46 protein-coding genes (1 of these 46 only partly in view) are annotated in these 56,698 nt (G+C 34.1%); 36 read left to right on the top strand and 10 right to left on the bottom strand.

Going from position 1 to position 56,698, the window contains the following annotated elements; translation table 11 throughout:
- Positions 1–287 precede the first annotated feature (287 nt).
- The 30 genes from QE109_RS12720 to QE109_RS12575 all read left to right on the top strand — a co-directional run bounded on the left by QE109_RS12720 (position 288) and on the right by QE109_RS12575 (position 36,212).
- Positions 288–1,181 (top strand): hypothetical protein, encoded by an 894-nt coding sequence (locus tag QE109_RS12720; protein ID WP_281094912.1) that lies wholly within the window; start codon positions 288–290, stop codon positions 1,179–1,181.
- A 23-nt stretch (positions 1,182–1,204) separates the two neighbouring features.
- Positions 1,205–2,806 carry a GH3 domain-containing protein gene (locus tag QE109_RS12715; RefSeq protein WP_281094911.1) on the top strand — a complete coding sequence of 534 codons (1,602 nt, stop codon included), beginning with the start codon at positions 1,205–1,207 and terminating at the stop codon, positions 2,804–2,806.
- Between the two features lie 40 nt (positions 2,807–2,846).
- The gene (locus tag QE109_RS12710) at positions 2,847–5,291 is read left to right on the top strand and encodes an HD domain-containing phosphohydrolase (protein WP_281094913.1); all 2,445 of its coding nucleotides are present in this window, start codon (positions 2,847–2,849) and stop codon (positions 5,289–5,291) included.
- A 164-nt stretch (positions 5,292–5,455) separates the two neighbouring features.
- A complete protein-coding gene (locus QE109_RS12705) occupies positions 5,456–5,707 on the top strand; it encodes a hypothetical protein (RefSeq protein WP_281094910.1) in 252 nt (83 codons plus the stop codon).
- Positions 5,708–6,126: 419 nt separating this feature from the next.
- Positions 6,127–6,912 (top strand): response regulator, encoded by a 786-nt coding sequence (locus tag QE109_RS12700; protein WP_281094909.1) that lies wholly within the window; start codon positions 6,127–6,129, stop codon positions 6,910–6,912.
- A gap of 140 nt (positions 6,913–7,052) precedes the next feature.
- The gene (locus tag QE109_RS12695; RefSeq protein WP_281094908.1) at positions 7,053–7,991 is read left to right on the top strand and encodes a helix-turn-helix domain-containing protein; all 939 of its coding nucleotides are present in this window, start codon (positions 7,053–7,055) and stop codon (positions 7,989–7,991) included.
- 621 nt (positions 7,992–8,612) lie between these two features.
- Positions 8,613–10,298 (top strand): diguanylate cyclase, encoded by a 1,686-nt coding sequence (locus tag QE109_RS12690; RefSeq protein ID WP_281094907.1) that lies wholly within the window; start codon positions 8,613–8,615, stop codon positions 10,296–10,298.
- A gap of 222 nt (positions 10,299–10,520) precedes the next feature.
- Entirely contained in the window at positions 10,521–10,772 is a 252-nt protein-coding gene (locus QE109_RS12685) for a hypothetical protein (protein ID WP_281094906.1), read from the top strand.
- A 185-nt stretch (positions 10,773–10,957) separates the two neighbouring features.
- Positions 10,958–11,110: a hypothetical protein gene (locus QE109_RS12680; protein WP_281094905.1), complete on the top strand. Its 153-nt coding sequence runs from the start codon at positions 10,958–10,960 to the stop codon at positions 11,108–11,110.
- 253 nt (positions 11,111–11,363) lie between these two features.
- Positions 11,364–11,744 carry a hypothetical protein gene (locus QE109_RS12675; RefSeq protein ID WP_281094904.1) on the top strand — a complete coding sequence of 127 codons (381 nt, stop codon included), beginning with the start codon at positions 11,364–11,366 and terminating at the stop codon, positions 11,742–11,744.
- The gene (locus tag QE109_RS12670) at positions 11,741–11,893 is read left to right on the top strand and encodes an RHS repeat domain-containing protein (protein WP_281094903.1); all 153 of its coding nucleotides are present in this window, start codon (positions 11,741–11,743) and stop codon (positions 11,891–11,893) included. Before QE109_RS12675 ends, QE109_RS12670 begins: the two co-directional genes overlap by 4 nt.
- Before the next feature lie 981 nt (positions 11,894–12,874).
- Positions 12,875–13,057: a hypothetical protein gene (locus QE109_RS12665; protein ID WP_281094902.1), complete on the top strand. Its 183-nt coding sequence runs from the start codon at positions 12,875–12,877 to the stop codon at positions 13,055–13,057.
- Positions 13,058–13,069: 12 nt separating this feature from the next.
- The gene (locus QE109_RS12660; protein ID WP_281094901.1) at positions 13,070–13,309 is read left to right on the top strand and encodes a hypothetical protein; all 240 of its coding nucleotides are present in this window, start codon (positions 13,070–13,072) and stop codon (positions 13,307–13,309) included.
- Between the two features lie 29 nt (positions 13,310–13,338).
- Positions 13,339–14,457: a hypothetical protein gene (locus QE109_RS12655; RefSeq protein WP_281094900.1), complete on the top strand. Its 1,119-nt coding sequence runs from the start codon at positions 13,339–13,341 to the stop codon at positions 14,455–14,457.
- 104 nt (positions 14,458–14,561) lie between these two features.
- Entirely contained in the window at positions 14,562–15,281 is a 720-nt protein-coding gene (locus tag QE109_RS12650) for a stalk domain-containing protein (protein ID WP_281094899.1), read from the top strand.
- 162 nt (positions 15,282–15,443) lie between these two features.
- Entirely contained in the window at positions 15,444–15,899 is a 456-nt protein-coding gene (locus QE109_RS12645) for a chemotaxis protein CheW (RefSeq protein WP_281094898.1), read from the top strand.
- Positions 15,893–17,608: a HAMP domain-containing methyl-accepting chemotaxis protein gene (locus QE109_RS12640; RefSeq protein WP_281094897.1), complete on the top strand. Its 1,716-nt coding sequence runs from the start codon at positions 15,893–15,895 to the stop codon at positions 17,606–17,608. The genes QE109_RS12645 and QE109_RS12640 overlap by 7 nt, the downstream gene beginning before the upstream one ends.
- Positions 17,609–17,875: 267 nt before the next feature.
- A complete protein-coding gene (locus QE109_RS12635) occupies positions 17,876–20,944 on the top strand; it encodes an LPXTG cell wall anchor domain-containing protein (protein WP_281094896.1) in 3,069 nt (1,022 codons plus the stop codon).
- A 649-nt stretch (positions 20,945–21,593) separates the two neighbouring features.
- A complete protein-coding gene (locus QE109_RS12630) occupies positions 21,594–22,523 on the top strand; it encodes a helix-turn-helix domain-containing protein (RefSeq protein ID WP_281094895.1) in 930 nt (309 codons plus the stop codon).
- An 88-nt stretch (positions 22,524–22,611) separates the two neighbouring features.
- Positions 22,612–24,747 carry a methyl-accepting chemotaxis protein gene (locus QE109_RS12625; protein WP_281094894.1) on the top strand — a complete coding sequence of 712 codons (2,136 nt, stop codon included), beginning with the start codon at positions 22,612–22,614 and terminating at the stop codon, positions 24,745–24,747.
- Between the two features lie 95 nt (positions 24,748–24,842).
- Positions 24,843–26,465: a sensor domain-containing protein gene (locus tag QE109_RS12620; protein ID WP_281094893.1), complete on the top strand. Its 1,623-nt coding sequence runs from the start codon at positions 24,843–24,845 to the stop codon at positions 26,463–26,465.
- Positions 26,466–26,486: 21 nt separating this feature from the next.
- Complete coding sequence (locus QE109_RS12615; protein ID WP_281094892.1) at positions 26,487–29,042, top strand: EAL domain-containing protein; 2,556 nt, start codon at positions 26,487–26,489, stop codon at positions 29,040–29,042.
- Positions 29,043–29,251: 209 nt separating this feature from the next.
- Entirely contained in the window at positions 29,252–29,929 is a 678-nt protein-coding gene (locus QE109_RS12610; protein WP_281094891.1) for an AlkZ-related protein, read from the top strand.
- A gap of 127 nt (positions 29,930–30,056) precedes the next feature.
- On the top strand, positions 30,057–30,440 hold the full coding sequence (locus tag QE109_RS12605) for a hypothetical protein (protein ID WP_281094890.1): 384 nt from the start codon (positions 30,057–30,059) through the stop codon (positions 30,438–30,440).
- 376 nt (positions 30,441–30,816) lie between these two features.
- A complete protein-coding gene (locus QE109_RS12600; RefSeq protein ID WP_281094889.1) occupies positions 30,817–32,346 on the top strand; it encodes a sensor histidine kinase in 1,530 nt (509 codons plus the stop codon).
- Complete coding sequence (locus QE109_RS12595) at positions 32,339–33,037, top strand: response regulator (RefSeq protein ID WP_281094888.1); 699 nt, start codon at positions 32,339–32,341, stop codon at positions 33,035–33,037. Before QE109_RS12600 ends, QE109_RS12595 begins: the two co-directional genes overlap by 8 nt.
- A gap of 179 nt (positions 33,038–33,216) precedes the next feature.
- Complete coding sequence (locus QE109_RS12590; protein WP_281094887.1) at positions 33,217–33,615, top strand: tetratricopeptide repeat protein; 399 nt, start codon at positions 33,217–33,219, stop codon at positions 33,613–33,615.
- A 1-nt stretch (position 33,616) separates the two neighbouring features.
- Positions 33,617–34,063, top strand: a complete 447-nt coding sequence (locus tag QE109_RS12585; RefSeq protein WP_281094886.1) for a potassium channel family protein — start codon at positions 33,617–33,619, stop codon at positions 34,061–34,063.
- On the top strand, positions 34,060–34,728 hold the full coding sequence (locus tag QE109_RS12580) for a potassium channel family protein (RefSeq protein WP_281094885.1): 669 nt from the start codon (positions 34,060–34,062) through the stop codon (positions 34,726–34,728). The genes QE109_RS12585 and QE109_RS12580 overlap by 4 nt, the downstream gene beginning before the upstream one ends.
- Positions 34,725–36,212 carry a TrkH family potassium uptake protein gene (locus QE109_RS12575; protein WP_281094884.1) on the top strand — a complete coding sequence of 496 codons (1,488 nt, stop codon included), beginning with the start codon at positions 34,725–34,727 and terminating at the stop codon, positions 36,210–36,212. The genes QE109_RS12580 and QE109_RS12575 overlap by 4 nt, the downstream gene beginning before the upstream one ends.
- A 300-nt stretch (positions 36,213–36,512) precedes the next feature.
- Here QE109_RS12575 and QE109_RS12570 read toward each other — a convergent pair whose 3' ends face one another.
- Positions 36,513–37,370 carry a DegV family protein gene (locus QE109_RS12570; protein WP_281094883.1) on the bottom strand — a complete coding sequence of 286 codons (858 nt, stop codon included), beginning with the start codon at positions 37,368–37,370 and terminating at the stop codon, positions 36,513–36,515.
- Positions 37,360–37,938: a DUF1836 domain-containing protein gene (locus tag QE109_RS12565; protein WP_281094882.1), complete on the bottom strand. Its 579-nt coding sequence runs from the start codon at positions 37,936–37,938 to the stop codon at positions 37,360–37,362. Before QE109_RS12565 ends, QE109_RS12570 begins: the two co-directional genes overlap by 11 nt.
- A gap of 204 nt (positions 37,939–38,142) precedes the next feature.
- Here QE109_RS12565 and QE109_RS12560 point away from each other — a divergent pair, with 204 nt between their 5' ends.
- Positions 38,143–38,886 carry a nitroreductase family protein gene (locus QE109_RS12560; protein WP_281094881.1) on the top strand — a complete coding sequence of 248 codons (744 nt, stop codon included), beginning with the start codon at positions 38,143–38,145 and terminating at the stop codon, positions 38,884–38,886.
- A gap of 73 nt (positions 38,887–38,959) precedes the next feature.
- A complete protein-coding gene (locus QE109_RS12555; protein ID WP_281094880.1) occupies positions 38,960–39,289 on the top strand; it encodes a 4a-hydroxytetrahydrobiopterin dehydratase in 330 nt (109 codons plus the stop codon).
- A 123-nt stretch (positions 39,290–39,412) separates the two neighbouring features.
- Here QE109_RS12555 and QE109_RS12550 read toward each other — a convergent pair whose 3' ends face one another.
- The gene (locus tag QE109_RS12550) at positions 39,413–39,820 is read right to left on the bottom strand and encodes a bacteriohemerythrin (protein ID WP_281094879.1); all 408 of its coding nucleotides are present in this window, start codon (positions 39,818–39,820) and stop codon (positions 39,413–39,415) included.
- Between the two features lie 276 nt (positions 39,821–40,096).
- On the opposite strand from QE109_RS12550, the gene QE109_RS12545 reads away from it, so the two are divergent.
- Positions 40,097–40,408 carry a hypothetical protein gene (locus QE109_RS12545; protein ID WP_281094878.1) on the top strand — a complete coding sequence of 104 codons (312 nt, stop codon included), beginning with the start codon at positions 40,097–40,099 and terminating at the stop codon, positions 40,406–40,408.
- A gap of 576 nt (positions 40,409–40,984) precedes the next feature.
- Here the strand turns inward: QE109_RS12545 and pulA are convergent.
- Genes pulA through QE109_RS12510 form a run of 7 tightly spaced genes read right to left on the bottom strand, consistent with a single transcriptional unit; the run spans position 40,985 to position 52,125 of the window.
- Complete coding sequence (gene pulA, locus QE109_RS12540) at positions 40,985–43,039, bottom strand: type I pullulanase (RefSeq protein WP_281094877.1); 2,055 nt, start codon at positions 43,037–43,039, stop codon at positions 40,985–40,987.
- 19 nt (positions 43,040–43,058) lie between these two features.
- Complete coding sequence (locus QE109_RS12535; protein WP_281094876.1) at positions 43,059–45,500, bottom strand: glycogen/starch/alpha-glucan phosphorylase; 2,442 nt, start codon at positions 45,498–45,500, stop codon at positions 43,059–43,061.
- Positions 45,501–45,510: 10 nt separating this feature from the next.
- On the bottom strand, positions 45,511–46,953 hold the full coding sequence (glgA, locus tag QE109_RS12530; protein ID WP_281094875.1) for a glycogen synthase GlgA: 1,443 nt from the start codon (positions 46,951–46,953) through the stop codon (positions 45,511–45,513).
- Positions 46,950–48,086 carry a glucose-1-phosphate adenylyltransferase subunit GlgD gene (gene glgD, locus QE109_RS12525; protein ID WP_281094874.1) on the bottom strand — a complete coding sequence of 379 codons (1,137 nt, stop codon included), beginning with the start codon at positions 48,084–48,086 and terminating at the stop codon, positions 46,950–46,952. The genes glgA and glgD overlap by 4 nt, the downstream gene beginning before the upstream one ends.
- A gap of 7 nt (positions 48,087–48,093) precedes the next feature.
- Positions 48,094–49,233: a glucose-1-phosphate adenylyltransferase gene (locus tag QE109_RS12520; protein WP_281094873.1), complete on the bottom strand. Its 1,140-nt coding sequence runs from the start codon at positions 49,231–49,233 to the stop codon at positions 48,094–48,096.
- Positions 49,220–51,163, bottom strand: coding sequence for a 1,4-alpha-glucan branching protein GlgB (gene glgB, locus QE109_RS12515; RefSeq protein ID WP_281094872.1), 1,944 nt, complete (start codon positions 51,161–51,163; stop codon positions 49,220–49,222). The genes QE109_RS12520 and glgB overlap by 14 nt, the downstream gene beginning before the upstream one ends.
- A 56-nt stretch (positions 51,164–51,219) precedes the next feature.
- The gene (locus tag QE109_RS12510; RefSeq protein WP_281094871.1) at positions 51,220–52,125 is read right to left on the bottom strand and encodes a LysR family transcriptional regulator; all 906 of its coding nucleotides are present in this window, start codon (positions 52,123–52,125) and stop codon (positions 51,220–51,222) included.
- Positions 52,126–52,578: 453 nt separating this feature from the next.
- Here QE109_RS12510 and QE109_RS12505 point away from each other — a divergent pair, with 453 nt between their 5' ends.
- The 3 genes from QE109_RS12505 to QE109_RS12495 all read left to right on the top strand — a co-directional run.
- On the top strand, positions 52,579–53,817 hold the full coding sequence (locus tag QE109_RS12505; RefSeq protein WP_281094870.1) for an MFS transporter: 1,239 nt from the start codon (positions 52,579–52,581) through the stop codon (positions 53,815–53,817).
- Between the two features lie 64 nt (positions 53,818–53,881).
- Positions 53,882–54,910 (top strand): ArsR/SmtB family transcription factor, encoded by a 1,029-nt coding sequence (locus tag QE109_RS12500; protein WP_281094869.1) that lies wholly within the window; start codon positions 53,882–53,884, stop codon positions 54,908–54,910.
- 218 nt (positions 54,911–55,128) lie between these two features.
- Positions 55,129–56,698: the start of a phosphoribosylformylglycinamidine synthase gene (locus tag QE109_RS12495; RefSeq protein ID WP_281094868.1), read on the top strand. It continues 2,174 nt past the right edge of the window; only the first 1,570 of its 3,744 coding nucleotides appear in the window; its start codon is at positions 55,129–55,131; its stop codon lies off the right edge, out of view.

The following is a 56,698-nucleotide window of genomic DNA, read 5'->3' as shown; positions in this document are numbered from 1 at the left end:
GCCATAGTTGTACTCCTTTTCGTATTTGGATTATACCAAACTATAACAAGGTGTTACAACTTTAGTTTATCAGGACATAATTGTTCTTTCAATTTATAAGTTATACCAAAGAAAGTAGTTGAATTTTCAATATATTTTTATTATAATAAAAATAGATTTAGCTTATGTATTAATTTAAATCTACTTATATTTTTTTATAGTTTTTGAGATCTGGCAAAAGATTATAGCTGTACCCCACTCTCTTATATGGAGTGGGGTGCTTTTTTTTGATTGATCAGGAGGTAATCATGAAAGTAATTATTATTTCAAATGAACCAATATTAGTTGCATATGTAAGTAAGAAAATTAAAAGAGTAACAAGTAATTTTATGGAAATCATAACAATTAATCATGAAGTAGGACATGATGAGTCTTTTTTTGAGAACTCAGTTGTCGTATTTATCTTGAATAGAATAAGTTATTTGGAAAAAATGCCTTATTATTATGAGGTTTTTTCGCCTGTAGTACTTAGTAATTTGCAAGTTTTTGTTTTGCACAGTGAAGGTATTCGAAATATGACTTATGACATTTATCCACTAAATGAAGCTAAACTCTATGAACTTACATTAGAATATAATTTATTTATTCAAGAAATTGGCTCCAAAATTTTAAAACTCACGAGTTCAAATAAAAAAAAAAGGAATTTAAGATTTGAGTTAATAAATTTTGAGGATTTAGTCTATAGAGAAATGGCCTTGTCAAAACGACTTGGATTAAACTTTTCGATTAGCTATATGAAACCAAAATGGAATAGAAGTATAGATTTGAGTAAGCTCGAAAATAACAATGAGTTCATAAATTTAAATATGAGAGAAATTGATTCGATTTTTATTACAGCTCAACACGAGATTATTTTATTACTTCCAGCAACAAACTATGAAGGCGCATTAGTTGCATCTCAAAAAATTTCCAAAGAAATATTGATGCAAATAAGAGCTTATGAATCAAATTGTTCGGACAATTTTAGTATAGAAATAATTAGTTATCCGAAAGATGTCGTGAGCTATGAACATATGTTAAGTGAACTCAGGGAAATCATTAGCTCGTGTACAGCCTCAACGAATATTAAGAGTCATCATGAATTATCTCAAAACCGATACCAATTCAACAATACAGAAAAACATATTGATAAGTACATCTAAATATTACGGAGTAAGGTGAAAATATGAATCTTGAAAATATATTAAAGCATAAAAGTAAGTCTGAAGTGTGGAATGAATACTGTTGGTTTCTTAATATTGGAATTGAGGAATTTATGGATATTCAATTTAGACTAATGGAAGAGCAAATGAATATATGGCTAAAAAGTGGAATAGGTAAGATATTTCTGAATGATAAGCAATTTGTATCAGTAAACGAATTTCGAGAAAAAATGCCTTTAACACGATATGACGATTATGCAACTTTACTAGAATCTAAAGATCCTAGGCTATTGCCAAGTGAACCTATTTTGTGGATACAAACTACAAGAGATGGAGCAAGAGGTACAAATAAATATGCGCCATATTCAAAAGGTATGCTTGAGACATTTCAGAAGAATGCAATTGCTTGTCTACTTATTTCTACAAGCAATGATAAAAATTCATTTGACGTTAAGGCAGGAGATAAAGTTCTCTATGCGCTAGCACCGCTTCCGTATGCAACCGGATTGATGCCAGTGCTTTTCGGAAATGAGATTCATCTAGAATATTTACCGGATGTTAAAACAGCACAGAGTATGGGGTTTAGAGAAAGAAATAAAGAAGGATTTAAGCTTGCACTTAAGAGCAATGTGGATTTTTTGTTTGGCCTGGGTAGTGTCGTTTATTCAATTAGCCAAGATTTTACAAGTTATTTGATGAATTCTTCAAGTAAGAATAGTAGTGTTTTTTCCTTTAAACCCAGTATGTTGTATAAGATGCTAAATGCCAAAAGAAAAAACAAGAAAAATGGAACGCAAATATATCCAAAGGATATTTTTGATCTTAAAGGATTTATGATTGCAGGTACAGATAACAAATATTACAAGGATGAACTAGAAAAGATGTGGGGCATACGTCCACTGGAATTGTTCGCAGGCACTGAGCCAACTTTAATTGGCACAGAAACAAACAGTCGCAATGGCTTGGTTTTTTTCCCTGATGCATGTTTTTATGAGTTTATAAGTATAGATGAACGAGAAAAGGAAAGTAATACTTATGGTTATTCTCCAAAAACGGTTCTATTTAATGAACTAACTGAAGGTGAAATATACGAAATTGTTATTTCTGTTTTTAAAGGTGGTGCTTTTGTTAGATACAGAGTAGGGGATTTATATAAGTGCTTATCAAACCCTATAGGCAAACAAACATTACCTAAAATGGAGTATATTGATAGAGTCACAGATGTTATTGATATCGGAGGTTTTACGCGTATAACCTGTGAAGGTGTTGAAGAAATATTAACGCTTTCAGGTATTCGATATGAAGGTTGGATCATATCGAAAGAGTTATCTGAAAGTGGTAAACCATTCCTTCATTTATATCTTGAGTTGAAAAAAGACTATTCTACGTCTAGAATTGTCAATCGAGAAATATTAAAGACGATTGTGTCTGTTTTTTTAAAATTCATTGATCAAGATTATGATAACTTGAAGAAAATCACAGGAGTTGATCCTTTACATGTTTCAATTTTGCAAATCGGTTCATTTGACGCTTATAGTAGTAAATTCAAAAGGAATCTCCGAAAAATTAACCCAGCAAGAATGGATATTGAGAACTTACTGAATATATTAAAAGATAGGAGATGAGAAGCAATTGAGTATTCAAGAATATATTTCAAGCTTTGCAATGTTATTTTATCTTTTTATCTTATTACTATATGTGAAATCTGAAAAGAATCAACTCCTGAATTCTTTTTTTTTAATGATTGGCTCTCTTTTTGTATGGACAAGCGGTTCATTCTTAATGAGGGGCTTAGCTAATCCTGGATATATTTTCTGGTTTCACATATCTTTATTGGGTTTGTTTTTATCTATTATTAGCATTTATAATTTTTTAATGGATTATGTTGGAATAAAAAAGACAATCTTCGAAATGATTCTTATGGGGATTTTGATATTATTGCCTCTCGTTAATATTGAAGATGGCTGGTTTATCAAATCGCCAGTTATGGTTAATGATCATGGAAATATCATAATGATATATGAAGATATATCTGAACTGATTTTGATTCCAATTTGTTTGGGACTATTGCTCGCTTTAAGTGGTATGATTAGAATTGGTAAGAAGTATAAGGAAGACAAGAAATTTATTTCACAATCGAAACCTATTTTTTTAGGAATCGCTTTTTTCGTTTTGGGCAACTTATTAGTTGTATTACCAATTTTCAAGAGTTTTCCTATTGACATACTATTTGGATTAGTCAATGCCATCATATTAATATATGCTCTGATAAGAAAAGATGTTCTTAATTTCACTTTTATTGCATCCGATGCAAATGGATATTTTGTAAGTGTTTTATTGTCAATTATAATCGCAAATAGATATATTGGAAGACATATTATCGAAACCATAAACACAGAGAATTTGCAAAGTCAACTGACGATGCTGTTAGTAATTTTTCTCTCGTCTCTAATTTTCATTCAATTGATTTGGAAAAAAATAGTTATCCCGGTGGTAAAACATGAAGCTATTTATTTTAATGAATGTTTAAATGAATTTTCAGCAAAAGTAGCTTATAATTTGAATACAAATTCGATTATACATGAAGTAATAGAGGTTTTTTCACAACTAGAGTTCATTGAATTGGTTTCATTTGGTAAAAGGGTTACATCTACTAATTATTATGAAATTATTGAGAGTAGTAAATTTACACTTAATAATAAAACGATTATGATCAATAATGGAACGCAAGAATTTCTAGGAGCAAATCATGGCTTAGTGGGCATTCATGAATTAATGAACTTAATTTTATACAAATCGGCTTGGGAAGAAGAGAAGCTGCAATTAAGAACATTGCAAATGGACTACATAGCAGGGATAAACTATACGCAATTTCTTTTATTTATTAAGGTTATACAAGGTAAAAAGTTTAAAATAAGAGATCTTGAATTTCTAAATTCAATTTTATCTATAGCAGATGTATCCTTAAGAAATGCAGTGATGTATGAAAAAGTATATCTCGAATCAAGAATAGATGAACTCACAGGCATTTATAATAGAAAAATGTTTTATGAAAAATATGACGAAGCATTCATTTCCCAGGAAATTAGTACAACTGGTTTAGTTCTGATAAATATTGATGATTTCAAGCTTTTCAATCAACTATACGGTGTTCAAAACGGAGACTCCATATTGAAAGAAATTGCTGAAATCATCAGAATTGAAACAGAAAATAAAGGAATGGTATTTCGATATTCAGGAAAAGAATTTATTATCTTATTGCCATCATTAGATGTCTATTCATCAAAACAAATCGTAGAACAAATAAAAAGTAAAATGAACAAACTTGGATTGTATAGTTCTGATTTTCAGCATAGAACCATAACTGCGAGTATAGGAATTTCAGTTTATCCATTGGGTGCATCTTCAAAGAACGAGTTACTTCAAAATGTAGAAATGGCTGTACATCAAGTAAAAAAGAATGGAAAAAATGGGGTAATGGTCTTTGATACTTATGAAAAAGGTATAACTGAGGATTTAGACTATAGCAAAGTATATGAAAACTATAGTGCAACAGTATGTGCTTTGACAGCTGCAATTGATGCAAAAGATCATTATACGTTCAATCATTCAAATAATGTTGCTGAATATGCTGTAAAACTTGCAAAAGAAATAAAACTTAATAATGTAGTCGTCGAGATTGTGAGACAAGCGTCACTTTTACACGATATCGGAAAAATTAGTATACCTGAGAACATATTAAATAAACCAGGAGCACTTACAGATTCTGAGTATGAGATTATGAAAAGGCATGTAGAAGCTTCAATTGAAATTATTAGGCATTTACCTGATCTGGATTATTTAATTCCAGCGGTAATTGGGCACCATGAGCGATATGATGGAAAAGGCTATCCACGGAAAATTAGTGGTGAAAATATACCATTGACTGCTAGAATTTTATGTATTTGTGATGCTTATGACGCAATGAAGTCTAAAAGGGTTTACAAAGAAGAAATAAGTAATGAAAAAATAATTAGTATTATCAAGAAAGAGTCTGGGAGGCATTTTGATCCTATTTTGGTAGAAGCTTTTATTAATGTACTCGAAACATCGGTGACTGAGTTTGATTGAGATATTTACAAATATATATGAGTATGATAGAATAAGTTTAGAAATGTACAATTGTGCATTTATTAGTATTAAAATATGAGTTGATGGAATGGTATTGTGAAGAGCAAAAGCCCCACTTAAAAGTGGGGCTTTTATTTTTTGTATGTTGTATGTGAGGGATTAGAATGGAAATCATTACAGATTATATAGTGGAATTAGATAGTTTAGAATTGAGAAATTTGGATAATATGTCTAAAGAGTGGTTATTTTTATTGCATTTGAACAATATTAGTACTTATCAAGATTTATCAATTGAATTTGGGAATTTTTTGTTAGAAAAAATGACCATCAAAGCTAAAGAACTTGATATGATAGTTAGACTACCAAATTTAGAATTGATTTACAATTGGATTTCGGAAGCATGTCATAAAAACTAATGACAATTAGACTATCTCTATGAAGTCAAGCAATTAGGACCTGAGTTTTATTTTGATTTATTTTTGAAAAGTGAACATGGCAAAATGAAGTAAGAGTACTACTTTAAAATTGAATTAGGAATCTAGCAGAAATTCAACTCTTTGGTTAATTAAGAAAAAATGACGTGCAAAAAGATTTTTGTAGTTTGTGATGAAGCAACGTTGCAGTTCACAAACTCTATACTGTGTCCCCTTGCTCGATACAAAACCTCTAAGCGCTATCTAACTCATTAATAGATATAGTATAGAGTTGCGGTTAGGGCCTTTAAGAAATAATCAAAGCTATAGGCGGAAATACTAATCCGCAACGTCTATCACTATTATAAATAAAAATAGAACACATAGCTCTACACTATGTGTTCATTGTTCAAGGAGGAATTATGAAAAAAGAAAGTAATCATTACTCACATATAAAAGCTTTGTATCTTGAAGATGATAAGCTTATCAGAACAATTGTTTGTGAACATCTCGAGGGGAATTTAAGTGAGTTACTTATTGCTGAAAATGGCAATGAAGGATTATCCCTATTTAAGTCTCATAATCCAAATTTAATTATAACAGATTTAAATATGCCTGTGATGAGTGGTATAGAGTTTATCAAAAAAATACGTTTGTTGGATCAAACAATACCAATTATCGTTACATCGGCATTGACAGATGTGGACTCATTTATAAAAAGTATTGAGTTAAAGGTTGATAAGTACATACTTAAACCATTTTCACCGGACGAAATATTAGGAGCTATTGATGTCTTAAGTCGTCAAGTCATTCTATCTCAGTTAAATGCCACATCTTTCCACTTAGAGGATATTAGCGAAGAACAATTGACTACACTTCAAGTGGTTCTTAGAAATAGTTTTTCTGCAATCGTAAAAGAAATAATTGGAAAAGGTGCACCACGTATTAACATAAAGATCAAAAATAATTTTCTTGAACTTTATTTATATGAGAATTTCTTACCCTACGAATACTCATTGTCAACCACAGTTTATGATGTTTCATTCATTAACTCTTTGAGAAAATCTGTGTATGAAAATTTCAAACAAAAAATTGAGAGAAAATTATCATATTCAACGGGATTAAATATTAATTTAGAAGATATACAAGTAAGTATGAATAACTCAGTTGAGAAATTTATTTTTTCTATAAAAAATAGTGAAAAATAATGTATTTATAGATTGCATTGTTATAAGAAGTTGTCGATTTATATTTAACATTTATTGATTTTACTTATTTTATGGAGTGCTTTACTGGATCAAAATTGGGTATCTAGTTATAATCAATCTAACAAAAAAGGGGGAAGGTTATGACGGGTATTGGGACCTTAATTAAAGCAATTAGAGTTGAAAAGAAATTAACTGTTTCAGAAGCTTGTGAAAGTATCTGTTCCGAACGATTTATGTACATGATAGAAAATAACAATAGGATACCATCTGCTGAAATTATCAAAAAATTAGGTGAGCGTTTTGAATTAAATATATACGATTATTTAGATTTGATCGGTTTTAAATGCCCAGTTAACTCTAAAAATTTAATTGATCATTCTAGAAATGTGAAATTAACTAGAAATTATAGAGCTTTAGAAAACTTAACAGATCAAATGGAAAAACTTGATGATAGATTTAAGGAACCATTGTGTTATGAATTAGTGGGTAATCACGTCTTTTTGGAACTCTTTTTCAAAAAAAAACCACAGTTAGCATATAAAAAAATAGAAGAATCCCTTTTAAGAATTGTCAATGTAAATATTGATTGGATTGTCAATAATAATCATTTTGTGAATGATTATTATTACATGATGTTTATGAACTATATGTTTATCTATTACAGAACAACTGGTCATGACCAAAAGGCTCGTGATATCCTTAATTATTTATGGAGAGTGTTGCACAAATCAAAGCATGATAAAAAATTCGAGATGCTCTACGTATCAATTGTCATTAATTATCTATATGATCACATTTTCATATATAAAAGTATAAATCACGAAAGTGAACTTGATTCCTTACTGGAGTTTCAGATGAAGACAAATCAGCTAAATCGGGTTTTTTTCACGTATTTTTTATTATCAGGTCATTATTATAATGAAAATAAAATAGAGAAGGCAAAAGAATACTTTAAACTTATGATTGCTGCTGGGATGAGTGTAAGTGATCAAATGCAATTTCAGGATTTAATTGATGGTCTTGATCCGTCATTTGTAAATGATATATATCCTAATAGAACTTTTGATATTTTATTTTAGTACGTGTATGGCCTATTGGTATTTGTAAAAAACAGCGTAAGCGAGGAAATCAATTTGTTTCATTTCAGAAAATATGATTATAGTTATCGTTAGTTTTTCTTTATCTAATCAGCGTGAGCACCAGTAGCCAAATTCTAACCTGTAAACCATATTTTTTTGAGTGTGGTTTTTGTTTTTTGAAGAACATTTAAGGGGGTAAAGGTGGAGTTTTTGTACATGACTATCCATTTCAAGTTGAGTGACAAAATTTAGTTTAATATAGCAAAATGTACCATTTGAGAATGCACTGAAGTCAACGATTTCAGTGTACCCTTAAAAAGGTAACAATTGTTCCGGTTCGAGTGCTTTAAAAGAGAGAATTATAAGAATATACTTTAAGTAAAGTATTAAATATTATTGCGAATGACTTGTTTGTAAATGCAGTTATTTAGGGGTTGTATCGGATTTTATTTGTGTTTTGAGAATTAGTTCGCCACTAAACAACATGGGAAAAGCACTGATTCCAGATGTGCTTTGTATAAGCAAAAGAAGTATGTTTAATAGCAGCAGTATTTTGTAACTATTTAATTTGAACATCAGAAAGGAGAGTATACTAAGAGAATTTTAGTATGCAAGGATTATATGAAAGCTTTACATGTGTATACGAAATCATCTCTAAAAGAAGTACTAACAAACAGTATCGAACTTAAAAAAGGGACATATGTTTCTATTCATAAAGATGAAATTAAAGATTTTCATATCTTAGAAGTAGAGTATAATCTGATAATTTTAGAGAATGATGGTATTACACCAGATTGCGAGGATTTTTTATTAAACATTATAAAGCAATCAAAAGTACAAGTTTCTGTAATTGTTATTACGGACATTTGTGATTTTAATCAAAAATCTCGTTTGTATGATATGGGTGTAATGGCTATAATGAACCATAATAATTTTGAAATAAATCGTTTTAACTTATATCTGGATACTGTTCTTAAAATTGAAGAAACAGTTAGTGAGTTGAAAAATATAAAAATTGCAGTCGTTGATGATAGTCGATTTTCTTTGGAAATTATTCGGGGTTTTTTTAAACGCATTCAAAGTAATCAAGTTGACTATTTTCAAAGTGCAGATGAACTTGTAACACATACAAAAGGGTATGACCTATTTATAGTTGATCTTGTAATGCCTGACATTAATGGTGAGGAAATAATTTATCGTGTTAAACAAAGCAACCCAGATGCAATTATCATTTTAATTACTTCATACAGTGAAGGAAGAGCAATACAGCATTGTTTAAGTATAGGGGCCAATGATTTTATATTAAAGCCCCTTGATTTTAAAATGTTTATTTTAAGGATTTACGTGAGCATTAGCAATTATAGATTACACAAAGAGAACGCAAAAAATTCAGAGTTACTTTATGAACTTGCGACTAAAGATTCTTTGACAAAAGTTTATAACCGCAACTACTTCATTGAATCACTTAGGACAAAAGCAATAGAAGCCCAAAGAACGAGTTTGCCATTTTCTTTGATCCTTTTAGATCTAGATAATTTTAAGCAAATAAATGATGAATATGGGCATTTAAAGGGTGATGTTGTATTAATTCAGACAAGTAAAGTTCTAACTTATAAACTTAGAGAATCGGATATCATCTGCCGCTGGGGAGGTGAAGAGTTTTGTATGCTCCTTCCGAACACTACCAGAGAAGATGCAATAAAAGTAGCTGAAAAAATAAGAGCTGCTATAGAAGAAATGCATATCGAGGGTGTGAGGCCAATAACAGTAAGCTTAGGTGTCACTATTTGGCAACCAGATGACAACGATGCAAGTGTTTTTAAGCGCTTAGATAATTCCTTGTACCTCGCAAAACTGACTGGAAAAAACAAGGTTGTAAGTAATGAAGAATTGATAATTACAAACAATAATAAACCAGTTGCAGTTGAATGGGGACCATTTTTCAGAAGTGGAAATGCACAAATTGACACTGAACATCAAAAACTAATTCAATTATCTAACGATATTATATCTAAATGCTTTGATGATGACAATTACGAGATAACTCTTGCCTTGTTCGAAGAACTTATTGATGATACTGTTGAACATTTTAGAAATGAAGAAAAAACGCTTGAACAAGTCGGGTATGCAAATTTGCAAGAGCATAAGGATATTCATAAAAACCTCATTGAACGCACATTATTCATGCAAAAGGGCTTATTATCTAAGAAGCTTACACCTATCCAAGTTGCTAAATATGTTATACAAGACGTAGTTATTGGCCACATAATTAAGAGCGATTTTGATTATTATGATTGCTTCAGATAATTTATCTTCGGTCCATGCGATGACCAAAAGCTTCACTTTTATTAAGTGGAGTTTTTTTACGCTCAGCAAGGGTCTGGTCATAACCTTCAGCAACTGCAAGACTATGCAATCTAGGTAGCGTTAGTGAACCGCCGAATACCGGTCGGCACGTACGGTGAACGAGAGGACACTGAATATAATAATTATTCAGTCCCTACTCGATTCGCCAAGGAAGGAGAAGAGATGCAACATAAGAGAATCAAACAAATGATGTCAGTCGTATTAGCCATACTGATAAGTACAGGCAATACCGCTGGCTATGCAGCCATCACAACCAGTGTAAGGGAACCAGCCTCATCAAGCGATGTATTGAAGTTTATCAGCCTTTACACAACAAACGTCAATCAGCCATTGACACAAGCCGACCATGAAGGGAACACGTATCAGTCAGTTCCATATGTACCAAATGAAGAAGGCGCAAACATCGAATTATGACACAAGAAATCGAATTATAAGTTCAAAACGATTTAGGAGAGCGGAGTGGCTATATCGTAAAATCTATTTATTACGGTCAAATTGGAGAACTACATAACGGTTATTATGATTCGTGATATTTATTATCAAATCAGATTCACTGGGATGGCATCTATTTAGATGAAACAAAGGGTGTATGGTAGTATTTGGGAGAATATGATGCAACAAGTACATTATTTCTCGAAGAAAGTCACTTTAAAATCGTGTTTAGGCTCACTGATCCTTCGACACAGTTTTATAGCATTTCAATGGACGTAATTATCGATTATTCAAACGAAGCCATTTTAAACAAGCTGTAATTTACTGACAACAATATGAGGTTCATAAACCCGAAATTTATCAATGGTGACCCAGTCAACATGATCAGTGGCAATTTTTCTATTTTCGAACACAGACATGAGGACTTTAGGAGAAATACCGCTTATCTTTGAAAGAAAGTATAATGCGATAGACTAAGGAACCAGCGTTCTAGGAATAGGGTAGCGACATAACTATATGGAACCTTCAAATCGCCATCAAATGCGGATGTGACACTCTCTTCATCAGCTCATAATGATATCCAATGAAGTCAGTTCATTCGAGCTATTATATGATATGGCTGGAAAACTCATCGAAGTCGAAGACGAAACGAGAAGAAGTGTACACTTTACTTACTCTGGACAGAATCAGGTAGGATACACAAATGCAGACTGGATCGAGATGACGTATAGCTATAATACACAAAGTCAAATCGTACAAATAACGGATTATAATGGTTTGGACTATTTGACAAATGAATATGACGCGCTGAGAAGAGTTATTAGCCAAACGCTACTAGGCGAAGGAACAAGCACCTATGCCTATGATTTTGAAGGTCCAAACACAATTTATACAGATGGGATGGGAAATCAAAAGACCTACTATTATGATGTGAGTCAAATATCACAAAGGTGATAGATCCTTCAGGAACAATACAGTATATTTATGAAAATGGAAGAGTGTCTGAAATCATCAATCGATTGGATCGAAGCACACAATATGATTATAACGAAGCAGGAAATCCCGCGAAAACAACATTTGGGGATGGAACCTATGAGACGTAACTGTATGATGAACATGAAAATCTGATGATGAAGACCAATCGTGACGGCGGTGTTCTTCATTACAACTACGATGAGAAGAATAACCTTATGCAGTTTACTGACGAAATAGGGAATCAGACAGCGAAGGTGGTCACGTCACATTCACCTACGATTCCCGAGGCAATCTAGTTGGCGAGACCGATGCTTTAGGAAATCAAACACTTTGTGAAGTAGATTCAGTGGGTCAAGTGACGATACGCGTTTATAATCCAAAAGGAAGATGGACCTTTTACTTTTAAAAAAACTGCTAACATATTATAAAGATGAATATCCAGAAATACAAAGTATATATTTTCTGATCAAATGGGTAATACTTTCTTTATACCCATAAATGTCTATAGTACAGATTATGACGCAAGAAATGATCTGTGTATATTAATGCGTTAAAATCAATTATAATAAATAATTATCGTTATGAGGATCAACAAACTGGTTTTTGTAGTAAAGCACTTACGCAAATGATCTATGTTAATAATGAGATTCAATGTATTTGGGTGTAGAATTTTTTATAAACAAAAATTATGAGTACAAAGTGACCCTTTAAAAAGATACGTGTAGCAAGTAGAGGAAAATGGATATGCATTTTGAGGGGGTGCTCTTGATGACATATCCATTTTCTTATTAGGATGAGGTTACAAAAAAATAAAAGTGATCTCGTATTTATTCTCCAAATGGAATCTCGTAATCGATACAATTGTTACTGAACTGTTTATTATTTATATTATCTAGATTTTTTTACGGTTTTTAGACTCAAAATATTTACAGGATTGAGATTATATGATAACCTACTTAATAGTAATGTGCTCTTGGGACATTTTTTATAATTTCATATTTTTTGATGGTAACAGTTTATGCGAAGAGCTAAAGCTTCACTTTTATAAGTGGAGTTTTTTTGTTTTTGTGGAGAATGAACATTACTCGGTACAGATTAGTGGGTTAAAAATGAATCTAGAAGTTTCAACATCTTCAAGTAATTATGAAAAATATTTTGCGAACCCATTAACGATAAAAAAAGTAGGTGAGACATTTAAAGTTGTGGCGAAAGCCACAGAACTAATAAGTTCAAAAACAGAGAATCATTTAAGACTATATGTGCCTGAGTACTATGATAAGAGCGTTGTATAAGTAGTTTCTTTTATGAGTGAAACAGCGGATGAACAACCTGCATTTGAAATTAAAGCGTCAACCAGTGTAAGAGGAAATGGATATATATATATTCAGATTAACGCGACTTCAGAGCAGATAATAGCACTCAATCCTTCTTTTGAAATCATATTTTCTTTTCCTGAAGTATTGAGCGATGCAAGTAGCAGTTTAACCCATTCACTTACGGTGATACACTTAGAACCAGTTGGGGACTCGAATTTGATGGAATAAAATACACACAAAATTTCCATCTGTTGAGCATGATAACAAGTGAAAAAGCAATTAGGAATGCCCAATTACCATTTAAAACCGTCATGCCTGAAGCTTCTGGAAGCTGGGGCGAACGAGATTTTGATTTGTTGGTAGAGAGATACGATGAGTCTACAAATATGTGGTTGAAATACACCATTCTTAATTTTAACCCAGAAGATACTTTCAAAGGGGGTATGATGCCAAACGATTTGTCTAAAGTGATTGATTATTTAAGTTGGAATGGCAAAGCTATGAAACTTACGCAATTTGATCCAGATTATCTATATCAAATAAAGTCATTATATCCAGATTATCCAGGTTACAGTGATGATACCATTTACTATAAGTTTTATTTAAATGAAAATGGAAACATCATGCCACTATCAGTAAGCCATATTGGTAACTATGGAAGTTATATTAACGCAAAAATTGTTCCAGGTTATGCCATATTAATCAAGAAAGTTGATCCAGACGATGTTCCTTTAAAAGGCGTTACGTTTAATTTGTACGCAAATAGGGTGAAGGATAATGCTAAGCAATTGCTAGGCAAATTTGTTACAGATGACGTTGGCAATTTAGTGAATACAACGTCGAAAAAAGCAGGTGCCTTTGGTTTCCCGGCGTTAATATTTCCTCTTAGTCCAGAAAATCACGAAAATTATGTTGAATTATCTGTAATAAAAGCAGTTAACAACATCGTAAAAGAGGATGTTGAGGGTACAACTGAGGATGCCACAGAGGGCACAACAGAGGGTACCACAGAGGGTACCACAGAGAGCATAACAGAGGTAACTACAGAAATTACTACTTTAGAAGTTGCACCAACTGAATCGAATGGTACAAATCAAGAGGTTGTAACTGACCCTGAACCAACAACATCATCAATAACTGATGAAGAAACAGATATAAAAACAGATGAAAATATTCCATTAGGGCCTGCTATTCCAGAGGATACTATAGAGGAATCAACAGATGATATAGACTTAAATGAGGGCGTCCCCTTAACACCTTCTTTACCAAGGACAGGTCAAGTAAATTCAGATGTATTCTTAATTATAGGAAGTCTGATAGTTGCATTGGGGGTAATCATTCAAAAAATAGGTACTAGTTCTAATCACGAAAGTTGAAATCAGTAACTAAAAAGCTTTATTTTGATAAAATTGAAACTATTTCAATCAAGTATACGTCTAACATAAGACAGAAGTCAAAATTAGGAAATCCAGAGGGAATTATGAAGAAAATCATATCAATTATTTTAGTATTGGCACTCGTTATAATAATGACAGTTTCGTTTGCAGATGTGGAGAATTCTTTAACAGCGAAGCCACTTGATCAACAAGTTTCGATTCAAAATCAAGCGATAGGTGTCATTTTTAATGAATTGCCTATTGCTTTTGATATCAAACCGCAAGTGATTGATGGCAAATTAATGGTACCGTTAAAAGCAACCGCTGAAAAATTAGGTTATTCAATATCTTGGAATGCGTCTTCTAGGTCAATTGAACTAATCAAAGGGGCACAATTTACGACACTCACAATCGATAAAAACAGCTATATAAAAAACAAAATTGCGCCTTTTGAACTCAGTACATCTCCAGTTATCATCAATGGTAGAACACTGATTCCGGCAGAATTTTTTAATGAAGTTTTAGGTTTGGTATTTCACTTTGAAAATAACAACCTTATCTTTGACAAAATAGAATCTGTAAATGTTGAGGAAATGCTAATCACACATTATGGTTATGTAAAATCTATCGAATATACAGAAACTGGAGTAAGATATAGTCTTTCTAATTCTAAGGATGAGGAAGTCCAACTCGTAATCAGTACCAGTTCAAATTTTACAATTTTTCAAAGAGAAGTGGCAGAAGGCGATATGATACATGTAGTGAGTTACCCTATTATGCTACTTTCATATCCAGGTCAAACAAGTGGTAGCATTGTTTGGTAAGTGCTTATTTCATTAAGGCTGACAATTTTGTCAGCTTTTTTTGATTTATGCCAGCTTTATGAAATCGACTTCTCAAAAATGAACTATGTTTCAGTATTTTGCAATTAACTTAGTTGTTATAATAGTACATATTAAGTCGGATAGTTGGAGGTGATTGTTATCATGGAAGAACGATTTGTTGTCTTTGGAATCAATGATTTAAAGTATGCAATATCAATTAATTTAGTTAATGAAATAACAAATGCATGTAAAATTAGTCCTATTCCAAATAACTCTCAGATTATTGAAGGCGTTGTTAATTTACGAGGAGACGTAATACCAGTCATAAATTTAAGAAAATCACTTAACATTCATCAAACTTTTCCACAAGATCATCAAATAATAATCGTCAATTCCGAATACGGCAACTATGGGCTTATCATCGATGTAGCTCATGATGTCAAAACGTTTCAGAAAGATCAAATTTCACCTATTTCAGAAGTTGGTTTAATCAATACTGAGCTTATATCAGCAATTATCAATGCAAATGGAGATATTATACAATTGATTTCCATCGATCAATTGTTGAATCGAAATGAAGACATAAAATCTGAAAAACGGGAGATGATATTATGTTAAAAAACATTAGTGTTAGAGTGAAACTCATTGCTTTTGCTTTAATTATGATTATAGCGGGCGCTGGTATAGGGGGCATAGGGTATTATTATTTAAACAAAGGGAATGAAGATATGACGTCCATGTATTATGACCGTCTAATTCCTATAAAACAGCTTAATAACATTAGAGTTCATATTAGGGCCATCGAAAGCAATACAATTTATATGGTTTTAACAGCCGCTGAGGATGAAGATCAGCAAATTTATATTGCAGATAATAACCAAAAATCAGAAGAAATTAAAACATTATGGTCTGCTTACAAATCTACCAAATTACTTCCTTATGAGGAGGAACGAATTTCATTATTCGAACAAAGATTAGGTGAAGCGGCAGATATTAGAGAAAAACTGTATAAGGAAATCCAAAATGGTGATTTAAGAAATGCAAAAAATACATTGATTACTTATCGTGAAAAAACGTTAGAAGTAAATACCGTCATGAAGGAACTTGCTGAGTTCAATGAAAGTACTGCCGATGCCATTAATTCTCAAAATGATAAAGATTTTTCAATTGCCATAAAAGTCGTTATTCGAACCATTATATCAGCAGTAATTATCTCACTAGCTATTTCGTACTTAATCATTAAAAGCATAACAAAACCTATTGGAATATTAAAACTGGAGCTTGATAATCTCGTCGAACGTGGTGGCGATTTGACTCAAAGTATTCAAATCGATTCAAAAGATGAAATAGGTTCATTGGCAAAAAGTGTGAATCAGTTTTTAAGTAATTTGCGAGTAATAATATCAGGGATTATCATGGAGTCCGGTTCGGCTGAAGATTCTGTTAATAAATTAAATAATAGAATCTCAAATTTAAACGGTGGCGTCGAAGAAGTATCTGCGACAACGGAAGAATTATCTGCAGCCATGGAAGAAACAGCTGCTTCTACAGAAGAAATGAATGCCACTGCACTTGAAATTGAACGTGCCACACAATCAGTTGCTGAAAAAGCTGAGGACGGTGCAAAAGCTTCTCAAGAAATTCACCGTAAAGCTAGTAAATTGACGGAAACTTTTAAAAAATCTATCGAAGAAGCAAACGATATTTTTAATAATGTAAGAGGCAATTTAGAGAATGCATTGGTTAAAGCGCAAGCAGTCAATGAAATTAATGTCCTATCAGACTCAGTACTTCAAATAACGGCACAAACAAATTTGCTTTCATTAAATGCTGCCATAGAAGCGGCTAGAGCGGGAGAAGCGGGCAAAGGATTTGCTGTTGTTGCAGATGAAATCAGAAAACTTGCTGAAGAATCTAAAAGTACAGTTACTAAAATTCAAAACGTTACATCAATTGTCACTGAATCAGTGGGTAATTTGTCATCCAATGCATCTGAACTCTTGAACTTCGTAAGCACTAAAGTAATGAATGACTACCAAGCGATGTTAATGGGTGCCAATGATTATCAAAATGATGCTATCTACCTGGATGGACTTGTTGGTGATTTTAGTGCAACCTCTGAAGAACTTTTATCTGCGATAATAAGTGTTATAAAAGTTATTGAGGAAATAACCAGTGCGACAAATGAAGGGGCAAACGGTACGACCAATATCGCGGTTAAAACAAGTGAAATCGTACTTGATTCGAACGCGGTCCTAAAAGAAGCTGAAAACGTGAAGCAAAACTTAGATAATGTCGTAGAAAGCGTCTCAAAATTTAAAGTTTAGTCATTAAATTACTATTTATACTTGTTTTGCTAAAAATGAGAAATACAATGATTTACAAATATTATATAGTATGGTATTTTATAAGTAGAGAAAATTTACATGAATTTTCTTTTCCGACTACAAATATTATTATATGTGACTAGGTATATTGCGAATTAAAGTGATAAACCCCACATTCCTTAAAGGAGTGTGGGGTTTTTATTGTTGTAATAATGGATAACGGTTATGGAATGCTAATGAATGTCTAATTACAAAAAAGGAGGAAAAATGAAAAATCAAAGAATTTTAGCACTCGTATTATTAATCTGTTTAGGTATCATGAGCTTTAATCCGATTATCACTATTGCGGATGAGATAATTCCAAGTCTAAATAGTGACAATATTTCACTTAGCTTAGAGCCTGTGGGGAGTGATGCAGTCTTTTCGGGTCAAGTCATGCGTTTAAAATTAAATATCAGCCTTTCTCAAGGGGCGGAACCTTATGAAAATATCGTCATAAGAGTGAAAGTGCCTAATACATTTTTTAATCGTTTTAATTCAGGAAGTTTTCAGTCCGCAACTATGTATTATACAGAAGACGTAACTAATAAATATCTTAATTATGGATTTGAGTCTTTAAGTGGCGGGTTTATAGGCACTATTGAATTTGATGCTTATGCTCAAACACTTTATACACCGGATAATTATTCCATGAATTTTGAAGCGGAGATTATCGATCAAAGCGGAAATTTGATTAAAAATTCAAATGTTGTCACGATTAAACAAGATGTGGTATCACCTAGACTTGTGAAAACAGTAGCAAACGATGCATATACAAAAAATACAGTATATACTGGACCTGGTGCAACACAAAATCCGAATCCATTAACATATATTGTTGGAAAGCCTAATCCTTCAGACGCCTCGCTTATTTCAGATACAGATTATAAGCCACTTGAGTTTTATTTTTCATACTCAAATACGAGCAGTGGCAGAGTAGGTGTTAGATCTGTAAAACAAGTCAAAATAGTGGATCAGTTACCTGAAGGTGCTGTTTTCATTGCTGAAGAAAACCCTGGATGGACAATTAACCCAAATGATTCGAGGCAATTGATGTTTGAGTATAATGCTAAGTGGAACGACTATAACAGTACAGGATTAAAGCTTGCAAGTCTAAAACTAAATTTCCCGAATGCAGATATTTTGCCCCTCTATACAAATAGTGCTACTGCAGAGTTTTTACCACCTGAAACTTATGACTATGAAGACAAAATGATTAGTAGTGCAACCACAAACTTTTATATAACAAACAAGCAAAATCCCATTATTGAAGAAAATTTCATTTCAAAATATGCATTATTAGAATCAGGAACTTGGTCGATCATTGGTAAAAAAAGTGCACTAAGTGAACCTATTACTTGGCAACTAAGTTACAAAAATTCTTCATCAACAGGAAATAAAATGTCAGACATCTCCATAATAGACCAAGATCTTGATGAACGACTTTCCTATCAATCTATCAAATTGATGCCAGGGTCATCTTCGCCTAATGTATTAATTGATGTGTTTTATTTCGACTCAAATAATGAAGAGCATTTAATCGCTTCTAGTGTTCCGTATATGAATGGTGGTGCGTTTGACGTGCCAGAAGACGCAAAAAAAGTTGGTATACGAACGATGCCAGGTGAATTTGTTGAATCCTCAAAATGGATTACCTTTAATGTGGTAACAAAGGTGAAAAAACCAGAAGAAGTCGAAGCGCCAACTAAGTTTGTGAATTCGATTCGATGTTTATCTAAGTCAAGTGGAACAGACAAATTACTTGATGATACAATGATCTCAAGTGTAGATGTTACCGTGTATGATCCCTCAATTGTTTTATATAAGTATTTTGAAGACCAATCCATCAACCCTAATCTTAGTAGTAATGAGACTAGAACGGTTCGAATTTCATTGCAGGAAATGGATAGAAGTTGGGGAAGCATGTACATGATCGATAAGGGAGACATTGTAAAGAATGTTAAAATAATAGACTTATTGCCAGTTGGTGGTGAATATGTGGAAAGTTCGTCTATTGCGCCAACAGAAATCATTGAAAATTATAAAAATACCGGAAGAACAGCGTTAGTATGGGCGTTAGGTGATCTTGTAAAAACAAATGAAGCAAATTTTGTTCAGACTTTTGCTTCTTTAGGATATACCATGAAATGTGAGCCAATAACACCAACTGGAAGCTTTGTAAATGAAGTTTTCGCTGTGTGGGACAATGATGATATACGGGCTATGAACGGTCAGGTTTGGGATTGGATAAACGGTCTAAGAAATTCAACACCGACACCAGATAACTATGATTTAGATGAAGATGGGGACAAGGAAGAGACAATTTTACAATCAACGGCTTCTTTGAACTTTGTGCCTACTTTGGAACTGATAAATTTGAAAAAAGTTAAGGGTTCAGAATATACGGCATATGGCTATCAAAGCATTATTAAAAAAGAGGATATGGATGTTACATATCAGTTAATCGTAATGAATCGCACATTAACTGATATTGAACGATATGAATTGATTGACATTATTCCTTTTGTTGGTGATGATCAAATCGAAAATTCAAATGGTGTCACAATGGTTAGAAATTCGGAATTTGATATGAATCTAATGGGGCCGGTGAGAGTGGATGATGATAGATTTGAAGTGCTATACAGCAATGACCAATTAATGCGTATTTCTGATTACCAAAATAATTCTGTTTGGCTTGATGAAGCACAAATAATAGATTTTAAAAAAGTAAAAGCGATAAAATTTAAACTTAAAGAAGGCGAAAAAATATTGGCGTCTGAGCGTATCAATTTTGAACTTGATGGGAATGTAACGCTATCATCAACATTGAAAGACGGCATGGTATCACATAATTCGACTTTTGCTTCTTATGATGGTGTGAATTTTGTTGAAGGTAATATAGCAAAAGTTATTTATAGCGGTAAAGATATAGAGATCCCAGAACCAACAGAACCAACAGAACCAACAGAACCAACAGAACCAACAGAACCAACAGAACCAACAGAACTAACAGAACCAACAGAACCAACAGAACCAACAGAACCAACAGAACTAACAGAACCAACAGAAACTGTTAATGTGACAACAGTGTCATCAAGTGAGGAGCCTACAGCACTTGAAACTACAGAAGAAGTTGTGATAGGTGAAGGTGGTATCCCTTTTGGTGAAGCAAAACCAAGTGAAGAATCAAGTTTTCAAGATGCTCTACCTAAGACGGGACAAGTTTCGCTAAAGTGGATGAGTATTTTAGGTGTAATTTTTATAGGTCTTGGGATTGTTGTAAGATATAATAAGTAAATATTTTTTCTGTTTTAATGAATTCGAGATTTATTTTTTCTAGAAAAATAGTTGTAATAAAAAAGAAAATCCTTCTAGCGATGTTGAAGTGACATTTTAGAAGGATTTTTATTATGTGTCAATAAAGAGTGAAAGCTAGGTGGTGCAAGTTCGATACGTGGGCTAGTTTTGTAGACCGATAATTAAGTGAATGGGTTTGGTCTTAACTTCTGTTTACTGCTCGACTAAGCAAACTAGATATCAGGGGTTCAGAGAAATAATAGCTTGTGATCTTCTGAACAAATATTTGATTATATGAGGTAGTATTCTATGCGTCATTATAGAATACTGTAGCAAATACATGCTGAAAAAGTATTACTAACTATGCTTATCTTATTTTGAAATTGTTATAGGTCTTCATATCTAATATACGGATAAATACATGTTAATGTATGAGTTATTGAACTATATTTCAGTGTTTTGCCAACTGTATAATTGTTATAATAGTACATATAAATCATATTGCTTGCGAGATTTGACATCGAAAACCTATATTTGTCGAATATTCAATCGAATTGTGTTGCATCAGATTACATCGTATCATTGATCTTTAAAAGTAGATTGTTAATGTGGTAAGTCGTGAATATAAAAATGAAATTAGGGAGCACTTATGATAGGAGATATAATAAAGTATTTCAGAGAAGAAAAGCACATGCTTAAAAGTGTGCTTGCAAAAGGTATATGTTCAGAAAAATACATTTATCTAATTGAAAAAGGTGAACGTAATCCCTCAGCAGAGATATTAGGGCTATTAAGTAATCGTCTTGGAATTGACTTATTAGGTTATTATCCGTATCTCAATTGTAAAGATCCAATTAAAGTAAGATCTACTCATGAGATTTTTGAGAGGTTGAGAAGACAATCAAAATTTATTGATCTAGCGGTTGTAACAAATAAAGCCTTGAATTTAGATGATTTCAAGAAGAAACCATGGGTTTATGAAATTATTATTAATCAACTTGCTGAACTGAATTTTATCAGATGTAAATTTGATGTAGTTGTTTATAAAACTAATTTGATTATTCGAAACGAAAAAGTTCATTTAACTGTGCTACAGTATATAAATTTTCTGTTATTGCGTTCAGTTGCTTATCAAATGCTTAACAAAATCGTTATGTCTGAAAAGGATGTAAATACCTTAAAATCAATAATTGAGTTGCACATTACTAATTCTTATTTTTTTGAACATATTATAGCGATAAGAATTAATGAAATGGCTTTATTAAACATAAAGAAAGTATATGATCAGTTATCAGAATTAGCTGAGGAAACCATAAAGTTTCAAGAGCAATATGGAAGAATCGAAAGAATACACTACTCTTTTGCATTTCTTGCTATAGCACAATTTGAATTGAAATTATTTGACCAAGCTTTAAGTGCCTTAAAATGTTGTATTAATCATCTGATCACTTACGACAAACCAATAGATGTTTCTCTACTGTTTGCTGTTGAGGAATTTAGAAAGACTTATAGTGCGCTTTCCTTGCCTTCATTTATTGTAATAGATTTTGAGAAAAAGTATTTTCATCATCAGCAGTAACAATTGTTCCGTTTTAATAAGGTCGATTAGGTTAAATATGAATTAATTATATTGATGAAGTCATAAATAACTTTAAAGGAGAAATATTATGGGAGATCAAAAAAATATATTTAAGTCGCGTTTGAAGTACAGAGTTATTTTGATGATTTTATTGCCAGTTGCAATTGTTTTCGCATTGGTTTCTTATGTAATTTTAAGTCAAGTTAAAGAAGATGGGCGAATGAATGCAGAGCAATACTCTATATCGTTATCATCTGAATATGCAGGGAATATAAAAAATCAATTGGATTTAGCCATGGGAAATGCTAAAAGCATAGCCGAGTCTCTTTCTGCGATGATAATATCAGGCAATGCCGATCGAGATTTAGGCAATGAGTTAATAAAAGAAATATTTAGCAGCAATGAGAACTTAATTGGTGGATGGGTCGCGTTTGAAGAAAATGGATTTGATGGGAATGACAGGACGTATATTAATCGAGAAGGGCATGACGAAACTGGGCGCTTTATTCCATATTGGTATAGGGATGGTGCTAAGTTAGAAGTAGAACCCTTGATAGGATATGATACACCAGGAGATGGCGATTATTATTTAGTTTCAAAAGAATCAGGGAAACCCAATATATTAGAGCCTTATGTGTATACTGTTGGAGGAAAAGAGATTTTAATTACTTCATTAAGTGCACCTGTTATCGTAAACGGGCGGACAGTGGGTGTTGCAGGTGTAGACATTTCTTTAGAAACGATGGTAGCGATAACAAATGAAATGCAGATCTATAAAACTGGGTTTGGCCGACTTTTATCTAATAAAGGGACATTATTGGCACATAAGGATCTAACTTTGATCGGTACAAAGGGACGAGATTTAGAGGGCGAAAGAGAAATACGTATTATGGGCAGAATTGCTAAGGGGGAAAAATTTTTCGAACCTTATTTCTCAAAACAATTAAATGCCGAAACTTATAATACGTTTGTACCTATAGAAATAAAAGACACGGATATAAAGTGGATTTTTAGCGCAGTAGTGCCTACCGCTGAAATTTATATGTCTGTAAACAAGCTTGTATTTATAACATTAATTGCTTTTCTAGGCTCTATTTTAGTGATAGGAATAATCGTATATTTAATATCATCAGCAATCTCAAATCCTATAACGGCAATCACCAAATTGTTATCTTTGCAATCACAACTTGATTTTACAGAGAACAAGGATGCTGTCATTACTAAATATTCAGGTAGAGCAGATGAAATCGGACAAATGATTCGTGCATCTGATGAAATGCAAAAAAATGTACGGGAATTTGTAATAAATACTTCTAGTGCTGCAGAGAATATAGCAGCTTCATCACAAGAGCTTTCTAGTTCGGTGATTCAATCGGTATCAACGGCGGAAGAAGTTTCTAAAACGATTGAAGAGATTGCAAATGGCGCAACAGATCAAGCAAAAGAGACCATGGATGGCTCTGTGAGTATTAACTGGCTGGGTCAAATGGTTGAATCAACGATTCATTTGGTTGAACAAATAACACTTGCAACACAAAATGTTGAACAATTAAAAAATGAAGGTTTTGTCGTACTAAGGGATTTAGAAGCTAAAACCGAAGATAATGAAAAAGCATCTCTAGAAGTAATGGAAATCGTAAATGCTACAGATGCTAGTACACATAAAATTGAAGCAGCAAGCGATATGATAAAATCCATCGCTGACCAAACAAATTTACTCGCGCTTAATGCTGCTATAGAGGCTGCAAGAGCAGGTGAAGCAGGGAAAGGATTTGCTGTAGTAGCAGATGAAATTAGAAAACTCGCGGAGCAATCCAATCGATTTGCAAATGAAATATTTGAAATTATAAAAGAACTCTCTTTTAAAACAAAAAGTGCTGTTGAAACGATGGACTATTCAATGAAAATAAATCAATCTCAAGTTTTAAGTTTAAATAATACCAGAGATAAATTTAATGGCATTTCTTTTTCGATTGAAGAAGTCGCGCGTATCATCTTGTCTTTAAATCAAGCTAGTCAAACCATGAACAATAAAAAAAATGAAATTATACAAGTGATTGAAAATCTATCAGCAATCTCAGAAGAAAATGCAGCTGGCACTGAAGAAGCTTCTGCATCAATAGAAGAGCAAAATGCAACTATGCATCAAATAGCAGGCGCAAGCGAGAATTTAGCTGGGATCGCCGAGGCATTACAACAATTCATTAGCAAATTTAAGGTTTAAATTATAAAATCAAACTATAAAAACAAACTATAAATCACCTTTTTGAAGGTGATTTATAGTTTGTGCTATATGCATAGAAAAGAGGGGGGACTATTATGGATAGTAACTTAATGTATACCATGGAGAAATTTCGAAAGACCAAATTGATGACATTAATATTAAATCCTATGAATAATCTAATTATTGATATAAATGAAGAAGCAGCTGCTTTCTATGGTCTAGCAAAATCAGATTTAATTAATAAGACTTATAATTCTTTAAGTTTAGACGAAGAGCATTATTTAAGACTTCAGTTATTAAAATCATTAGAAATAGAGGGACACTCATTCGCTTCAAAACATAGAGTTATAACAAATCAAGTTAAAGAGATAGAAGTGCATACGATGACTTTTGAAACCAGTCAAGGACGAGTAATTTTATGTTTGCATATAGATAGAAGTGAAGAAAAAAAAATTAAATCACTACTAGATATCAGTGAACGTAAATTTAAAGATTTACTTGAAAATATACCTTCAGTTTCAGTACAAGGTTATCGCCAGGATGGGACGACATTTTACTGGAACAAGGCTTCTGAAAGTATCTATGGCTATACAAGAGAAGAAGCCATTGGTCAGAGTTTATTAGACTTAATTATACCTAATTCAATAAGAGCAATAGTCTCCAAAGATATAAAAAGTGCTTTTGAGTTGGGTGTTCCTCCGGAGGCTAGCGAACTTCAATTGAAGCATAAAAACGGTAGTTTAGTAGATGTTTTTTCCAGTCATGCGATATTAAAATTAGACGATCGTGAACCTGAAATGTTTTGCATAGATATTGATATTTCGGAACGCAAAATTGCAAGACAGCTTCGCCTCGCTGCAAATGTTTTTACACATGCAATGGAGCCTATTTTAATTACTGACTCGGATGCAAATATAATTAATATCAATGAGATGTTTACAGAGACTTTTGGGTATGTTCGCGAAGAAGTGCTCGGAGAAAATCCTAGAATTATCAAATCTGGTATTCATGGCGCAGAACATTATAAAATGATGTGGAGTAGTCTAATTAGTAATGGAACGTGGACTGGAGAGGTTTTTAATAAAACCAAAAATGGTAAGCTTATTCCTATGATTATTCGAATCAATGCTGTCAAGGATAATAATGGTAATGTTGAAAGTTACATTTGCTTTTTTACGGATTTAACTTACATCAAACAACATCAAGCTGAACTAGAACGAGCTGCATACTACGATGCACTTACGGGGTTACCTAATCGAACATTACTGCATAAAAAGATGATTTCCGCGATGAAACATTACAAAAACAACAAGGAAAAAATTGCTATTGTGTATTTAGATTTAGATGGTTTTAAAAAAATAAATGATTCATATGGACACGATGTTGGTGACTTATTTTTAAAGTCTATTGCACAGAACATGCAAAAGCAACTAAGGGAGCATGACGTCCTCGCAAGATTAGGTGGGGACGAGTTTGTAGCTGTTTTAGTTGGATTTAAATCAAAAGATGACTGCTTACATGTTGTTGAGAGATTGTTAGATGCAGCTCAAAATGACGTTATGATAGATAAGATTTCTATGCATGTCTCGGCGAGTATAGGTGTAGCGATTTTTCCTGATGATGCAAATGAGCCTGACTTACTTATGCGTTTAGCAGACAAAGCGATGTATTTATCAAAAAATAGTGGTAAAAATAAATTTGTGCTTCATAATGGATAATTATTGATGATAGGAGGCAAAATGAAAAGAACACTACGACGAGAACTATTTTTGTTTACAACAATAATAATAAGCATAATTTTTTTTACAGGAAGTACTGCTTTCTATTTTTTTTCTAAAACGGTATTTGAAAGAGAAGAAGAAATAACTTTAAAAAATACAGTAGAGATGATTATACTAACAATAGGTGAGAAGCAACGTGATGTTGCGCGTGGTATAAAGTCGAAAGAGCAAGCTCAGAGTGAGTTAATCGAAATGCTTGAGAATACAGATGTTATTAATTTAGGTGAATATGGTTATCCTGTCGTTTTAGATCATGAAGGGCTTTTAATTTATCATCCTTTGTTAAAGGGGCAATATGCTTTAGACTTTGTTGATGAAAGCAAAGAAAAAAAACTATTTGTACGAGAACTGTTTGAAGTTGCATATAGTGGTGGTGGTTTCACTTCATTTCTTTGGAAAATTCCGAATACAGATAAAATAGATGAGAAACTTGTATATGTCAAATATGAACCTGAATGGCAGTGGATTATTCAAGCAACACTTTTTAAATCTGACTATGGGTTAAAAAAAAGTAGTATTGTGACACAAATATTTATTGTTTTTACAATGGTCTTCAGTACAACTTTATTAATCAATCACTATTATATGAGAAATTTCACAAAGCCAATTAATCGTCTGATAACTATTTTTGAAACAAATAAAGATGGCGAGCATAATTTTATAGATAAAACAAATGTAATTGAATATCAATCACTGTATGATGGCTTTAATAATATGATGGGTAGATTATCAAAAAGTTATAAAATTATTCAGGATAGAAATCAAGATCTCGAAGCTGCAAATGTTGAGTTAACCGCACTATATGAAGAGATGGCTGCTGCTGAGGAAACACTTCAGGCAAACTATGATGAGCTTCAAAACTATAAGCAACAAATTGAATCTGAGAAGTTGCGTTATGAAAAAGTTATTAAATCATCATATGATGCCTATTGGATTTTTGATGTAGAGAAGCAGTTATTAATTTTTGAGAATTTTCATCATTTTTTTATAGAAAATAAGATTACTTACTCTGAATTTTTATCCCGTATTTTTGAAGAAGATCTGATGGAGCATGTATGGATTAAAGAAATAGGGCACATAAACGATGAATTTACAGGAGAAGCAATCATCAGATTGATTGATAATAAAAATAATCTAAGGTGGTTCAAACTATTATTTATACAAGAAAAAGATGCAGAGAATTCTTTATTTAATATATATGGATCATTAAAAGACGTTCACGAAATGCAACTAGAGAAATCAAGAATAGAGTTTACAGCATATCATGATGACAAAACGGGTCTTTTTAATTATGATTATATTGTTTTAAGACTTGCGGAAAAAAGAGAAGGTTTAGCGAGCTTAACGATGATTGGTTTGAGAAATATTCAACATTTAAGGTATGTTTATGGTAAAAATTTTGTACAAATCGTAATGTTTCAGATTTCGGGAATATTAAGAGATATATTTGGAGAAGCACACGACGTTTGCATTTTTGATGAAAACAAAATACTCCTTTTCTCAGATCACAGTGAGATGTCTAATGCAGACTTTAGTATTTTTATCGAAAAGGTAAATGAAATCAAGTTTGAAGATCTTTTATTTCCAAAAGATTTAATTGTTACAGTGTATAATAAAGACCGGGACAATTCCGATGTTCAAAATATATTTAGAAAATTAGAGCATGCTTATGATTTTAATGATCGAGAGTATACTGGAACTTACATTAACTACGTTGATGAATCTAGTGTAGCAATTATGGAAAGAAATAGTTTGATTGAACAACTGTTACTTAAGTCTATAAAATTAGATGAGATTAGTGTAGTTTACCAACCAATCGTTGATGCCTTTCAATCAATCAAAGGATTTGAAGCACTCGTTAGATGGCAGAACTCAATTTTAGGAAATATAACACCAGCAGAGTTCATACCTGTTGCTGAAGAAATTGATTTTATAGGTAAGATTGGAGAGTTTGTAATTGAGAGTGTTTGCAAATTTTTAGATGATTTAAACCAACGGTATAATCAGCGGATGCGTGTCTCGATTAATGCATCTGTAAAAGAGCTGATTAAATCCGATTATGTATTGGCAGTAAGTAGGTTGATTACCAAGTATAAGATAGAGCCTTGGCAAATAAGCATTGAAATAACTGAAAGTTCTTTCTCAAAGTTTTATGATGCACTAGAAAATACTATTACTCAGTTATCGACTATTGGAATAGAAACACATATGGATGACTTTGGAACAGGGTATTCATCGCTTAGCTTACTCGGATCACTAAACGTATCACACTTGAAAATTGATCGAAGTTTTATAATAGACATTCAAAATGATCTTAAAATGGCAAAATTAACGGAGATGATCGTTGAATTTTCTCATAAACTTGGCATAAAGACCATCGTTGAAGGTATAGAAGACCAAGAATCTTTTGAAATGCTTAAGAATTGGAACTGTGATTACTTTCAAGGCTATTTCTTTAGTAAACCTTTAAATTGCAATGCGGTTTGTGAATTACTAAATGTTATTGAAAATTGAAAGTGTATATTTTTTTGAGGAATCAATTATAGAAATTAATATAGTCATTTAGTCTACTGCCCAGTAATCAATAAATACATGTATATTTATTTAGAAAAAATTAATGGAACAGGTTTTTTAAGAGCTATAGTGTATAATTGAGTAAAGTATAATTATAAATATAGTTGATGAAAATATACAAGGGGTATTAATTAAGGAGGACAAATATCATGTTGATCACAAACTTTGATTCTTTTGTAGAAAATCTTCTCACATGTGGTTTTTCCATGGGTGGAGAAAACGATGAAGGCGTTTTTGCACTGAGCAATTATTTTGATGAAAATATCAAGTGGCATAGTGGAGTAGTGGCATACGATCCTTGGGAATGGCGCATCAAAGTTTTGGAAGATAGAGATGATATTGCCTATGCGAAGCTCTTTTTTAAAAAGAGTGGCTTTATCTCAAGAGACTGGTATCCATACTTTCTCTGCGCAAGGCGCAAGGGAAAAACTTTTGAAGAGGCCTTCTTAGATGGTTATATCACTGCAGCTGAAAAGCGCGTTTATGATGTAATAAATGCATATGACGCCATACCATTTCATGAAATCAAACGGCTCGCAGGCTTTTCAAAAGAAAACAAGTCGGAGTTTGAAAAGGCAATTACGGGACTTCAGATGAAGATGTTTATCACCATGTGTGGTCGTAAACGTAAGACTTCACAGTTCGGTGCGGAGTTTGGCTGGTCTTCCACTGTATTTTGCACTGTAGAGCGGTATTTTTCAGCGGAAGTCTTCGAAAAAGCGGATCGTATTTCCCCTGTAGAGGCAGCAGAAAAAATCAAAGCGCAAATCCTATCACTTAATCCTCAGGCGAATCTTAAAAAAGTGACTAAGTTTATCAATGGGTAAAGGTAAGCCGTGTACCGATATGTTTTTTAAACAATAAAACTTTAGGATGGTGCGACTTTTGAAAAGAAAGAATCCTTTTATGATCTTTTTACTTGGGGTAGTGACCCTCAGTTTTTATTTTTACTATATGTTATTTGATAATATGAAACGCATCAACAGATTGAAGAATAAAGCAATTTTTAATGTGGAAAAAAGAGTTACTATATTTGCAAGTGCCTTCGTTCTTGGCACGATAGCTATGAGTATTATCCGTTCAAATGCTAGTCAAATTGACGGTGAAATGCTTGTAAATATTAGTAATATTTTAAATGTAAGTTTTTTATTATTGATCATCTATAATGTGGTTTCACTAGTGATTGAAATTGAAACGATACAAAAATCTGCTGGGATGAAGAAAACCATATCTACCAGTACAGCAGCGCTTTTAACGTTTCTTTTCATGTTTTCATTTCCATATATTCAATCTCATATCAACATGATGATCGATACGAAAGTCGTAATAGAGGAGTAGGTGGCAATAAAGATTACTCGAATTGGACTGTTTTTAAACTGCATAAAGAAATGATGCATTGGTATGAAAATGGTATACTTAGACCAGAAAAGTTTTATGATACACATCGTTGGATGCTAGTTTGTCCTTGTACTAGATAAAAATAGAAAATACCTTTAACCACACCGTAGAAAAAGCGATGAAAACCTACATTTTATATATTGTAGGTTTTTTTTTTCCATACTGAGAAGACATATTGAATCAATATAATTTATACTCAATTATCAGAAATTCATATTAACTAGCTTTTATGCACATACCGAAATATAATATTATATAAGAATACTATAATGGTAGTACTTAATAAATAGTATTTTATTTATATGGAGGGATCGACTTGATTTATAAATATTTAACTGATAAACGAAAAATTGGATTCAAATTACTCTTAATGAGTTTATTTATTCTTTTGGCTTCAGTAGTGGGGATTGTCTTTAAAAAGATGGGTTTTCCTGAAACTAATATTGTGATTGTATATTTACTGACAGTACTTGTATATGCTAGATTAGTTGATGGCATTGCAATCGGAATTGTTGCATCCATACTAGCGACATTAGCTTTCAACTATTTTTTTACTGTACCTTACTTATCACTTTCTGTATTGGATTCTAGCTACGTTATTACTTTTGTGATCATGACTGTAACATCAATTATAACAAGTACAATGACTTCGCTTGTGAAAAAAAGTGAATTAATTGCAAGAGAAAAAGAAGCGGAAAGCAATACCTTATTCAAATTAACAAATCAATTAACAGATGCCTACGATATTGAAGTGATTGCTTCAATAGTAGTTGATGCGTTGACTGATCGGTTTTCTACAAATGCCGCAATTCTTTGCTTTGATGAAGATGGAACACCTGAAAACGCCTATGTTCAGCGAAATAAAGCAGGAGATCAAGTATGTAGAAATGTAAAAGAGAAAAAGGAAATTAAGAGAAAAATCGAAAATTTACATGAGAGTTATTATGAAGGCGATGAGTTCCATGATTGGCCAATCTACGGAAGAGAAAGTATACTGGGTATCGTAAGAATTCCATTAGAAGAGGCACAAAAAATGGATGAAATTCAAAATCGACTACTTCACTCGATGATTGAAAGTACAGCGCTGGCGATGGATCGCATAAGAGTATCCAACCAAAGAATTAGAGAACGAGAAGAAGCGATCCAAGAACGCTATAGAGGAACGCTTTTGAGGTCTATCTCTCATGATTTAAGAACGCCATTAGCTGGAATAATGGGAACTTCAGAGATGCTTTTAGATATGACAGAAGCGATAGATCAGAGATATATTTTAATAGATAACATTTATAATGATGCTAAATGGCTGCATGCTCTCGTAGAGAATATATTGTGTTTAACGCGACTTCAAGAAGGTAAATTAGTTTTAAAGAAACAACTTGAAGTAGTTGAAGAGATCGTTGGAAGTGCTGTGGAACGCTTTTTATTAAGAGCAAAAGGGCGAGAAGTCATCGTTGAAGTTCCAGAAGAAGCATTTTCTGTTCCTATGGATGCCAAATTAATTGAGCAAGTCCTTCTGAACCTTTTGGATAATGCACATAAGTTTACCAGTATTGATAGTGAAATCAGTATAGCAGTTGGCATTTTAAAGACGAGTCGCATAGCTCTATTTACTGTTAAAGACAGTGGTAGTGGCATATCCACATTGGATTTGCCACATGTGCTTGATCAATTTTATACTGGAAAAAATGAAAATAGCAGTTCAAAATCAGGTATGGGATTGGGGTTGTCTATATGTGATGCGATTATTAGAGCACACGACGGGACGATCACTATTGAAAATAGAAAAGATAGTAATGGTTTAGAGGTTACTTTTTCATTGCCATTGGAGGAGCAAATAAATGATTAATTATGATGAGAATATACTTGTAGTAGAAGATGATGTTCAGATTAGTCGGTTTATATGTTATGCATTGAAACAAGAAGGATTTAGATATCAAGCTGTCGATAGTGCACAAGGCGCACTGGAAATGATAGTACTTGGGCATATCGATTTGATTCTACTAGATTTAGGATTACCTGATTTTGATGGTATGGAAGTGATTGAAAAAGTTCGAGAATGGTCTGATATTCCTATTTTAGTAATATCGGCTCGTGACCAGGATAAGGAAAAAGCTGCTGCACTAGATATTGGAGCAGATGATTTTTTGACTAAGCCATTCTCGACTACAGAACTAATGGCTAGAATTAGAGTAGCAATTAGACATTTGCGCAAAAATATAGGAAACGATACAAATACTATTTTGATAAAGGACGATTTAAAAATTGATTTGAGCAAACGCTTGGTTTATTTAAGAGAAGTGGAAGTTCATATGACACCAATGGAATATAGTTTGTTAGCTTTATTTTTTAAGAATATTGGAAAAGTTTTAACAACGCGATATATAATTCAAAAGGTTTGGGGGGTGGAATATGGAGATGATACCCAAGCACTTAGGACATTGATGGCGGGACTTAGAAGAAAAATAGAATCAAATCCTGCAAAACCACAGTATATTGTCACAGAAATAGGTGTTGGTTATAGGATGAAAGATATATAGGCAAAAAGATTAACAGAGCCACTAAAGTAGTTAAATTTACTTTAGTGGCTTTTTATGTACAAAAAAACTCACACAATCCTCACAGCATGAAAGGACTTCTCACACACAGCACACATCAATTTTGCTAACATTATAGTATAAGAACAATAAAATTTACTATAAAAAGGAGATGAATGATCGTGACAACAAAAAATAATCAAGAAAAAAATGAAAGTAATAAATTGCTGTTCAAAAAGATTAAAGAGTTGATTATTGATGAGTGCTTTGAAGAAAGTGAAAATTTAATTAGGAAAGCGATTATGGAATTTCCTCATGCGCCAGAACCTCATAATTTATATGGGATTTTATTAGAAAAAACAGATGAACATAGTACAGCTATGAAGCATTTTCGGATAGCACTAGAGTTAGATACCATGTATTTGCCAGCACGTCATAATCTTGAATATTATGGTACTTTTTTTTCAAAGGGAAAATGTGCATATGATGAATCAGATTGTATCGATGAAGAAGAAAATGTTGATAACTACAAAGTAAGTTATGATAATCGAGGTATTGGACACATTATTAGGAGGGATTAAATTGAAAAATCATACTAAAATTTCAAATACTTATACAGTGATTATTGGATGTGGTAGATTGGGCGCTAGTTTAGCTACTGAGTTATCAAATAGCAATTTGGATGTACTAATTATCGATCGAGATAAAAGTGCATTTCGGAAGTTATCTCCTGCATATGGAGGACTGACACTTATCGGTGACGCATTAGATTATAAAGTACTTGAAGAGGCACAAATAAATAAGGCTACTACTTTAATTGCAGTAACCAATAATGATAATTCCAATATAATGGTAGCGCAGATTTGTAAGCTGAATTTTGACGTGCCTAGAGTTTTGTTGAGATTATATGATCCGGAAATAAAATGCATTTTCAGTGATATGGGCATTGAGACAATAAGCCCAGTTACATTGTCTATTGATGAAATTAGCAAGAGGATCAATCCCGTTAAGAGAGGAGCAAAAATATGAAAAAGCATGCTGTTTTAATTGGAAGTTTTAATAGAGCACGTTCGTTGGCAGATTCTCTGATCAACAAAGGTTATCGAGTAACAGCTATTAATAGCAGTTACGATAAGAGCGTCGTTCTAGCCGAAAATAGAGAAATAAATGTTATAAATGGAGATGGTTCTAAACCTTTTGTACTTGATGATGCTAACATTGAATATGCTGATCTAGCAATAGTGTTGACGCCTAAGGATGAAGATAACTTAGTAATTTGTCAACTTTGCAAAAAAAAATTTAAGGTAAAAAAGACCATTTCTATACTAAACGATCCACTGAAGTCATCACTTTTTTACATGAGTGGTGTTGATTCTGTTATTTGTGAAGTAAACGCCATCACCAACATAATTGAGCAGCAAGCTTTTTATGATGGGATTGTGACTATGATTCCTACGGGTGAAGGTAAAATAAGAATTGCTGAAGTACCAATTTTGGAATCTTCACCAGTAGTTGGTAAAAAAATGTGGGAAATCAACTTACCAAAAGAATCAGTTATAGGCTGTATCATACATGGCGAAGGGACTACAATACCAAGAGGAGATACAAGGATAAATTGTGGTGATAAGCTTATTTTGATATCAGCGGCCAATCAAGAGATGAATGCAATTAAGGAGTTGACGGGACGGTTATGAAAAATATTGTTTTTTTTAAAGATAAGAATAATTTTGGGAAATTGATAATTTTAATTGGTATATTACTAGCAATGCCGTTGCTTGTTTTACCGTTTTATCCAAGTGAGTCAAAGTACTTTTTTTCCTTTTTTATTCCTTCTTTTTTGTCGATTCTACTTGGAATGGTTTTAGTCATCACCCTAAAAAAGGAAAGAAATGATCTTCAATGGTTAAAACTATTGAAGAATAGTCATATAACAGTACTTTTTACTTGGATGTATGGTTTTGTAGCTGGTGCTATTCCCTTTGTGATTTCAAGGCAACTTCCATTCAGTAAAGCACTCTTTGAAGCTGTCAGTGGATGGACAACGACGGGATTATCAGTGATGGATGTTGAAAGTACCCCTGCGATATTTTTGTTTCATCGTAGTTTTATGCAATTTTGTGGTGGTTTGGGATTTGTGCTAGTGATGGTAATGTTTCTTCAAGGTAAACAAGCGATGAATTTGTTTAGTGCAGAAGGGCATCCGGATAAACTGATGCCAAACCTTAAAAAAACAGCGAGAATAACTTCAAGTATGTTTGTTGCATTGCTTATAGTGGGAACGTTCTCTTATATCGTGTTTGGGATGCCTTTTTTTGATAGTCTATTACATGCGATGTCAGCATTATCTACGGGTGGATTCTCAACTAAAGCAGATAGTATTGGCGCATATAATAGCCTTGGAATCGAAGTTGTAACAATTGTGCTTATGATCATTGGAACTACCAATTTTGCTGTTTTGTTACTATTGATGAGAAGAAAATTCAAGCAACTCATAAAGATCAGTGAAGTTCGATTTATGTTTTTGATTCTTGCAGTATTTACAACACTTGTTTCGGTCTTGCTATTTTACAAAGTATACTTAAACTTAGGTGAGAGTTTTAGAGTGGCTATTTTCAATGTTGTATCTGCACTTTCAACTACCGGTTTTTCAACAGTAACGTATAATAACTGGCCACCTGTAGGGGTTGGGTTATTGATTATACTAATGTTAATAGGAGGGGGAATTGGTTCAACTGCAGGAGGAATCAAACTGACACGTGTTTACATTGTATTGCGGGCAGCACATGAAAATTTAATTAAGCGCATTAGTCCTTCAAGAAGAGTCTCAGCCCCTTTTTATTACCGTGCACAAGGAAAAACCTCTCTAGACCATGAAATTGTTGATGATACCAGAGGGTTTGTTACATTTTATTTAGTCATCTATGTAATAGGTACTTTACTATTAACATTATCAAGTAATAGTAGTCTAGTAGACTCAATGTTTGAATTTGCATCGGCATTTGGAACAGTTGGTTTATCAATTGGTGTAACTACATCTGATATGAACACCAGTACATTGGGCATCTTAATATTTGGAATGATTCTAGGTAGACTAGAAATGTTTATAGTCTTTATAGGGTTATACTCAGGAGTATCTTTAGCAATAGAAAAAGCCAAAAAATTATTAAGTTTAAAATGACAATCCACAGCCCAAAGGGCGAGGACTTCTTGTCCTCCACACAATGGATGTTGATTAAAAATGAAGATTGTACTAAAAGAGCCCCATTATAAAGTTGAAAATGGCAATCCGCAGGGTGAAACCCGAGGACTTCTTGTTCCCCACACAATGGATGTTGATTAAAAACGATGATTGTACTAAAAGAGCCCCGTTATAAAGTTGAAAATGGCAATCCGCAGGGTGAAACCCGAGGACTTCTTGTCATTTTCGGCTTTATAATGGGGCTCTTATTCACATTCAAACTTTATAACAACATCCACCTTAATCCAGTTCAAAAAACCCAATTCCCACAAGTCCTGGTCCAGTATGCACACCAAGGGATGCTGATATTTGACCGCTCATGAAGAGTGTGGCGCGGTCAATATAAGGTTTCATCATTTCGATGACCTTATCAGCTTCTTCCTGTGCCGCACCGTGTGAGATGGCAAGATAATATTTCTTTGTGTTTTTCAGACCATTTTCTACGATTTCCATGGTTTTGCTTATGCTTTTTTTACGTCCGCGGACCTTTTCAACGGTGTGATAAATCCCGTTTTCATCACAAGCGATGATAGGCTTAATCTGTAAGATGCTACCAAGCATCCCTTCAACACGTCCAAGTCGGCCACCTTTTACAAGGTACTGAAGCGTTTCAAGGCTATAATAGATATGTGATTTTGAAATTTTAGATTCTAATTTTGCAACAATTTCATCAAAGCCAAGTCCTTTTTCAATAAGTTCTGAAGCATAGATAGAGAAAAAACCAGATGCAAGTGCGATATTTTTCGTGTCAATTACTGCGGTTTTGATCTGAGTAAACTCAGTGCAAACCATCTTCACTGTTTGATAAGTCCCACTAAGTCCAGAAGAAAGTAAAGGGATAATCACATGTGTATAACCATCTGCAATTATTTGATTTAGTTTTTCATGAACTTCACCAGCTGTTGGTAAACTCGTCTTGGGAATTTCCTTAGTTAAGTTTGAATAAACTTCCTCAGGTGTAATATCTACTCGGTCTTTATAGGAGTGATCTTTATAATTGATGCCTAGTGGTAATTCATAGATGTGGAATTTTTTAAGTAAATCTACTGGTACATCAGAACCAGAATCAGTTAATACTGCTATTTTTTCATTTATCATGTGAATCTCCTTCGCTTTGATTAGACTTTGCTAATTTACTCATCTTAGTATCAATAATCTTTTCAGTTAATAATTTGCTAGAGAGAGCTAAAGTAATTGATGAAATTGCCAACTTATCAGCTGTAATATTTCGCTCTTTAAAATCATATGTCTTTCTTTGTTCAATAATTGGTATAAATACTTCTCTTAGCGATTCTTCTAAAGCACTACAAAATGAATTATAAGCATTTTCATGACCTTCAATCAGAATTTGTAGTTGAATGCCTTCTTTGATTTTCATAATAGGAAGAATTGGTTTTAAAAGTGTGATTACCAAAACGTAGACTATATGTAATTTGTCGTATTTCTTTTTTATCGGTTTAGGCATCATGCCCCATTTTACGTAATTGTTGACCATACTTTTTGTGACGAGGATTTCATCGTTTAAAGACAAAAAAGAAAGTTCCTCACGAACAATTTGTAAAAGTTGGTCTGAGTAAATACTAAAGTCAGGCATTTCATGCCATCTGATAAGTTTAACCTCTGCCAATGCTTTGGCATAACTATAAAGTTCAGTATTTTTTTCCATGTTGTTTCCTCAATTTTTTTTATTAACGACTTAATCTAGTTAATATAACTACATAGATATGATAAGTCAATATAACGCGTTTGTCAAATTTTTTAAAGTTTCAAATCGCGGTTTGATTAAAGGGATAGCTTCTATTTCAAATCAATCTAAGTTACAATATAGTTATACATAACGTATAAAGTATAAAGAGAAATGGAGGCAATTATGAATCAAATTATAGAACTGTTAAAAGCAAGGAAATCAGTAAGACAATTTGAAGCAAAAGAGATTCCTAAGGAGGTGAAAGATGCAATTTTGGAGGCTGCTTTTCACGCACCAACAGCAGGTAATCAAATGCTTTATGCAATTATCGATGTCACAGATGATGTCCTAAAGCAAAAACTTTCTGAAACTTGTGATCATCAACCTTTTATAGCAAAAGCACCTCTCGTCCTTATTTTTTTAGCTGATACAAGGCGGTGGCTAGATGCCTATAAAACGGCGGGAGTAGAGGCAAGATTACCACAGATGGGAGATCTTTTCTTAGCGATACAAGACGCTGTGATTGCCGCTCAAAATGCTGTTATTGCTGCAGAATCTTTTGGTTTAGGTTCCTGTTATATAGGTGATATTTTGGAAAACGTCGAAGAACATCGAACGCTGTTAAATCTTGATGAGTATGTGGTGCCTATTTCTATGCTTGTTTTTGGTTTTCCTACTAAGGGGCAGATCGTTAGGGATAAACCTAAAAGGTTTGACAAAGCATATATGGTACATGAAAACACCTATAAAAGACTTACACAAACTCAGTTAAGAGAAATGCATGCAAAACAATCTGTAAAAAATGATTTCGATTTTGATGCATATATCACAACATTTTGTAATAGAAAATATATGTCTGATTTTGCTAAAGAGATGTCTAGATCCAGTGAGGTTTATGCAGATGCTTTTCTAAAGAATAGATCTTAGTAAATTAGAACTACATTTTTAGAATGACTTATACGGGGTATCATTACTCTATCAAATAAAGATGGAGGTAATGATGAGTGCATCTTATAGTAATGAAAAATGTATCCCGTGTATGATAGATACACCAGTTCTTGACGGAGAATTGTTATTAGAATTTTTCAGTGAACTTGATGAAGCTTGGCGTTTAATTGAGGATATACAAATTGAAAAAACATTTAAATTCAAAGATTTTAAAACTGCCCTTGATTTTGTTAACAAAATTGGTGAAATTGCTGAATCCAACGGACATCACCCTGATATAGAACTCGGTTGGGGGAGAGTGAAAGTAAGTCTGATGACGCATAAAATTCATGGACTTTCTAGAAATGATTTTATAGTTGCAGCTCAAATTGATGAGATTTAACTTTTTATAGAGCCCTGATTTGAATTCGATAAAAGAGTGAGATGGTTCACTGTAACAAAATAAAACCACTTTAAGTAATTTTTAAATCAAATTGCCTAAAGTGGTTTTTTATTATAATTAAGTTTAACCTTTACGTATGTTCAAAATGAAGTTTGCAATTTTTTTGTCTTCAGTGCCAATGTGATGATCAATCCATTCTGTCGTTAGGTGTGTCAGTTTAAGTCTTGAATTTAGTGTTAAACCATTTTCCTTAATATCATCTTGTAGGTTCATAACATCTTGCTTAAACTCACGATGAAGTTCTTTATGTGCATCAAGTTCCGGATAACCATAATCGCCTAGTAGTTTTTCTTCATTTCTAAAATGAACAAGGACATAAGCGGAAAGATATTCAAATAATTTTAAAATCTCAGCTTCTGCTTCACCATTTTGATAAGATGCCATTAATTTCTCGGCGCGCGCAATAAGTTCTGAATGCTCTGAATCTATTTCAAAAACACCATACATATATTTTTCACTTTCTTTTAACATCGTAACCTCCTATGATTATTCATCAAACTGAGTGAGAAGTTAAGTTTCACATCAATTTATAGTGAAATCTTATGAACTAATATTACCTCAAGGGGGCAATACTTGCAAGATATTACAAGTCCGATTGAAAACAAATTGTAAAGATTCATTAAAATTTAAAATTAACTATACTAATTTACTAGGAATTATATTATAATCATATCATGTGATGATGCTAAGAAGATACGCTTCTAGTAGAAGCAGATAGGTATCGTTAAAATTTACGGAGGTGAATTTATGTATATTGCTACAAATCAAGAAACTTGCGAAAAAATCGGTGAAGTTTTATCAGCTCAAGCAGATAAGCCACAAAATATCAGAATCTTTATCGCAGGCATGGGTTGCAGCGGTCCAAGCTTCGGTCTTGGTCTTGACAACATTAATGACAACGATTTTACAGAATCAGTAAACGGCGTAAATTTCGTAGTTGAACAATCTGTTTTTGATACAGTTGGTGAAATTAAAGTTGAATGGGTAGGCAATGGTTACTCAGTACAACCTGTTAATGTTCAACCATCTGCTTGTGGATCATGTTCAAGCTGTGGCTAGAAAGTACAAAGAGCTCTTAAAAGCAATTGCTTTTTAGGGGCTTTTTTTTATTTGAATTTATTGTTTATAAAATCTAAGCCACATGAACAGAACTTTTTACTATGTGTCTTAGTCACTGTTTTTATGGACTCCATCAGGGTATAATATCTATGGAGACATATGTGCATTGCACTTAAATTACAGATGGAGGAAAGATATGTATTTTGTTATTGATCAAGATACGGTGGGTAGAATCCGCGACGTATTGGAAAAACAGCCTGATAAACCAAGCAATATCAGGGTTTATATCGCAGGTATGGGCTGAGGTGGCCCAAGTTTTGGTCTAGGTCTAGATCAAGTAAAAGAAGATGACATCGTCGAAGTAATTGATGGTATCAACTTCCTCATGGAAAAATATATACAAGAAACTTTTGGACAAATTGAAGTACGCTGGAATGGTTATAGCTATGCTGTTGGACCGGTTCGTGGCGGTGGATCAAGTTGTACGTAAGATAAGAACATAAAAAGAGCCATCAGTGGGTGAGTTAAATATTGCCCGCTGATGGCTTTTTGTATGTGCTAATTAAAGTTACTGGATTATTTAGTTTTTCTACCTAATCTAAAGATGCTTGAACTTTGAGGTGCAACTTTCACAAGGTGATGTGTAACTGCATCAATATACTCTGGGGATTCAAGTAGTCCTCTTGAATCGAATATAAGTTCGATCTTGAGTTGATCATTTGGAATTTCAATTTTTTTGATATTATTTGGTTGCTTTACTGTGGCATGTTTTGCTGCTGCTTTATGCGGTATCACACTTTGTGTAGTAATAGTATCTTCAACAGGTGCATCGAGCACGTAGAATTCTAAAATTTCACCTTTAAGCTGATTTACAGAAAGCATCAATGGTTCATGACTAGGGTTATGTGCTACGAGAAGACAGTCAAAATCCGCATCCGGATCTTGTTTTACGATATACACAATCGCATCTCTAAATGCTTCTAAGAATTCGCCTTCTTCAATGAAGTGTAACTTTTGGCGGATTTCTTCTACGGTTTTAAGTCTTAAACTGCTATAAGTTTTCCTAAGTTGAATTAGGCCACGTACATATTGATAAAAGTCGTTATAGGTGACTTTGTATTCCCAATCAATCGCATTAACTGAAAGGGGAGAATTGTAGGTGTTGTGGTAGCCAAATTTATTTCTTAAAAATTCATTTCCAGCATGGATAAAAGGTAAACCTTGTGCTGTAAAAAGCAAATTGAAAGACATCTTATTTAATTTGATCCATTCCTCGTCTGATATGTTTGGTGATGTGAGTCGAAGTTTATCAGCTAAAATCAAATTGTCATGTGAGTTAAAGTAATTAATTGACTCACATGGATGTGTTGTAAATCCAACATAATTTGCATTGTATGGAATAGATCCTACGATACCGGTATGCATACGGTGTTTCATATCTTTATTGCCGTGTATATACCCTCTACCAGTTCCGTCGTTGTCCCCCTTGATGGCATCTCTAAAGTCGTCGTTAAATAAGGAGTAGCCTTTTCCACCTTGTACACCTTTATAGACGCGTTTATTTTCAGCAAGAGTAGAAAGTCCACCCATCCAAGGTTCTCCATAGATGATGATCTCTGGATCAATCTCGACGAGTGCAGCTTTAGCAGCTTCGATAGTATCTTTATCGATGAGTGCCATAAGGTCAAATCTAAAGCCATCTACTTTATATTCCTTAGCCCAGTATAGGAGCGAGTCGATGATAAACTTTCTACCCATGGGTTGATCGGATGCGAACTCATTTCCACAACCAGAACCGTTTGAAAAATGTCCATCTTCTGTCATACGATGGTAGTAATGCGGAACGAGTGTGTTAAAGTTAGAAAATTCAGTACGATAGGTATGGTTATATACCACATCAAGTACAACTTTTAGTCCTTTTTCGTGTAGTGCCATGATTGCTGCTTTAAGCTCTTTAATTCGGCTGATCGCACTGTTTGGATCAGTTGCGTAACTACCTTCTGGTGCATTAAATAGTTCAGGATCGTAACCCCAGTTATAATTGCCGTCTTGCTCAATCTCCTCATCAACAGTGAGGAAGTCATACACTGGCATAAGATGTACGTGAGTAACACCTAGTTCTGCAAGATGATCAATTCCAGTTGTTAGATTTTCAATCTTGGTATCGTTTTCAGTGAACGCTAAAAATTTACCTTTGTTTGTCATTCCACTGTTTGGATGACCTGAAAAGTCTTTTACATGGACCTCATATAATATTGCATCACAACCCATATTGCCTCTAGGACGATGATGATTTTCCCAACGTTCAGGGTTGGTGCGGTTAAGATCCACGATACCACTTCTCATGCTATTTGCTGAAGCGGTCACTGAGTAGGGATCTGTTACTTCATAAAGTCCATCTACGATAAAGGTATAGAACATACCGTGTAGATCGCCTTCTACTACTGCACTAAAGACGCCATCGGACGCTTTCTCCATGGAGTAAAGCGTCCTAAAAGGTGCCTTTGGCGAGTCATATACTGCAAGTACAATTTTGTTTTGTGTGGGTGCCCATACGCGAAAAGTTGTCTCTTCAGGGGTATAGATCATCCCCAACGTCTTATGCGTTACAGGAAATTCACTTAAATTCATAATCTCACCTTATTAACCTCTATAACTTGAAATCTAATGGTTTTCTATTAATATTCCATATACTTGAGGCGTATTTTTCGATAGTATAATCTGCTGAAAAGACACCAGAGCATGCGATGTTAGTAAGTGACATCTTCATCCAGTGCGGTTTGTCTCTATAATAAAGACCAATTCTCTCTTGTGCATCGCAATAGGATTCAAAGTCCTTAAGCACAAAGAACTCATCATTGAACCTTAACAAACGGTCAACAATTGGAGCAAACTCTTCTTTTGCTGCAGGTAAAAAGCCATTTACTAATTGGTCTACAACTTGTTTGATTGCTGGTGTTGTGTTGTAGAGCTCATATGCATTGTAACTGCCATCTTGGTAATACTTAAAAACTTCTTGATCTTTTAGGCCGAAAAGTACGATGTTGTTCTCTCCAACTTCATTCATGATTTCGATGTTTGCACCATCCAGCGTTGCAAGTGTGATAGCGCCATTCATCATAAATTTCATGTTACCTGTGCCAGAAGCTTCTTTTGAAGCTGTTGATATCTGTTCGCTCACATCAGCTGCAGGGATCATTTTACTTGCTAATGATACACCATAGTTAGGTAAAAAAACAACCTTAAGTTTATTTTTGATAGAGGTATCATTGTTAATCATATCGGCTACAGTAGTGATCAATTTGATGATCTGTTTAGCGACATAATAACTAGGTGCAGATTTGCCAGCAAATATAAAAGTTCTCGGTGGAATATCCAAGTTAGGATTTGCTTTTAATTTATTGTATAGCGATAAGACATGTAATATGTTGAGATGTTGACGTTTGTACTCGTGAATCCGTTTAGCTTGCATATCGAAGATTGAATAAGGATCGATTTTTACACCTTGCTTTTCATAGATGAATTTTGCAAGATTTTCTTTGTTTTTATGTTTGATATCAAATAAGGCGTTCTGCACAACTTTGTCGTCACGGTATTTTAAAAGATCCCTTAAAACAATTGGATTTTTCTTAAAGCCATCCCCAATTAAACCCTCTACATAATCGGTTAAGTCAGGATTGGCATTGAGCAACCAGTGACGGTGCATGATGCCGTTTGTTTTGTTGTTAAATTTCGTTGGATAGATGTTGTAAAAATCTTTGAGTTCCTTTGTCTTTAATATCTCAGTATGAAGTTTTGCAACGCCATTGACACTGTGAGAACCTACGATTGCAAGGTGTGCCATTTTTACCATACCGTCTTTGATGATCGCCATGTTATGAATTTTTTCCTCGTCTGTATATAGGTAGACGTATTTCAACGATTCGATGAATCTGCGGTTGATTTCATCGATGATCATGGTGATTCTTGGTAATAAATCACGCATCATAAAATGTGGCCATTTTTCTAAAGCTTCAGACATGATGGTGTGGTTGGTATATGAGATGCACGATGTAGTGATTTTCCAAGCCATATCCCAATCAAGCCCTTCTTCATCGAGTAAGATTCTCATGAGTTCCGGAACGGCAAGTGCTGGATGTGTATCATTGATATGCATTGCAATATGCTCGCTGAATTGTTCGATTGGTACGCCCATTTTCTTAAAAGTTGTAAAGATACTTTGTATGCCAGCTGAGACAAAGAAGTATTCTTGCTTAAGACGCAGTAATTTTCCTTCTTCATAGGCATCATTTGGATAAAGAATTTGAGTGATGATCTCTACAGAATGCTTCTTTTCAAAAGCGCTTAAGTAATTTCCTCTTGAGAAGTTTTCGAAATCGAAAATATCATCAATTTCTTCAGCAGACCAAAGTCTTAAAGTATTGACTGTATTGTTTTCAAAACCCAAAATTGGTGTATCATATGGCACAGCACGAACTGCGTCATAATCAACATGGGCAAACTTAAGTGTATCGCCATCCATATAAGTATCCACGCGACCGTTAAATTTCACGATCACCGCCTTGTTAGGTCTCTTGTATTCCCAAACGTTATTATTTACAAGCCAACGATCTGGAAATTCAACCTGATAACCATCAATGATTCGCTGTTCAAAGAGCCCATTCTTATAGCGGATACCACAACCGTGTCCTGGAATTGATGTTGAACTCATGGCATCCATAAAACAAGCTGCAAGTCGTCCTAAACCACCATTACCGAGACCTTGATCCACTTCAACTTCAGCTAAAACATCGAGGCTGATGCCAAGTTCTTTTAATCCTTGTTCCACAACATCATAAATACTTAGATTTGTGAGATTGTTTTCAAGAAATTTCCCGGTTAAGAATTCCATCGAAAAGTAATAAACTTGTTTTGAATGCTCTTCTCTATAGGTTTTGTTTGTGTTTGCCCATAGATTTCCGATGTAATCTTTCATTAATTCACCTAGTGCATTGTATCGCTCGAGTGGGGTCGTATCTTCGATTTGGCGTGCGGATGTTCCTTTGATTGCGGCGATATAGTCCTCTTTAAATTCGGATACTGATAACTTCATACTTCACCTCTTATATCTCTCTTCCTAGTACCTTTTCATATACCTGCAGGTATTCCTTTGAAGATTTTTCCCAACTGTTGTCAGCAGCCATGGCTTGCTCCATAAGGGATAACCATATTGCTTTGTCCTTATAATAGCCAAGTGCATCCTTAATGGTAAAAAGTAATTCATGTGCGTTGTAATTTGTAAATCCAAAGCCATTGCCTTCGCCTGTGTATTTGTTGTAAGGGATGACGGTATCTTTAAGCCCGCCAATCTGTCTTACGATAGGGATTGTTCCGTATCTTAGTGCAATCAATTGACTCAGTCCACAGGGTTCAAAAAGAGAAGGCATGAGGAATAGGTCAGCACCAGCGTAGATGGCGTGTGATTCATATTGATCAAAATAGATTCTTGCAGCGAGTTTATGTGGATATCGATATTGGAAATAACGAAACATATTTTCATAATGTTGTTCGCCAGTACCAAGGATTACCAGTTGCACATCCATATCAAGGAGTTCCTCTAAGATATGCTGCATCAAGTCAAGTCCTTTCATATCAGCAAGTCTTGTCACCATAGCAAGCATAGGGATATCTGGATCTACAGGTAAACCAAATTTAACTTGTAAGTGATTTTTGATCTCGCGCTTTCGGTCTACAGTTTGAAAATCGAAATTCACCGGGATGTTAACATCTGTTTCAGGCGAATAGATATCATAATCTATCCCATTGACGATCCCTGTAAGTTTATCTTTGTACTTGTTGATGACACCATCCAAATTTTCTCCGAAATAAGGATAAGTAATTTCATGTGCATAGCTTTTTGAGACTGTAGTCACATGATCGCTAAAGACGATGCCACCTTTTAAAATATTGATGTTTTCATAGAACTTCAAACGCTCTTCGTTGTAATATTCGTAAGGTAAATTGAGTAAATCACCCATGATATAAGGATCAAAGACACCTTGATAACGCAAATTATGGATGGTGAAAACAGTCTTTATACCTTGATAAAAAGGATCTTGTCTGCTGTAATAATCTAGTAGAACATTGATAGAAGCAGCATGCCAGTCGTTGGTATGGATGATGTCGGGTTTTTCTCCTGTCATTTTGATGGCAGCGAGTACGGCTTTACAAAAAAAGATGTAACGCTCTCCGTCATCGCCTTCGCCGTAAAGCGCATGTCTTTTAAAGTAAAATTCGTTGTCGATAAAATAGTAATCCACGCCATCGTAGTTTAAAGTCATCAAACCGACATATTGTGTACGCCATCCCATGTTGACAGTTGTGTAGCCTATGAATTTCATCTGCTCTTTATAAGTCGGTGAGATTTTGATATGAAGTGGCATAAAAACTTTAACGTTTATTTTTTTCGAATTAAGTGCTTTTGGTAGAGAACCTGCAACATCTGCAAGACCACCTGTTTTTGCGAAAGGCGCTGCTTCAGAAGCCACAAAAACGACTTGTGTCATATATCTCCCTCCTTAGAGATCACCGCTTTTTTTCCGCCAATATACGGAAGTGATGGATCTCCAATTAATGTTACACCTTTGTTAATGGTAGTACGCTTATCAAGGATGGTGTAATTTAGGTGCACATTTTCATCAATATGTGTTTTCTGCATCACGATACTGTTTCTGATGATGCATCCTTTTTCAACCTTCACGCCCCTAAAAATAATAGAGTTTTCAACATAGCCATCAATCTGGCAGCCGTTTGCAACAAACGAATTTTTGATCCGTGCATTTTTCTTGTAGTGGGTTGAAGGCTCATCTTTAACTTTTGTAAAAATTTGACCATGCTCAAAGAAAAGTTCATTGGATATTTCTTGATTTAATATGGCCATATTGGCATCAAAATAGTTTCTTAACGTATTGATGCAAGATACATACCCTGTAAATTCAATAGTATGCACCTTATATTTGTTTAAACTGTTGAGAACTGCTTGCTTGAGATAGTTAGCATTACCACGTTCAACTGAATCAAAAAGTAAATCGAAGTATACATTTTTCTTCATGAAATACATTTCGAGAGATAGATCAAAGTTCTCTTCCATACCGAGATTGGTACCTATGCTTTCGAACTCGCCTTTTCCATCAAAATTGATCTTATCACAACCGATAAATCGATTTTTGGGATCTGATACTTTTTTATATATAATGCCGATATCTGCCCCTGTATCCAGAAACTCTTGATAAGCTTCTTTCAGATCGATGTTAGCAATCATGTATGTCTTTGCTAAAAATATATTTTCTTGCTTGGCATTTTTTACAAAAGATTTATTTTGGAAAAACAAGTCTAAATCGCCTACTTTTGCATTGATAGAAGTGTAATCATATGTTGGTGTAAAGAGAAATAAACCATTGATTTTTCTATCTAAATCCCAAGGCTGTCCTGAACCAAGATGGTCCATTACAGAACGCACTTTATTACCGGTGAATACACCGATATTGTTGATTCCACTATTGACCATATTAGAGAGCGTGAAATCTATGACCCTATATCTACCTGCAAACGGCAGCATCGAAGCGGGTCTGTTTTGGCATAGAACGCCGAAAGGGCTATCTACTTCACTTAAGTTAATGATTCCTAAACAATTTTTCATATACACCTCACTCCGTTTCGATTATTTTATTTTTACTAACAAGATAGATGATGTTACTGTCTGGAGAACCAATTACAGTCCCTGCTTTGACGGTTACATCTTCCATGATAACTGCATTATGGATTTCACAATCTTCTTCAATCGTTACACCCGATAAGATAACGGTATTAAAAACTTTGGCTTCCTTTTTTATGAGGATTTCGTTGAAAAGAACACAGCTTTCAAGATGACCTTCAACAGTACAACCTTCATTGATTAAAGAGTTTGTAACGGAAGCACCACATGCGATATATTGTGGTGGTAAATGTTTGTTTTTAGTATAGATTTTCCAATTACTATCATATAAATCGAGCTCATTGTCATCGCTGAGGAGATCCATGTTGGCTTCCCAATAGCTTTTTACAGTACCAACATCTTTCCAATAACCTTCAAATTCATAGGCAAAAGTTTTTTTGCCATCAAGCTTCATTTGAGGGATGATATCTTTACCAAAATCATTGGCTGATCCGGCTTTTTTTTCTTCTGCAACGAGATAAGAACGAAGTGCCTTCCAGTTGAAGATATAGATACCCATTGAGGCGAGGTTTGATTTCGCATGTTTTGGTTTTTCATCAAATTCAGTGATAAAGTTGTTTTCATCGATGTTTAAGATTCCAAAACGGTGTGTTTCATCCCATGGAACACCAACAACTGATATGGTGATATCAGCCTTTTTTTGAATATGAAAGTCCAGCATCTTTGAATAATCCATTTTATAGATATGGTCACCTGAAAGAATCAATACGTATTCAGGATCGAGTTCATCAATAAAGCTTATATTTTCATAGATTGCATTGGCAGTCCCTTTATACCATCTGCCTCCAAGTTCGCTTGTATAAGGTGGCAAAACTCTTACGCCGCCCGAGCGACGGTCTAAATCCCACGCACTTCCGATCCCGATGTGTGAATTTAACTGATAAGGCTTATATTGCGTGAGAATGCCCACGTCAAAGATGTTAGAGTTGGAACAGTTGCTCAGTGGAAAATCGATGATACGATATTTTCCGCCAAAAGGAACAGCAGGTTTTGCAACTTCTTGTGTCAATAGTTTAAGTCGTGAACCTTGTCCGCCAGCTAATAGCATGGCAATCATTTTACCTTCTTTCATTATCATTATCCTCCTTGTACTTTATGAACACGCCACTTAATCCTTGTAACTTAATACGTAGTGTGTAAGGGCGATTAAATGATTTTTCTTTTGTTGCTATATATTCTGTAGCCAAAGATGGTTCTGCGCCTCCAAAGCGTTGGTCACAAGTGTTAAAAAACACTTCATAAGTGCCAGGCTTGTCTACGCCGATTGGATGTGCGTTTCTTGGAACTGGTGTGAAGTTAAATGCTGCTAATACCTTGCAACCGCTTTTATCAATTCTTTCGAAAGAAATAACGCTTTCATCAGAATTGTCTACTTCAATCCAGCTGTAGCCATCATAAGTGGTGTCTAGTTCATAAAAACTAGGATGACTTTTGTAAACAAAATTCAGTTCTTTCATATACAATTGCATACTTTTATGTGAGGTATATTCTAACAAATGCCAATCAAGTGCTTGCCATTCGTTCCACTCTATAAATTGACCAAATTCACTTCCCATAAACAAAAGTTTTTTACCGGGATGTGCATACATATAGGCTAAGAGCAGGCGAAGATTTGCAAATTTCTCGTGATAAGTTCCGGGCATTTTTTCGAGTAGTGACTTCTTGCCATGTACGACTTCATCGTGACTCAGTGGTAAGACAAAGAACTCTGAAAATGCGTAAGTCATGGTAAATGTAAGTGCTCTGTGAAATCCTTTTCGATAAGCAGGGTCTAGTTGCATATATTCTAAGATATCGTTCATCCAACCCATATTCCATTTGTAGTTAAACCCTAATCCACCATCTTCTATTTTTCCAGATACTTTAGGCCAAGAGGTACTTTCTTCAGCCATAAGTAATGCGTCTGGATAAGCGTCTAGAACGACATGATTCATCTTTTTGATAAATTCTATTGCATCGAGATTTTCAAACCCACCATATTTGTTCTTTAAGATCTTACCACCGAAGTTAAGATATAGCATATATGCTACAGCGTCTATACGTATACCATCTACATGGTAATTTTCTAACCAATAAAGTAAATTCGAAATTAAAAATGATTGAACTTCAGGGCGACCGTAGTCGAAGTTGATGGTACCCCATTGATCGTTATGTGCGCGATCATACTCGGGAGATTCAAAGACAGGTCCACCATCAAAATGATATAAACCATGTGCATCTTTGCAGTAATGACAAGGTACCCAATCTAAAATTACGCCTATACCGTTTTGATGACAGGTATCGACAAAGTACATAAAATCCTTTGGTGTGCCATAGCGACTAGTAGGTGCAAAGTAGCCAGTTAATTGATAGCCCCATGAACCATCATAGGGGTGTTCCATGATAGGCATGAGTTCTATATGCGTAAAATTCATTTCTTTTACATATGGGATTAACTCTTGTGCCAAATCGTGATAGGAATACTGTGCACCGTCAGTTTTTTTTCTCCATGAGAGTAAATTGACTTCATAGATGCTCATAGGACTATGGTGATGATCCTTTTCTTTTCTTTGATCGAGCCAACTGTTGTCGTGCCATTGATAACCAGAAATATCATAATATTTTGATGCAGTGTGCGGACGTTCCTCAGCGTGGAAAGCATACGGATCAGCCTTAAACAAAATTTCGTGACTTTGAGTTGTGATTCTGTATTTATAGCGGTCATAGTGATTAACGCCCGGTACACAAATATGCCAAACCCCGCTATCAGAAATGCGCTGAAGCGGATAACCAAAATCGTCCCAATCGTTAAAGTCGCCAACTAAATGAACTTCTTTAGCATTTGGTGCCCATACCACAAACCTGATGGCATCCATGTCAAATTTGTGAATCTTGTGTGCACCAAAAAAATTGTAGCTTTGATAGTTTGTACCTTCATGAAAAAGATGTACATCTAATTCGCCATCATGAAGATAAAAGAAACCCTTTTCGTGGATACTTTCTTTTATATCATTAGTATGCATATACTTATTTCCCCCAATCTGTTTTACTTACATAATATTTATTCCCCAAAAATCACTTAAGTCTCGTTATTTTTGAGAATTTCTAAGTATTTTTGTGTAGCGATTGATAATGGCTTGCCTTTATTGATGAGTATGCCTATATCTATAGAAGGAATTTGTTCTACAATTTGGATTTCAAAAAGTTCCTTCCTATTAATAAGATCTGCTGCGATGCGTTTTGGAACAAAACCAATCCCCATTCCTGCATGTATTGCTTCAAGTACAACGTCAAATGACCCAAACTCAAAAGCAGGCTTCATCTCTAACTCATAACGTTCGTAAAAAGTTTCAAGAATTTTTCGAGTGGTTGATTTTTTTTCGAGGCTCACAAGTGGTTGATCCATCCAGTTGCTAAGGTGATTAAGTGATGGGTCAACAGGCACAGAACTCACGAAGATATGTTCTAGTGTGGTTAATGGGTAGAGCTGCAAATCTTCATAGTCAAAATTTGGCATCACATTGATAATTGCGATATCAAGCTCGCCTTTTTCCAGCTTCTCAATAGACCTTGTTGAGGGGCGATTGTTGATGGATATTCTGACTTTAGGATAGTGCTGATGAAAAGATTTGATTGAATCAATCAAGAAAAGTCGCGTAATAGTATCGCTTGCCCCAATGAATATAGTCCCTTCATCTAAAGACTTAATATTGTGAATTGCATTTTCAGCAGATCTGAAAAAATGATAAGCCTTTTCAACATGTTGAAAAAGGACTTCGCCCTCGTATGTCAAGGTGACATTGCGACCTTGTCTATAAAACAAAGCGATGCCCAGTTGAGATTCTAAAGACTTTATGGCTTGACTCACAGCAGATTGGGTGACGTGTAATGTCGCTGCAGCTTTAGAAAAGTTTAAAGAGTTTGCCGCATAATAAAATATCTTATAAAGCTCAAAATTGACTGCATGATTTGGTACATATCCCATAGTGCCCTCCTGGGTTAATAATTAACCCTGCTGATTGTTATTAAAATTTGAATTAGCTCAGCTAATGTCATTATACCAAGATAAACAATGGAGAAACAAGGAATTATTAGAGAATTCAGAAAAATCATTGGTTAAGGTTAGGTTAAAACGAGATTAAAAATGGTTTAATTAAATTCTAACTAATTTATAGTTAGATATTCATTGAACTCAAATGAATTATGTGTTATGATGTTTACATAGAAACCCATTACCCTTTAAATTGATAGGAGGAACCTATATGAATAACATGAATTTCTTGAACGTACAAACAGGATTAGACGGAAGAGTAATTTTCAAACCATTATCTCAAGAAGAATTAAAATCAAGCAAGCAAACTAAAAGACATAAATAAGAAAAAGCAACTGCGGTTAACTTGGTGGTTAAAAAACTATAATTAACTTGGGGGATAGCATAGTGAGTAAAGAGTTAAGAAACCTATGGCTGACGCTTTGTGGTAAAGGCGTCAGCTCACTTGGTTCAAAATTATTTGGTTTTGCAATGAGTTTTTACATATTAAAACTCACGGGTTCCGCACAAAGTTTTGCAATTTCACTACTTTTAACGACACTTCCAATGGTCATCTTAAGTCCAGTTGTTGGTGGGATTGCAGATAGAATTGATCGAAAAATTTTAGTCGTTGGAGCGGATTTTATCAGTGGTATTGCCATGTTGATCTTCTTCTTCATGATTCCGCAAAGTGGACTATCACTTTTTACGATTTACATGGCAGAACTGATTTTAGCAATTTTATTTGTTTTTTTAAGCAGTGCATTTGGTGCTGCGTATCCCAACATCGTATCAAGAGCTAATTTGACTAAAATCAATGCTTACTCACAAGGACTTGATAGTATATTAGCGATTACTGCACCAATACTTGGTGGAATCGTATATGGCCTTATAGATGTTAAACTGTTCTTTTTAATCAACGCTATATCTTTTCTTTTGTCATCGGTGAGTGAGCTTTTTATTGATTTTCACATGTTTGGCACGGGCGTTCAGAAACAAAAATCTAAAGAACCATTTATTCAGAACTTAAAAGAAGGTTTTCGTTATGTTTCAACTCAAAAAACGTTTATGACCATTGCAATGTATGCACTTGTAATTAACTTCTTTTTATCTGGATTTTCAATTATATTGCCAGTAGATCTAATCAATTACCATGGCATTTCTCCTCAAGTAAATGGCATCGTTCAAGCCGCTTTTCCTATAGGCGCTATAGTGATGTCCATCTATGTAGGCAAGAAAAATATTCAGTTTTCACAGGGACTTTTTAGAAATGCTATGCTTTTATTTAGTATGATGATGTTTTTATTTGCAGTGCCAGTGATGCCTTTTGTGAACCTCCATTTACTTGTACCTTTTTATTATGGTATAACGCTAGTTGGACTTTCAATGGTAGTGATCTTGGTAAATGTACCGCTTCAAGTTCTTTTTCAAGTCACTATAGAAGATGAATACAGAGGACGTGCCATGGGAGTTTTAGGAGCTATGTCACAAGGCGTTATGCCGATAGCCTATCTGTTAACAGGTATGTTGATGGCTTATATCCCTAGCTATGTACTACTTGGATTCGATGCACTTGCGCTCGCAGTGATTGCACTTTCAGTTCAACGTAACTCAAACTTAAAAGAGGTTGCAGTGTCTCAAGGTTAGTGTAATAATATATAAAAGACGCAAGGCGTCTAAAATATAGATTAGCTAAAATGAGGAGAGCATTATGGTTAGAAACATTCGTGTAAAAAGTTTAGATTTTGTGTTCGCAATTCAAAGGTTGGTTGGGATACATGAATTTCGAAAAGAAGTTAAAAAAGTTGGTGTAGAACCTTCTAAAGAAATAGAAGGACTAATTGAAGAACTTTCTACTTCAGTTTCCATGCGAGTGTTTGAAGATTTGAAACTTTTATTTAGAAAATATTATCTCGATGGTATGATTGCCAACATAGCGATCAATAATCCTGATAAAAATCCTCGTGAAATTATACAGCTTGTTAAAGCAGTTGGTCCAGAAGGCTTTTATGATGCCTATATCAAAGAGTATGTAAGACCAAGAGAAACTGGAGAACAAGGTATTAAAGCAAGAATTGATGAATTGATTGAGAACAATACCAGCCAAATTATCATGACTTATAGTCAGCTTAAAAAATTTAAGAATGAAGCGCCTGAGATTTACTATAAATGTGTGGAGACATTAACACATTTTGTAGCATCTTATGAAAAAATAGAGACAAGGGTCAATGCAATCTATGACCGTGAAATTGCAAATTTTGAAGAAGCTATGAAAGATGAGACTAAGTTTAGAAACAGTTATTTGATGATTCAGTTTGAGGGTGAAACCCATTCGCTTTCGGATATAGATGTATGTATGACTGTGCTAGGGGAATACGTGTTGATGTATAAAATTTCAGAAGATCATATGAGCATGAAGATGATTTTGGGTTTTGCTATGCGAAATATTACCTCTGAAAAGGAAGAAACCATCGAACAAGAAGTTTTTAAATGCCTAGGTGATCCTACAAAACTTTTGATGATCCAGATGGCATCAAAAGAACCTGTATGTGCTAAAGATTATGCAGATCGCTTAAAACTTTCAAAAGCAACGATTAGCCACCATATAGGATTGCTACTCGGGCTAAGATTATTGACACTCCACATCCAAAATGGCAAAAAAATGTACTACAGTACCAATGTTGAGCTATTAAGGAGACTGTTTGATAATTTTATAGGTGATTTAGAAGCCAATAACTAGTTTCTAAGTGGGCACATGAATATGCTGTTGTTGTATCTTCTTAAATAGATACTTTTACTCCTTAAACACCCAAAACTTGGGTGTCTTTTTTTGTCGTAAGAATCATAAGCAATGCTAATCTATTCTATTAATAACATTAATTTTATTAATGTCAATTGACATGTTACAATTGAGGTGGAACTAATAGGAGTAAAACAATCAAAAACTGGAGGCGCAAAGTGGTTACGAGAATTTTAGTGGAAAAGAGAAGTGGATTTAATGTTGAAGCAGTAGCTTTAAAAGAAGAAATCATGAGAAATCTTCACATCGAAGGGATCAAAAAACTTAGAATTATCAATTGTTATGATATGGAAGGGGTTTCTGAAGAAGCACTAGATCAAATTATAAATACAATTCTCTCAGAACCAAATGTCGACCATGTTTGCAAAGATGGTTTTGAACTTTCTCAGGATGAACAAGCCTTTAGATATGGACTTTTACCCGGACAATATGACCAGAGAGCGGATTCGGCTGCTCAGTGCATCGAGATTGTTACTCTTCATCAAAGACCAGAAATTCAAACTTCTAGAATTATCGTACTTGAAGGCAATATAGAGATGGAAGCTTTGGAAAACATTAAGAGATTTCTTATCAATCCAGTAGAGGCACATGAAGTTACTTTAGATAGACCAGAGACACTTAAGATGACGGGGTCTGCGCCAGACACAGTGGAAATTATAGCGGGCTTTATAGATTTCGATAAAAAAACACTTGAAGAATTTAGAATGTCAATGGGCTTCGCCATGACCGGAGCGGACCTTGAACATGTACAAAATTACTTTTCACAGGAAAAAAGAAATCCAACGATTACAGAACTTAAAGTTATCGATACTTATTGGTCAGATCACTGTAGACACACAACATTTATGACAGAACTTGAAGACATCAAAATTGAAGAAGATACTTTTACCGCACCTATCAAAGAAGCACTTGAAAGTTATTTTAAGATGAGAGATGATGTGTATGGTGAGACAAATAGACCGCTAAGTTTAATGGATCTTGCGACAATTAACATGAAATCACTTAGAAAAAATGGAAAATTAGATGATTTAGATGTTTCAGATGAAATTAATGCTTGTAGTATTAAGATAGATGTAGATGTAGACGGTAACGACGAACCGTGGCTTTTGATGTTTAAAAATGAAACACATAATCATCCAACAGAGATAGAACCTTATGGTGGTGCAGCGACTTGCTTAGGTGGAGCGATTAGAGACCCCTTGTCAGGAAGAAGCTATGTTTACCAAAGTATGCGCGTTACAGGTGCTGGCAACCCATTTACACCTTTTGAGGATACTTTAGAGGGTAAGTTGCCCCAAAAGGTAATCACTCAAAAAGCAGCAGCTGGTTTTAGTGCATATGGGAATCAAATAGGACTTGCGACGGGTTTAGTATCGGAAGTATACCATGATGGTTTCGTAGCCAAACGCATGGAAGTGGGTGCTGTTATGGGTGCTACACCGTTTATTAACGTTGTAAGAGAAACACCTGTTGCGGGAGATTTGATTGTCTTAATAGGCGGTAGAACAGGAAGAGACGGTGTTGGTGGTGCGACAGGTTCATCAAAGGCACATGATGAAGACAGTTTACTTGATTGTGGTGCAGAAGTACAAAAAGGAAATGCGCCAGAAGAGAGAAAAATTCAGCGTCTTTTTAGAAACCCAGCACTTTCAACTAAAATTAAGAAATGTAATGACTTTGGTGCTGGTGGTGTGTCAGTAGCCATTGGTGAACTTGCTGATAGTTTAA

This window comes from Fusibacter bizertensis (assembly GCF_029914245.1).
GTDB classification, from domain to species: domain Bacteria; phylum Bacillota; class Clostridia; order Peptostreptococcales; family Acidaminobacteraceae; genus Fusibacter_C; species Fusibacter_C bizertensis.
Note: the sequence above shows the minus strand (reverse complement) of the source record. Positions and strands in the feature narration are given on the sequence as shown.

What these genes read in the sequence shown, in the direction of transcription:
- QE109_RS12655 (WP_281094900.1), top strand. Translation starts at nt 13,339, where the DNA reads ATGATAACAAGTGAAAAAGCAATTAGGAATGCCCAATTACCATTTAAA.
- QE109_RS12605 (WP_281094890.1), top strand. Translation starts at nt 30,057, where the DNA reads ATGTTATTTGATAATATGAAACGCATCAACAGATTGAAGAATAAAGCA.
- QE109_RS12535 (WP_281094876.1), bottom strand. Translation starts at nt 45,500, where the DNA reads ATGAAGTTATCAGTATCCGAATTTAAAGAGGACTATATCGCCGCAATC.
- QE109_RS12665 (WP_281094902.1), top strand. Translation starts at nt 12,875, where the DNA reads ATGAATCTAGAAGTTTCAACATCTTCAAGTAATTATGAAAAATATTTT.
- QE109_RS12580 (WP_281094885.1), top strand. Translation starts at nt 34,060, where the DNA reads ATGAAAAAGCATGCTGTTTTAATTGGAAGTTTTAATAGAGCACGTTCG.
- glgD (WP_281094874.1), bottom strand. Translation starts at nt 48,086, where the DNA reads ATGAAAAATTGTTTAGGAATCATTAACTTAAGTGAAGTAGATAGCCCT.
- QE109_RS12675 (WP_281094904.1), top strand. Translation starts at nt 11,364, where the DNA reads ATGATATCCAATGAAGTCAGTTCATTCGAGCTATTATATGATATGGCT.
- QE109_RS12500 (WP_281094869.1), top strand. Translation starts at nt 53,882, where the DNA reads ATGGTTAGAAACATTCGTGTAAAAAGTTTAGATTTTGTGTTCGCAATT.
- QE109_RS12645 (WP_281094898.1), top strand. Translation starts at nt 15,444, where the DNA reads ATGGAAGAACGATTTGTTGTCTTTGGAATCAATGATTTAAAGTATGCA.
- QE109_RS12615 (WP_281094892.1), top strand. Translation starts at nt 26,487, where the DNA reads ATGAAAAGAACACTACGACGAGAACTATTTTTGTTTACAACAATAATA.
- QE109_RS12640 (WP_281094897.1), top strand. Translation starts at nt 15,893, where the DNA reads ATGTTAAAAAACATTAGTGTTAGAGTGAAACTCATTGCTTTTGCTTTA.
- QE109_RS12520 (WP_281094873.1), bottom strand. Translation starts at nt 49,233, where the DNA reads ATGAAAGAAGGTAAAATGATTGCCATGCTATTAGCTGGCGGACAAGGT.
- QE109_RS12705 (WP_281094910.1), top strand. Translation starts at nt 5,456, where the DNA reads ATGGAAATCATTACAGATTATATAGTGGAATTAGATAGTTTAGAATTG.
- QE109_RS12620 (WP_281094893.1), top strand. Translation starts at nt 24,843, where the DNA reads ATGGATAGTAACTTAATGTATACCATGGAGAAATTTCGAAAGACCAAA.
- QE109_RS12685 (WP_281094906.1), top strand. Translation starts at nt 10,521, where the DNA reads ATGCAACATAAGAGAATCAAACAAATGATGTCAGTCGTATTAGCCATA.
- QE109_RS12550 (WP_281094879.1), bottom strand. Translation starts at nt 39,820, where the DNA reads ATGTTAAAAGAAAGTGAAAAATATATGTATGGTGTTTTTGAAATAGAT.
- QE109_RS12575 (WP_281094884.1), top strand. Translation starts at nt 34,725, where the DNA reads ATGAAAAATATTGTTTTTTTTAAAGATAAGAATAATTTTGGGAAATTG.
- pulA (WP_281094877.1), bottom strand. Translation starts at nt 43,039, where the DNA reads ATGAATTTAAGTGAATTTCCTGTAACGCATAAGACGTTGGGGATGATC.
- glgB (WP_281094872.1), bottom strand. Translation starts at nt 51,163, where the DNA reads ATGCATACTAATGATATAAAAGAAAGTATCCACGAAAAGGGTTTCTTT.
- QE109_RS12630 (WP_281094895.1), top strand. Translation starts at nt 21,594, where the DNA reads ATGATAGGAGATATAATAAAGTATTTCAGAGAAGAAAAGCACATGCTT.
- QE109_RS12555 (WP_281094880.1), top strand. Translation starts at nt 38,960, where the DNA reads ATGAGTGCATCTTATAGTAATGAAAAATGTATCCCGTGTATGATAGAT.
- QE109_RS12560 (WP_281094881.1), top strand. Translation starts at nt 38,143, where the DNA reads ATGAATCAAATTATAGAACTGTTAAAAGCAAGGAAATCAGTAAGACAA.
- QE109_RS12720 (WP_281094912.1), top strand. Translation starts at nt 288, where the DNA reads ATGAAAGTAATTATTATTTCAAATGAACCAATATTAGTTGCATATGTA.
- QE109_RS12700 (WP_281094909.1), top strand. Translation starts at nt 6,127, where the DNA reads ATGAAAAAAGAAAGTAATCATTACTCACATATAAAAGCTTTGTATCTT.
- QE109_RS12635 (WP_281094896.1), top strand. Translation starts at nt 17,876, where the DNA reads ATGAAAAATCAAAGAATTTTAGCACTCGTATTATTAATCTGTTTAGGT.
- QE109_RS12570 (WP_281094883.1), bottom strand. Translation starts at nt 37,370, where the DNA reads ATGATAAATGAAAAAATAGCAGTATTAACTGATTCTGGTTCTGATGTA.
- QE109_RS12625 (WP_281094894.1), top strand. Translation starts at nt 22,612, where the DNA reads ATGGGAGATCAAAAAAATATATTTAAGTCGCGTTTGAAGTACAGAGTT.
- QE109_RS12510 (WP_281094871.1), bottom strand. Translation starts at nt 52,125, where the DNA reads ATGGGATATGTACCAAATCATGCAGTCAATTTTGAGCTTTATAAGATA.
- glgA (WP_281094875.1), bottom strand. Translation starts at nt 46,953, where the DNA reads ATGACACAAGTCGTTTTTGTGGCTTCTGAAGCAGCGCCTTTCGCAAAA.
- QE109_RS12710 (WP_281094913.1), top strand. Translation starts at nt 2,847, where the DNA reads ATGTTATTTTATCTTTTTATCTTATTACTATATGTGAAATCTGAAAAG.
- QE109_RS12715 (WP_281094911.1), top strand. Translation starts at nt 1,205, where the DNA reads ATGAATCTTGAAAATATATTAAAGCATAAAAGTAAGTCTGAAGTGTGG.
- QE109_RS12690 (WP_281094907.1), top strand. Translation starts at nt 8,613, where the DNA reads ATGAAAGCTTTACATGTGTATACGAAATCATCTCTAAAAGAAGTACTA.
- QE109_RS12595 (WP_281094888.1), top strand. Translation starts at nt 32,339, where the DNA reads ATGATTAATTATGATGAGAATATACTTGTAGTAGAAGATGATGTTCAG.
- QE109_RS12650 (WP_281094899.1), top strand. Translation starts at nt 14,562, where the DNA reads ATGAAGAAAATCATATCAATTATTTTAGTATTGGCACTCGTTATAATA.
- QE109_RS12695 (WP_281094908.1), top strand. Translation starts at nt 7,053, where the DNA reads ATGACGGGTATTGGGACCTTAATTAAAGCAATTAGAGTTGAAAAGAAA.
- QE109_RS12660 (WP_281094901.1), top strand. Translation starts at nt 13,070, where the DNA reads ATGAGTGAAACAGCGGATGAACAACCTGCATTTGAAATTAAAGCGTCA.
- QE109_RS12565 (WP_281094882.1), bottom strand. Translation starts at nt 37,938, where the DNA reads ATGGAAAAAAATACTGAACTTTATAGTTATGCCAAAGCATTGGCAGAG.
- QE109_RS12610 (WP_281094891.1), top strand. Translation starts at nt 29,252, where the DNA reads ATGTTGATCACAAACTTTGATTCTTTTGTAGAAAATCTTCTCACATGT.
- QE109_RS12545 (WP_281094878.1), top strand. Translation starts at nt 40,097, where the DNA reads ATGTATATTGCTACAAATCAAGAAACTTGCGAAAAAATCGGTGAAGTT.